The sequence below is a fragment of the Streptomyces sp. ATexAB-D23 genome (genome assembly GCF_000373645.1).
Classification (GTDB): domain Bacteria; phylum Actinomycetota; class Actinomycetes; order Streptomycetales; family Streptomycetaceae; genus Streptomyces; species Streptomyces castrisilvae.
Genome location: NZ_KB892017.1, coordinates 1 through 57671, shown reverse-complemented (window position 1 = coordinate 57671; position 57671 = coordinate 1). Strand labels below are relative to the sequence as shown.

Below are 57671 nucleotides of genomic sequence, written 5' to 3'. Positions count from 1 at the left end.
GGCCACGATGTAGTCGGCGCGGGCCGCGGCGGTGGCCCGGCGCACCCGCTCCTCCAGCTCGTCCGGATCATCGGGATCGTCCGCGTCGCCCCGGTCCCGCAGCCGCCGGACGGACGCGCGGAGCGTGAGGTGGGCCAGCCAGGACCGCATGGAGCCCTGCTTGGGGTCGTAGGCGTCCGGGTTCTCCCAGACATGGCCGAAGACCTCGCGGGTGACCAGGTCGGCCGCGTCCTCGTCGTCCAGCATCCGGTTGGCCTGGCTGTGGACGAGGGCGGCGAACCGGTCGTACATCTCGCCGAGGGCGGCCGCCTCACCGCGGGACAGCCGCTGCTGCATCTTGCGGTCCCAGCGGGGTGGTGCGTTTTTGGCCATGCGACCCCCAGCCCTCTGCCGTCGAAACCTCGCGCTTGTCCCCCTCGTCCCGTCCGAATGTAGTCGGCCGCCCCCGCCGGGCACGCCCCTTTACGGCAAGTACGTCCCTGCGGAGGCCCGGGATGGTAGGGAGCGAGTCCGCGCGCGCCGACGGAACCGGGCCCGAAATGATCACTTCCTCCGGAATCGTTTCCGGGCCGTCCTGACGAGGCCGGGGTTTCGCGAGGCCCACTCGGGGGCAGCCGCGAGAGGAGGAACGCAAACTTCCGGATCACCGGGTTCCCCGGTATCCCCGGAACGAGAGGCCCAGTGGCGTGACCCTGAAAGTCTCGGAGACCGAGCAGGGCGGGTGGACCGTGCTGCACATATCCGGTGAGCTGGACCTCCTGACCTCACCCACCGTGCGTCAGTCCGTGCACGACGTGGTCGCCGTGGGCCGCCACGACGTCGTGCTCGACCTCTCGGGGGTCCAGTTCTGCGACTCCAGCGGCGTCGGCGTGCTCATCGCCCTGCGCCGCCTGATGCGTTCCTGCGGGGGCCGGCTGCGGCTGATCCTGCCCGCCCGGGGCGCGGAGGAGGGCTCCCACGTCAACCGCGTGCTCGCCGCGCTCGGCGTGCGCCGGCTGTTCGAGGTCTACCCCGACTGGGACGCCGCCGTCGACGAGGAGGCCGAACCGCTCACGGCCTGAAAGAGCCGCCAGGGGTGGACCGAACCCCAAAGTGACACGTGACGCCTCCCGGCGTCGTACGCTCCCCGCATGGACAGCGCAGAGTATGAGCGCAAGATCGCCTTCCGCTTCGCCGCCTTCGACCAGGACGGCAACGGATACATCGATCGCGCGGATTTCAACGCCGCCGCGGCCCGTCTGCTCACCGAGTTCGGTACGACGGCCCGCTGCGACAAGGGGCAGGCGCTCTACAGCGGGGCAGAGGCGTTCTGGCAGGGCATGGCGGGCATCGCCGACGTCGACGGCGACCAGCGCGTCACCCGCGAGGAGTTCGTGGGCGGCGCGGTGAAGCGGCTGCGGGACAACCCGGAGCGGTTCGCGGAGATCGCCCGCCCGTTCCTGCGCGCGGCGCTCGCGGTGGCGGCGGGCCCGTCGGACGACGGCCGCGCGTCCGTGCCATCGGTCGAACGGGCCCTCAGGGTCCTGGGCGCCGGCCCCGACGCGGCGGCCTTCGCCGCGCAGAGCCTGGACGTGGACCGGGACGGCGGGGTCGTCGAGGACGACGCGGTGGCCGCGCTCGCGGCGTACGTAACGGTGATCGAACCGGGCCCTTGAACGGGTCCCTTGGGCGGGCGGCATCCCCGGGGCGCACCCCGGTCCGGGGCCCGGGGTTCCGTCCTCAATCGCCGGACGGGCTTGAATGCGGCGCCGGCGCCCGCGGGTTTGCCCCGTCCCGGGCCGACCGGTTCCGTCCTCAAGCGCCGGACGGGCTTGAATGCGGCGCCGGCCCCGCGGGTTTGCCCCGGTCCCAACCGAAGGGTTCCGTCCTCAATCGCCGGACGGGCTGAAGAGCACGCCTGCGCGCCGTGGGTGGGGTCCGGGGTCCCTCCGGGGCGTCTCCTCAAACGACGAACGTTCCGCCGGTACGCAGTCGTACCCGGGTATCCGTTCGTCGTCCTGCGGGGACTCCCCTGCACGCCCCCGGACCGGCCGCCACGCGTCTGCACGCCGGTGGGACGACTGTCGCAGACGCATACGCGTCCGGGTGGGGGCGTGCAGGGCAGTCCCCGCAGAAAATGGCGTACGACCCGGGTACCTGTTCGTCGTCGGGTGAACACGCCATTTTTGAGGAGTCTGCCCGGAGGGACCCCACCCCCACCCACCGGACGGTGGGCGACCCGCACCCCACGGACGACGACGCCACCCCAAGCCCGTCCGGCGATTGAGGACGGAACCCCGCACCCCTCACCCCTCACCCCTCACCCCGCTCCCCGAACCGCTCCCGCAGCCGATACTTCAGTACCTTCCGCAACGCCCCGTTCCGCGGCAGCTCGGACACCAGCTCCAGCTGCTCCGGCAGCTTGTGGACCGCGAGCCCCGCACCCCGCAGGTACGCCGTCAGGGCGGGGAGGCCGAGGGGCGGCGCGGCGCCCCCGCGCGGCGCGGCGCCCCCGCGTGGGACCACGACCGCGCACACCCGCTCGCCCCGCTCCGCGTCCGGCAGTCCGATGACCGCCGCGTCGCCCACCGACGGGTGCGCCGCGAGCAGGTCCTCGATCTCCTTCGCCGAGATGTTCTCGCCCTTGCGGATGATGACGTCCTTGAGCCGCCCCGTGAGGACGAGGTGCCCGCTGGGCAGCAGGTGTCCGAGGTCGCCCGTGACGAGGAACCCCTCCGCGTCGAACGCCTCGGCCGTGGCGCGCGGGTCGAGGTACCCCCGGCAGACCGCCTCGCCCCGCAACCGCACCTCCCCGTCCACCCCGCACGGCACCACCGCACCGGACGCGTCGGTGATCCGGATCTCCATGCCCGGGGGCGGCAGCCCCTCCGTGCCGGCGAGGTGCTCCGCCGTGTCGTCGGGCGCGCCCATGGTGATCATGGGGACCTCGGTCATGCCGTAGCCGTGGGTCAGCTGGACGCCCATCTCGCGGACGACCGCGTGGTACAGCTCGGGCGGCTTGGGCGCGCCCCCGCCCGCGAGCAGCCGCAGGGTAGGCACAATCCGCACCCCAGGCACCCCAGGCGCCTCCGGCGCCCCCCGCGCCCCCGCCGCCTCCCGCTGCGCGGCGAGCAGCATCGAGTAGAACGCCGTCGAACCCCCCGCGACGGTCACCCCGTGCCGCCGGTACCCGGCCAGGGCCCCCGGCATCGCGAAGTGCTCGAAGAGCACCGCGGGCAGCCCGTACAGGAGGAGCATGACCGCGTAGTCGGGCCCGCCGACATGGGCGAAGGGGAAGGCGATCGACCCGACGTCGGAGGCGGACAGCCGCAGCGCGTGGGCGAGGCAGGCGCCGGCCGCGATGAGGCCGCGGTCGGTGTGGAGGACGCCCTTGGGGTCGGACGTGGTGCCCGAGGTCCAGTAGATCCAGCGGACGGCGCCCCCGTCGGACGGCGGCGCCGGCAACGTCGCGGGGTCGCCGTCGGGCAGCGTCCCGTACGCCTCGAAGACGTGGGGCGGGCGGTCGAGGCCGGCCGCGAGCCGGGTGGCCATCTCCGTGTGGTCGAACCCCCGCCACGTGCCCGGGACCGCGAAGAACTCCGCCCCGGACTCCCGCAGCGCGAACCCCGTCTCGCGGTCGCGGTAGAAGGGGATGACGGGGCTCTGGACGGCGCCGATCCGGGTCAGCGCGAAGGACAGGAGGACCGTTTCGAGGCGGGTGGGCAGCTGCCAGGCGACGACGGTGCCGGGGCGGACACCCGCCCCGTACAGCCCGGCCGCGACGCGCTCGGCGCGATCGCGCAGGGCGCCGAAGGTGAGGACGCGGTCGTCCTGGAGCAGGAAGGGCCGGCCGGGCGTCAGCGCGGCCCGGCGCTCGACGAGCTCCCAGAAGGTCCCCGAGGCGCTCAGGGCGTGTGCGGTGTCGTTCACGGCGAACCCCCATAACTGACGACCAGTCAGATTCAACCGAGAGCGTAGGGCTCCGCGCCTTGTCGGTCCAGGGGTGCGGGGCTAGCCTGAGGGCGACAACAATCTGACGGGTCATCAGAAAACGTGCCGCGTCGAAGGGGACACCATGACGGAACTGCCTCGGATCGTCAGCGTCGACGACCATGTGATCGAGCCGCCGCACCTGTTCTCGACGTGGCTGCCCGCCCGGTACCGCGAGCGCGGACCGCAGCCGCTGACGGCGGGCATCGGGGAGCTGGCGTACGTCGGAGGCAAGTACGTCATCACGATGGACCCGGACGGCCCGCCGGCCGACTGGTGGATCTACGAGGACCTCAAGTTCCCGTACAAGCGGAACATCGCGGCCGTGGGCTTCGACCGGGACGACATGACGCTGGAGGGGATCACCAGGGCCGAGATGCGGCGCGGCTGCTGGGACCCGGTGGAGCGGCTGAGGGACATGGACCTCAACCATGTCGAGGCGAGCCTCTGCTTCCCCACGTTCCCGCGTTTCTGCGGGCAGACCTTCGCCGAGGCGCACGACAAGGAGGTCGCGCTGGCGTGTGTGCGCGCGTACAACGACTGGATGGTCGAGGAGTGGTGCGGGGACAGCGGTGGCCGGCTGATCCCGCTGTGCGTCATCCCGCTCTGGGACATCGGCCTCGCGGTCGCGGAGATCAGGCGGAACGCGGCGCGCGGGGTGCGGGCGGTGACGTTCTCGGAGATCCCGACCCACCTCGGACTGCCGTCGATCCACACCGGGTACTGGGACCCGTTCTTCGCGGTGTGCGAGGAGACCGGCACGGTCGTGAACATGCACATCGGGTCCAGCTCGCAGATGCCCGCCGCGTCGCCCGACGCCCCGCCCGCCGTGCAGGCGTCGCTCTCGTTCAACAACGCGATGGCCTCGATGATGGACTTCCTGTTCAGCGGGGTCCTGGTGAGGTTCCCCCGGCTCAAGCTCGCGTACAGCGAGGGCCAGATGGGCTGGATCCCGTACGCCCTGGAGCGCGCCGACGACGTGTGGGAGGAGCACCGGGCGTGGGGCGGGGTGCGGGACCTGATCCCGGAGCCGCCGTCGACGTACTACTACCGGCAGATCTTCTGCTGCTTCTTCCGCGACAAGCACGGCGTCGCCTCGCTCGACGTCGTCGGCCGGGACAACGCCACCTTCGAGACGGACTACCCGCACGTCGACTCGACCTTCCCGCACACCAAGGAGGTCGCCCTCGACCACGTCAAGGGACTGGACGAGGAGACCGTCTACAAACTGATGCGCGGAAACGCGATCCGGATGCTCGGCCTGGACCTCGACAGGTAGGCCGGTCATGGACCTCGCGTACACGCAGGAGGAGCGGGAGTTCCGGGCGCGGCTGCGGGAGTGGCTGGCCGCCGTGCTGCCCGGCCTGCCGCCGGGGCCGGACCCCGCCGACTGGCCGGGCCGCCGGGCCTACGACGCCGGCTGGCAGCGGCTGCTGTACGACGCCGGGTACGCGGGGCTGCACTGGCCGGCCGACGCGGGCGGCCGGGGCGCCACCCCCACCCAGCACCTGATCTTCCTGGAGGAGACGGAACGGGCCGGGGCGCCCTACGTGGGGGCGAACTTCGTCGGGCTGCTGCACGCGGGCCCCACCATCGCCGCCGAGGGCACCCCGGAGCAGCGCGCCCGCTGGCTGCCGCCGGTCCTGCGCGGCGACGAGATGTGGTGCCAGGGCTTCAGCGAGCCGGGCGCCGGATCGGACCTGGCTGCGCTGCGCACCCGGGCGGTGCGCGACGGCGACGCCTACGTGGTCAGCGGGCAGAAGATCTGGACCTCGCACGCGGAGGTCGCCGACTGGTGCGAACTGCTCGTACGGACGGACGCGACGGCCCCGAAGCACCGGGGGATCAGCTGGCTGGCGATGCGGATGGACGCCCCCGGAGTCACCGTCCGGCCGCTGCGCACGCTCGCCGGTTCGACGGAGTTCGCGGAGGTGTTCCTCGACGAGGTGCGGGTGCCGCTCTCGCACCGGGTGGGCGCCGAGAACGACGGCTGGCGGGTCACCATGGTCACGCTCTCCTTCGAGCGGGGCACGGCCTTCGTCGGCGAGGTCGTCGCCTGCCGCCGCACCCTGGACGCGCTGGCCGCCGAGGCCCGGCGCTCCGGGCGCTGGGACGATCCGGTGCTGCGCCGCAGGCTGGGCCGGCTCGCCGCCGAGTTCCAGGCGCTGTGGCGGCTCACCCAGTGGAACGTGAGCGAGGCCCAGCGGTCCGGCGGTGTCCCGGGGGCCGGCGGCTCGGTCTTCAAGCTGCGCTACTCGCACGCCCGCCAGGAGCTGTACGAGGCGGCGGCCGAGGTGCTGGGCGCGGGTGACGCCCTCGATCTGGACCGCGAGTGGGTGCGCGACCGGCTCTCCTCGCTCTCGTACACCATCGCGGCCGGCACCTCGCAGATCCAGCGCAACATCGTCGCCGAGCGCATTCTCGGCCTGCCGAAGGGGCGGTGAGCGCACCCATGGACTTCCAGCTCTCGGACGATCAGCGGGCGCTGCGGGAGGGCGTCGCCCGGCTGCTGGCGGGCCGGTTCGGCCGGGACCGGATGCGGGCGGCGCACGACGGCGGCGGGGGCGTGGACCGGGCGCTGTGGGGGGAGCTGGGCGCGGCCGGGCTCTTCGCGCTGCGGCTGCCGGAGGCGGCGGGCGGGGTCGGCCTCGGCCTGCCGGAATCCGTACTTTTGTTCGAAGAGCTGGGGCGGGCCCTGCTGCCGGGCCCACTGGCCGCCACCGAGCTGGCCGCAGGCGCGGTGAAGGGTGCCGCGCGGGGTGAGGCGGTGGTCGCGCAGGCGGAGGCCGGGCGGCCGGTGGCGCACCTCGCGGACGCCGACGCGCTGCTCGTGCTGGCCGGCGACGAGGCGTACGTCCTGGCCGGCGGGCCGCTGCGGCGCGTCCTGGACGGGGCGCGGCCGGTGCGCTCGGCCGACCCGGGCACGCCGCTGTGGCGGCCGGCCACCCTGTCCGGGTACGCCGCCGAGGGCGATCCCGTGCCCGGCGGCGGGGCGCGGCTGCGCCGCGAGGGGGCCCTGCTGACCGCCGCCGAACAGCTCGGCAGCGCCGGCCGCAGCCTGGAGGAGGCGGTTCAACACGCCCGTGACCGCGAACAGTTCGGTGCGCCCATCGGCTCCTTCCAGGCGGTCAAACACCTGTGCGCCGAGATGCTGGTCCGTACCGGAACGGCCCGCGCCGCGGTCTACGCGGCGGCCGTGACGGGCGACCCCGCGGAGATCGCCGGGGCCAAACTCCTCGCCGACGAGGCGGCCGTCCACAACGCCCGCGACTGCCTCCAGGTGCAGGGCGGCATGGGCTTCACCTGGGAGGCAGACGTCCACCTGCGCCTCAAGCGGGCCTGGCTGCGGGCCGGGCAGTGGATGGCGGCGGCGGACGCGGAGGAGGAGCTGGCCGCGGGTCTCGGCCGGGCGGAGCCGGTGGGTGCCCCGCGCACGCACGTGACGCGTCCCACCCCTCGGCTTCACGCTGCGGAGTGACACAGCGCGATCGGTGTCCGGCGATACCGGCTTGTGTCCTTTGCGTGATTCGTCACGGGGTGGAGTCGGCGCCGGGCTCGGGTACGCTCCGTTGGATGCGAGTAGTTCTGGAACCTGGCAGTCCGGATGCGTCCCGTGCGGCGCCTCCGGTCCGCACGAGGTGCGCTGCTCGCGGTCCGCACAGAGGGGCCGGGCCTGCCGGGAAGAGGATTTCCCGGCGCGTACGGCACCGCTGTTCGACTCTCCGCAACGGGCGTCGCACAGTATGCACTACGCGTACTCCTTCGCGCTGGAATATGCCCGAAGCGCTTGTTGCGGTGACTGTACGTCAACCATGCTGTCTTGTAAGGGAATCACGTTCCGTGACCCTGAGGAGGCGCGAGGCGATGTGTCCGCCGGTTCGGATGGTGTGAGCGGTGCAGGTGCTTCAGGTTCAGTTGGAGGTCGGGCCCGACCCCGCGGAGGTCGGACGGGCTCGCAGATGGGCGCGCTCGCGGCTCGCCGGGTCCGGCGTGCGGGACGACGAGCCACTCGCCGAGACGCTCATCCTGCTCATCTCGGAACTCGTGACGAACGCGGTGGTGCACACCGGCTGTCCGGCCGTGCTGCGCATGCTGTTCGGCCCGACGGGCGCCCCGGGGGACGCGGGGACCGTACGGGTCGAGGTGGCCGACGCCAGCTGCCGTCCGCCGCAGCAGCGGCACGCGCGCGGTGAGGACACCGGCGGCCGGGGTCTGGAGCTGGTCGACGGTCTGGCCGACCGCTGGGGCTGGCAGCCGGAGGGCGCGGGCAAGCGCATCTGGTGCGAGGTCGACCGGAGCATCCCCGTCATCCAGGTCCAGATGCAGCCCGGCGCCCACGGCGTGGCTCAGAGCACGGCCACGGGCGCGACCGGGGTGCCCGTCGCCCCGGTGAACGGCTCGGGCATGGCCGAGAGCAGGAACGCGTAGCGCGCCTGGTCGGCGCAGGCGGTGGACAGTGCCTCCAGGTTCCAGTTCTGGCCCTGCGGCATGCCCATCTCGACCAGGTCCAGCGCGTGCACGCCCAGCCAGAGGTCCTCGATCTCCGGCGGGAAGATCTCGAAGGTCAGCGTGTCGTTGGCGACCGCCGCCACGTCGCGCGCCCGGAACCACTGCGGCGTACGGATCGAGAGCCCCGGTGACGGGTAGCCGTACCCGTTCTTGTCCCCGGCCAGATACACCTGCACCTGCCCGGTGCGTACGAGGACGACGTCCCCGGCCCGTACCCGCACCCCGGCCAGTTCCTCCGCCGCCTCCAGGTCCTCCGGCGTGACCGCGTGGCCGCCGGGCAGCCGGTCCACGCCGTGGGCGCGGGCCACGTCGAGGAGCACCCCCCGCGAGACGACGGGCGGCATCGTGCCGATCCCGCTGAACCGGGCGCCCTCGTGCGCGGTGATCGTGTCGGCGGGGCGGCCGTTGTAGATCCGCCCCGAGTGCGAGGCGTGCGTCAGGGCGTCCCAGTGGGTGGCCGTCTGGAGGCTCAGCACGGCGGAGTCGTCGCTGGTGGCGACGGTGCCGGGGCCGAACAGCTCCTGGTTGATCTGCACCATCGTGTGCAGCGGATTGATCCGCCCCGGTACGAGGCCGCTCTGCACTCCGTCCTGCTGGAGCGGCAGCGCGAGCGGTACGCGCAGCCCCGCGCGGACGGTCGCGGCGGCCTCCCGGACCACCTCGTCGGTGATCAGGTTGAGCGTACCGATCTCGTCGTCCGCGCCCCAGCGCCCCCAGTTGTTGACGCGCTGGGCGAGGTCGTGGAACTCGTCCGGCAGTGACATGGCGCCTCCTGGGGCTTGTGCCGGTGGACCTGATGACCCGTAGAATCTAACGGTCCGTCAGAAACCGCGGGAAGGGGCCGGGCATGGGGAACTTCTTGGCAGGCAAGGTCGTCGCCGTGACCGGGGCGGGGCGCGGCATCGGCCGGGCCGTCGCGCTCGCGGCGGCGGCGGAGGGGGCGAAGGTCGTCGTCAACGACTACGGCGTCCCCATCGAGGGCGGCGAACCGGTGAGCGGGATAGCCGAGTCCGTCGTCAAGGAGATCGGGGCGGCGGGCGGCGAGGCGGTCGCCGTCGCCGACGACATCTCCACGATGGCCGGCGGGCAGCGGGTCGTGGACACCGCGCTCGAACGGTACGGACGGATCGACGGCGTCGTCTGCGTGGCCGGCATCCTGCGGGAACGGATGCTGTTCAACATGTCCGAGGCGGAGTGGGACCCGGTCGTCGCCACCCACCTCAAGGGCACCTTCACCGTCTTCCGGGCCGCGTCGGCCGTCATGCGCAAGCAGGAGGGCGCCGGCACGCTGATCGGCTTCACCAGCGGCAACCACCAGGGGAGCGTGGCCCAGGCGAACTACAGCGCGGCGAAGGGCGGCATCATCTCGCTCGTGCGCAGCGCGGCGCTCGGCCTCCACAAGTACGGTGTCACCGCGAACGCGGTCGCGCCCGTGGCGCGCACCCGGATGTCCGCCAACGTTCCCATGGAGCTGAAGGAGATCGGCGAGCCGGAGGACGTGGCGGCGCTCGTCGTCTACCTCCTCAGCGAGCGGGCCCGCGCCGAGAGGATCACCGGCCAGGTGTACACGATCGCGGGCCCCAAGATCGCGGTCTGGGCCCAGCCGAGGGAGCTGCGCGCGGCGTACGCGGAGGGCGGCGCCTGGACCCCGGAACGCGTCGCGGACTTCCTGCCGGGGACGGTGGGGACGGACCCGATGCCGATGCTGGCGCGGCTGGAGGAGATGGCGGAGGCGGCGCGCGCGAAGTCCCGCCCCAACGCGTGAGCGCTGCGCTGCGCTCTTTCGGCGGTCGCCGAGAGCCCCTTCGGCGGTCACTTCCCGCTCCTCAATCGCCGGAGGGGCTTGGTTTTGTGCCCCGCTCCTCAATCGCCGGAGGGGCTGGCACTGCCCCTGAGGGGGTGGAGTCGCCCCGAGGGTGGAGTCGCCCCGACGGTGGAGCCGCCCCAGGAGTGGAAGCGAGCCCGGAAGGGCTCATCGCACCCCCAACCGAAGGAGCCGCACATGAGAGGCATCGTCTTTGACGGCAAGCGGGCCCAGGTCGTGCACGACCTGGAGGTTCGGGACCCCGCGCCTGGCGAGGTCCGGGTCGCGGTCGCCGCCGCGGGCATCTGCCACAGTGACCTGTCGGTGATCGACGGCACCATCTCGTTCCCGCCGCCCGTCGTCCTCGGCCACGAGGGCGCCGGCATCGTGGACGCGGTCGGCCCCGGCGTCACGCACGTCGTCCCCGGCGACCACGTCGCGCTGTCCACGCTCGCCAACTGCGGGGCCTGCGCGCAGTGCGACCGGGGGCGGCCCACGATGTGCCGGAAGGCGATCGGGCGGCCGGGCCGCCCGTTCACGCGGGGTGGCGAGCCGCTGTACCAGTTCGCGTCGAACTCCGCGTTCGCGGAGAAGACCGTGGTCAAGGCCGTGCAGGCGGTGAAGATCCCCGAGGACCTGCCGCTCACCTCGGCGGCCCTGATCGGCTGCGGGGTGCTGACGGGAGTCGGAGCCGTACTGAACAGGGCGAAGGTCGACCACGGCGAGAGCGTCCTCGTGATCGGGACGGGCGGGATCGGGCTCAACGTGATCCAGGGCGCGCGGATCGCCGGCGCGCGGTGCGTCGTCGCCGTCGACTCGAACCCGGAGAAGGAGGCCGCAGCCCGTCTGTTCGGCGCCACGCACTTCCTGACGTCGGCCGACGGGGTCAGGGACATCCTGCCGAACGGCGTCGACCACGCCTTCGAGTGCGTCGGCCGCACCGAGCTGATCCGGACCGCGATCGACCTGCTCGACCGGCACGGGCAGGCGGTCCTGCTGGGCGTACCGGCGGCGACGGCCGAGGCGTCGTTCCTGGTGTCCTCGATGTACCTGGACAAGTCGATCCTCGGCTGCCGCTACGGCTCGTCGCGCCCGCAGCGGGACATCGCCCTGTACGCGGACCTCTACCGGGAGGGCCGGCTGCTGCTCGACGAACTGGTCACCGCGACCTACCCGGTGGAGGACTTCGCCGCGGCGGCGGACGACGCGCACCACGGGCGGGTGGCCCGGGGGGTGCTGGTGTTCTGAGGGGTCCGGGTCACGCCCGGTGGCCGGCCGTCGAGCGGAACGTGCGGCGGTAGACCGTCGGCGAGACCCCCAGCGCCGTCTGGAGGTGCTGTCGCAGGGACGTGGGGGTGCCGAAGCCGGCGTCCCGGGCCACCTGGTCGATCGACAGGTCGGTGGACTCCAGGAGCCGGCGCGCCAGTTCCACCCGCTGCTGGGTCAGCCACTGCACGGGGCTGACGCCGACCTCCTCGCGGAACCGCCGGGTGAACGTCCGTACGCTCATGGACTCCTGCTGGGCCATGTCCCGCAGCTGGATCGGGCGTTCAAGCCGGCCCAGGGCCCAGGCGCGGGCGGTGGTCGTCGTGGCGAACTGCGTGTCGGGGACCGGCCGCTGGATGTACTGCGCCTGGCCGCCGTCGCGGTGCGGCGGTACGACCGTGCGCCGGGCCACGTCGTTGGCGACGGCGGTGCCGTGGTCGCGGCGCACCATGTGCAGGCAGAGGTCGATCCCGGCGGCGACCCCGGCGGAGGTCAGGACGTCGCCGTCGTCGATGAACAGGACGTCGGGGTCGACCCGGACGGCGGGGAAGAGCTGCTGGAAGTGGTCGGCGGAGGACCAGTGCGTGGTGGCGGGGCGTCCGTCGAGGTAGCCGGCGGCGGCCAGGACGTAGCTGCCGGTGCAGATGGACACCATCCGGGTGCCCGGCCGTACGTACGCCAGCGCGGCGGCCAGCTCCCCGGTCAGCCGGCCCTCGTCGTGGACGGGTCCCAGCTCGTAGCTGGCGGGGACGACGACCGTGTCGGCGGTGGCGAGGGCTTCCGGCCCGTGTTCGACGGTGATCGTGAAGTCCGCGTCGGTGCGGACCGGTCCCGGCGGACGCACGGAGCAGGTCACGACCTCGTACAGCTTCCGGCCCCGGCCCCGGCCCTGCGGATCGGCGGTGCGGGCGAGCCCGAATATCCTCTGGGGGATGCCCAGTTCGAAGGGGAGCAGCCCATCGAGGGCGAGGACGACGACCCGGTGCGGCACAACGGTCTCCCTTCGGGGCTGCTGGTCCCGGCGAAAAGTACCTAGCTGGTATAGACCATAAGCTGATACATGTCATCGGTGTGAAGGAAAAGCCAGCAGACTCCGTGTGCATTCCCACCACGGACCACAAGCGCACCCCGGGTGACCCGTCCCCTCTCGCGTCTTCTCTCCCGTTCCTGCCCGCGGAGCCCCCGCGGCTCTGGAACCGTAACTTCCGGTTGTTCTTCGTCGCCCGGACCGCGGCGCTGTTCGGGGACGGAATGATCCCCGTCGCCCTCACCGCGGGCCTGCTCGGGGCCGGGCGGCCCCCTGCGGCGGTCGGCTACGCGCTGGCGGCCTGGATGGGCCCGCTCGCGGTGTTCGTGCTCTTCGGGGGTGTTCTCGCGGACCGGTTCACCCCGCGCCGGATGATGATCATCGCCGACGCGCTGCGGCTGGTCGGCGCCTCGGTGCTCGCCGTCTCGTTCGCCACCGGCAACCCGCCGCTGTGGGCGGTGTACGCGCTGAGCGCGGTCGCCGGCGTCGGGGCGGCGCTGTTCCAGCCGGGCGTGGCGTCCACCGTGCCCAGGGTGGCGCCGGACGTCCAGCGCGGCAACGCCGTGCTGCGGGTCTCCGAGGCGCTGATGACCATGGCGGGCCCGGCCTTCGCGGGCGTGCTCGTCGGCCTGGCGAGCGCCGGGGCGGTCTACGCGGCCAACGCGTCCACGTTCCTGGTCTCCGGGGCCTGCCTCTTCCTGCTGCGCCTGGCCCCGGCCCCCTCGGACGACGCGCCGCGCGGCTCGTTCCTCGCGGAACTGGCGGACGGCTGGCGGGAGTTCACCGCGCGCAGCTGGCTGTGGGGCGTGATAGCCATCTGGACGGTGTACGGCTTCGCCGTGCTCGGCCCGATGCTGCCGCTCACCGCCGTCGAGGTCACCGAGGCACACGGCTCGGGCACGTACGGCGTGCTGATGGCCGTGAACGGCGCCGGCAGCGTCGTGGGCGGCCTGCTCGCGCTGCGGCTGCGCCCGCGCCGGCCCCTGGCCGCGGGGGCCGTCGCGCTGACCGGGGTGTGCGTGAACCTGATCGTGCTGGGGCTCGGGCTGCCCGTACCGGCGCTGGGGGCGGGGCAGTTCGTGGCGGGTGCGGCGTCCGCGTTCTGGCTGGTGATGTGGTCGACCACCGTCCAGACACACGTACCGCCGCAGGCGCTGAACCGGCTGCACGCCTACGACGTGGCCGGTTCGCTGCTGATGGTGGCGGCGGGCCGGGCGCTCGCGGGCCCCGTCGCGGACCGGCTGGGCACGGCCGAGGTGCTGATCGCCGGGGCGGTGATCAACATGCTGGCGGTGGGCGTCCTGCTGGCGGCCCGCCCGGTGCGCCGCCTGGAACGGATCGGCTGACCCGCCCGACGGGAGGGTGGGCGCGGCTACTTGTCGCGTGCCCGCTCCTCGGACTGCTGCATCTCGATGACCTGGAGGACGTGCGCGCTGGTCTGCCGGCGCACACTTCCGGCGACGAGCAGCCCCGTACCGGCCACCGACAGGGGCGCGGAGATCCCCAGCAGGGTCAGCTGCTTCGGCATGGTGGTGTCCATCTCGCAGACCGACGAGGCGCGGAAGCAGTACAGCGTGTCGTCCGTGTCCCACAGCAGGAAGCCCAGCCATCCCCACAGCGCACAGGCGATGAGCAGGAGCAGGGCTCCCCAGCCCTGCATCTGCGCGGACCGGTGGTGGAAGTGCCGGCGTGCGACCCACTGCATGAAGTCCCCCGAGGACGTGGACGAACGGCGTCCGCGCGGGTGCGTCCGCCGGGCGACGCAGATCGTACGCGCCCACGGACCACGACGGCCGGGGCGGGCGCCGGCGGCGTGGCCCGATCCTTGCGAACCATGTCCCTCGGGCCACTCGTGGGGAAAGGGCGCGCGACCGGATGCTGGGCGCGTGAATCCGACAACCGAGGGCGCCGCCCCCGCAGCCGCGCCGACGACCGCCCCCGCCGCGCCCCGTCGGTGGCGTGTCCACCGGGCGTGGATCGTCGCCGCCGTCACCTTCGTGACGATCATCGGCGGCGCCGCCTTCAACTCCCTGCCCGGCCTCCTCTTCGACCCGCTCCAGGACGACTTCGGCTGGTCGCGCGGCCAGATCGGGCTCGCCGTCTCCATCGACATGGCGCTGTACGGCCTCACCGCGCCGTTCGCCGCCGCGCTGATGGACCGGTTCGGCATCCGCCGGGTGGTGGCCGTGGCGCTGAGCGCGGTCGCGGCCGGGGCGCTGGCGAGCGTGTGGATGACGGCCGCCTGGCAGCTGATGCTCTACTGGGGCGTCCTCGTCGGGCTCGGCACCGGTTCGATGGCGCTGGCCTTCTCCGCGACGGTCACCAACCGCTGGTTCGTGGCCCGGCGCGGCCTGGTCACCGGCGTCCTCACCGCGGCCGGTGCCTCGGGCCAGCTGGTCTTCCTGCCGCTGTGCGCCTGGATCGTGGACCGGCACGGCTGGCGCCCGGCCTCGGTGACCGTCGCCCTCGCCGCCCTCGTCGTCGTCCCGTTCGTCTGGCTCCTGATGCGCGACCACCCGGCCGACGTGGGGCTCGCCCCGTACGGCGGGGAGTACGTGGCGAAGCCCGCGCCCGCGCGCGGGGCGGCGGGCCGGGCCGTACGGGTCCTGCTCGACGCGGCCCGCACGGGACCGTTCTGGCTGCTCGCCGGGTCCTTCGCGATCTGCGGAGCCTCCACCAACGGCCTGATCCGTACGCACTTCGTGCCCTCGGCGCACGACCACCACATGCCCATCACCGCCGCCGCGTCGCTCCTCGCGGTCATCGGGATCTTCGACATCATCGGCACGGTCTTCTCGGGCTGGCTCACCGACCGCTTCGACGCCCGCCGGCTGCTGGCCGTCTACTACGCGCTGCGCGGCGTCTCACTGCTCTTCCTGCCGTTCCTGATGCAGGCCACCGTCGAGCCGCCGATGGTCTTCTTCATCGTCTTCTACGGCCTGGACTGGGTCGCCACGGTCCCGCCGACCCTGGCCCTGTGCCGGGAGCGGTACGGGGAGGACAGCGCGATCGTCTTCGGCTGGGTCCTGGCCTCGCACCAGGTGGGCGCCGCGCTCGTCGCCTTCCTGGGCGGGGTGGCGCGCGACTACTTCGGCACGTACGACGTGGTCTGGTACGCGGCCGGGGCGCTGTGCGCGGCTGCGGCGCTGATGGTGCTGGTGATCCGCCGGACCGGTGAGCCGGTGAAGGCCGAACTCGCGGCGTGAACCGCCTCGCGGCGTGAACCGCCTCGCGGCGTGAAGCGCTTCGTGGCGCGATCCGCCTCGTGGCGTGAACCGCCTCGTGGCGTGAAGCGCTCAGCTCTCGAAGCGCCCGAACGTCCCCCGGTGGAAGAGGAGGGGCCCCTCGTCCCCCTCCGTCGCCCCCAGCGCCTCCACCCGGCCCACCACGATGAGGTGGTCACCGCCCGTGTGGACGGCCTGGATGCGGCAGTCGACCCAGGCGGGCACGGCGTCGAGCAGCGGGGAAGCGGTCGCCGGGGCGGGGGCGTACCCCACCCCGGCGAACTTGTCGGCCCCGCTGACCGCGAACCCCCGGCACAGCGCGCCCTGGCCCGCGCCCAGGATGTTGACGCAGAAGGCCCCGGCACGGGCGATGCGCGGCCAGGTCGTCGACGTACGGGCGACCATGAACGCGACGAGCGGCGGGTCGAGCGACAGCGAGGCGAACGACTGGCAGGCGAAGCCGGCCGGCCCGTCGGGGCCATGGGCGGTGACGACGGTGACCCCGCTGGCGAAGTGCCCCAGCACCTGGCGGAAGGCGCCCGGGTCGACGGGCGGCCGCTCGTCGTGGGCGACGGCCCGCAGATCGGGGCGCGGCAACGGATCGACCGCCCCCGGTGCGGCGGTGGCCGTCGCGGCGCCGACGGACCTGAGGTAGCGGACGGCGGTCGCTGCCATGCCTGCGTGTCCCATCATCCCTCGATTAGAACTGACGCTACGTCAGATGTGAAGTCCCGCGCGAGGGGCGGACCGCATGCCGACGGGCTCTCACACCCCCCGGTAGGTCGGCTTCCGGCGCTCCACGAAGCTCGCCACGCCCTCCTGGGCGTCGTGGGTGGTCATGTTGATCTCCTGAGCCATGGCCTCGGCGGCGAGCGCCGTGGTGCGGTCGGTGTCCAGGGAGGCGTTGACGAGCTGCTTGGTGAGGGCGATCGAACGGGTCGGGCCCGCGGCCAGCCGTTCCGCCCAGGCGCGTGCGGTCGCGGCCAGTTCCTCGTCCGGGACGGTCCGGTTGACCAGGCCCAGGCGTTCCGCCTCGGCCGCCGGGAGCGCGTCGCCGAAGAACATCAGCTCCTTGGCGCGCTGCGGCCCGACCAGCCGGGGCAGCAGATACGCCCCGCCGCCGTCGGGTACGAGGCCGCGCCGGACGAACACCTCGATGAACTTGGCCGATTCGGCGGCCAGGACCAGATCGCAGGCGAACGCGAGGTGGGCGCCGATGCCGGCCGCGGTGCCGTTGACCGCCGCCAGGACCGGTTTCTCGCAGTCCAGGACCGCCGTGATCAGCCGTTGCGCGCCGAGCCTGATCGTGCGGGCGACATCGCCCGGCACCCGGCCCGTGGTGGCCGGGGCGCCGCGCAGGTCGGCGCCCGCGCAGAAGCCGCGGCCGGTGGCCGTGAGGACGACGGCCCGGACGGCGGGGTCGGCGGAGGCGTCCGCGAGCAGCGCGATGACGTGTTCGCGCTGCTCCCAGGTGACGGCGTTCATCGCTTCGGGGCGGTTGAGGGTGATCCACGAGACCCCGTTGGCCGTGGCGTGGAGTATCAATGGATCAGCCGGCCCGGAGGGGGCGGCGTGGTCGGTGGTGTCTTCGGGGGAGGACGACATGAGGCAGCTCCTGAGCAGGTGTTCGGGCGGGCCGTTTCAGCCCGTCCGGCGATTGAGGACGGAACGCCGCGCCCCGGTCCGGTCCGGTCCGGGCCGGTCCGGCCGGCCGGGGGCCCGCACCCCGGACCGGTTCAGGCGAGGGGCGAAGGAACCGCGCCCCGGTCCGGTTCAGGCGACCGGCCCCCCGGAAGGCCCGCTCAGCGGCAGACCGCCAGTGCGTCCAGGGCCACCGCTCCCTGGCCCCGGCCCAGTACCATCAGTGGGTTGATGTCCAGCTCCGCCAGGTCGTCGCCCAGTTCGAGCGCCATCCGCTCGACCCGCAGGACCACCTCCACGAGCGCGTCCACATCCACCGGCGGCCCGCCGCGCACCCCTTCGAGCAGGGCCCGGCCGCGCAGCTCGCCGAGCATCGCCCGCGCCTGCTCCTCGCCGAACGGCGGCACCCGCACCGCCGCGTCGTGCAGCACCTCCACGAGCACGCCGCCCAGACCCACCGTCACCGTCGGTCCGAACAGCGGGTCCCGGGTGACGCCGACCATCATCTCGACGCCGCGCTCCACCATCTGGCAGACCAGGATGCCGTCGAGTTCGACGTCCTCGTAGCGGGCGATGTCGGTGAGTTCCCGGTAGGCGTCGCGGACCTGGCTGGCCGAGGTCAGGCCGACCTTGACGAGGCCCAGTTCCGTCTTGTGGGCGAGCCGGGCGCCGGACGCCTTCATGACGACGGGGTAGCCGACGAGCCCCGCCGCGCGGACCGCCGCGGCGGCGCTGGTCACCAACTGCTCGCGGGGAACCCGGATCCCGTACGCCCGCAGCAGCTGCTTCGCCGCGTGCTCGCTGAGCTGCTGCCCCGGGCGCATCAGCGCCCGCGCCTTGCGGAAGGAGGGCGAGGGGGTGCGCGGGGCCTCGTCGAAGGGGGAGCGGTACGAGGCGACGAAGCGGTGGTGGTCCAGGTAGGCCTTCACGGCGGTGACGCAGTTGCCGAAGGTGCGGAAGGTGGCGACGCGGGACGAGCCGAGCAGCGTGGTGCGGTAGGCCTCCTCGGTGCCGACCGGCGACCCCCACACCACGCACACCAGCTTGTCCGTGGCCTCCGCCGCGTCGACCAGGTCCTGCGCGAGCCGGTCGCTCATCGGCGGGAAGGGGCCGGTGATGGGACAGATCAGCACGCCCACCGAGGGGTCGGCGAGGATCGCGTCGATGATCTTCCGGCCGCGCCAGTCGCCGACCGGGTGCCCGCCGTTGTCGACCGGGTTCGTCACGTTCAGGTAGTCCGGTATCCAGGTGTGCAGCTCGGCCTGCTTGTCCGCCGGGAGTTCGGGGAGGTGGAGTCCGGCGCCCGTGGCCAGGTCCGCGAAGTGCGCGCCCGTGCCGCCCGAGATCGAATAGACGACGACGCCCTCGGCCTGCGGCTTGCGGGCGCGGGCCAAGAGGGCGGCGGTGTCCTGGAGTTCGTCCAGGCCGTCCACGCGGATCACGCCGAACTGCCGCATCGCCGCGTCGACCACCTGGTCGGCGCCGGTCAGCTTGCCGGTGTGTGACGCGGCCGTCCTGGCCCCCGCCTCCGTCCGTCCCACCTTGACCGCGACCACGGGGACCCCGGCCCGCGCGGCCCGGTCCGCCGCGAGCAGGAAGGAGCGCCCGTCCTTGAGCCCCTCCACGTAGCAGGCGATGGCCCCGACCTCGGGGCGCTGCGAGAAGTACGCGATGAAGTCGGCGGTCTCCAGATCGGCCTCGTTGCCCGTGGGCGCCCAGTGGGAGAGGCGTACGCCCAGCTCCTGGAGGGTGTAGACGGGGCGGCCCTGGTGGCCGGACTGGGTGATCAGCGCGATCGCCGGGCCTTCGAGGTCGTCGCGGAACTCCTCGAAGGCGTTGAGGTTGGTGTTCGGGCCGAGCAGCCGCAGCCCCGACCGCTCCACCGCGGCGGCCAGCCGGGCCTGGGCGGCGGCGCCCTCCTCGCCGGTCTCGGCGAACCCGGAGGCGAAGGCGACGGCGAACCGCACCTTGGCCCGGTCCAGTTCCTCGATCACGGGGAGCGGGTCGCTGACGAGCAGCACCGCGAGGTCGACCTGTTCCGGCAGGGCGGCGACGGAGGGGGAGCACGCCCGCCCGAAGACCGACGTGCGTGTGGGGTGCACGGGATACAGCCGCGCTCCGACGCGCTCGGCCCAGGTGGTGAGCTGGCGGGTGATGCCGGTGTTGGGGCGCCCCTCGGTGTCGGACGCCCCGATGACGGCGACGGACTCGGGCCGGAAGAACCGGTCCAGGTCCGGGACGGGGGCGTGCAGCGGCCGGCCGCTGACGTCGAGGTCGCCCTCCGGGGCGATGGTGGCCCTGCTGTGGACGGCGGCGCGTGGTTCCTCGCCGCAGGCCACCACCCTGGCGCGGAAGTCGGTGGTGAGGGTGCCGTGAGTCGATCCAAGCATCGTTCCGCCCACTCCTGCTCGAAGGTCCGCCGGGCGCGTGGAGCCGCCAGGCCGGTGTCCGAAGCTGACACTCTGTCAGGTTACTGAACTGACGGCCCGTCAGGAATGGGTGTGCGCGTAAATGATGGAGGGGGCGCCCGGATGAGCGCCGGACGGGCGTGGCGGGCGTGGCGGGCCGGGCGAGCCGGACGGGCGTGGCGGGCCGGACGGGCTGGAGGGGCGCCCGGCCGTCAGGGGGTGTGCGGGGAGCGGTGTGTGGGACGTGTGTCCGGCCGTCACCGGGTGTGCGGGGAGCTGCGGTGTGCCGGTGTGCCCTCTTCCGTGAGGTGGGTGTCCATGGTGGCGTTCAGGTCGGCCATGAACGCCTCGAACCGCTCCAGGAGTTCGGGCGGGTAGTGCGCCATCGTGGCGTCGAGCCGGCGGGCCAGTGGCCCGAAGAATTCGTCCGCCCGTTCCTGGATGTGCCCGCCGCTGCGCAGGGTGATGACGCGCCGGTCGGTGTGCTCCCGGACGCGGGTGATGTGCCCCGCCGCTTCGAGGCGGTTCAGCAGGGCGGTGGTGGCGCCCGTGGACAGCGGGATGCGCTCGCTCAGCCGGGCCGGTGACAGGGGGGTGCCGCGCTCCTCGGCGGCGGCGATCTCCAGTACCGCGGTGGCGTCGGTGGAGTGCAGGCCGAGCCAGGCGGCGAAGCGCCGGCTCAGCTCGGCGTAGTGGCCGCCGTGGACCCGCAGTGCCTCCATGAGCCGCTCGCGCCGCTCCGCGACGCCGTCGCCCTTCACGTCCTCCATGCGTGCCCCTTCACCTCTCCTCCGCCGCGCGGGCCGCGTCGGCGGCCCGCTTTGACAACCTACCGCCACCACTTTACCTTCACCATAGAACTACTTCACACTGGAACTACTTCATGATGGAGGTACTGAGCGTGCGTGACCCGTCCCCCACCCCGGGCGCCCCGCCCCAGCCGTACCGGTGGCTGATCCTGGCGGTGATGATCGTCGCCGAGGTCATGGACCTCCTGGACGCGTCGATCGTCAACGTCGCGGGCCCGGACCTGGAGAGATCCCTCGGTGCCGGTTCCATCGGCCTCCAGTGGGTGATCGGCGGCTACGCCCTGACCCTGGGCGCGGGCCTGGTGCTGGGCGGCCGGCTCGGTGACCGCTACGGGCGGCGCCGGATGTTCCTGATCGGGCTGGCGGCCTTCACGGCGAGCTCGCTGCTGTGCGCGCTCGCGCCCGGCATCGGCTCGCTGATCGCCTTCCGCCTGCTCCAGGGCACCGCGGGGGCGATGCTGCTCCCACAGGGCCTCGGCCTGCTGCGGGAGAACTTCTCCGGTCCCGAGCTGACCAAGGTCTTCGCGATCTTCGGTCCCGTCCTCGGCCTCGGCGGCATCATCGGCCCCGTCCTCGGCGGCTTCCTCATCGAGGGCGACTTCTTCGGCCTGGGCTGGCGGTCGGTGTTCCTGGTCAACCTGCCCATCGGCCTCGCGGCGCTGATCGTCGCCGCGAAGTTCGTGCCGAGGAAGCCGGGCGACCGCGCGGTGCGGGTCGACATGGCGGGCGCGGCCCTGGTGGTGGCGGCCTGCGCCCTGCTGGTGCTGCCGCTCAACCAGGGGCAGGAGAGCGGCTGGCCGCTGTGGACCTGGCTGTGCATGGCCGCCTCGGCGCTCGGCTTCGCCCTGTTCGCCGCCCGGCAGCGCCGTACGGCCGCGGCGGGCCGCGCCCCGCTGGTGACCCCGGGCCTGCTGCGCAAGCCTGCCTTCACCGTCGGGCTCGGCGGCATCGCCCTGTTCTTCGGCGGACTGATCGGCACGCAGCTCGTGCTCACCCTCTACCTCCAGATCGGGCGGCAGTTCACCGCCGGCGAGGCCGGACTCGGCAACCTGCCGCTGGCGGTGGGGACCGCGATCGGCGGGGCCGTCAGCGGTGCGTTCCTCGCGGACCGGATCGGCCGCAAGGTGCTCCAGATCGGACCGCTGGTCCAGCTGGCCGGCGCGGCCGTGCTCTGGTTCGAGCTCGACGGACTCGACGCCACCTCGTTCTCGATCTGGGACATCGTCCCCGGTGTGACGGTGGCGGGCATCGGCGCCGGCATGGTGATCGCCGCCCTGTTCAGCTTCATCCTCGCCGCGGTGGACGACGACGAGATCGGGTCCGCCTCCGGTGTCCTGTCGGCGGTCCAGGCGCTCGGCGGCTCCATCGGCGTCGCGGTCTTCGGCTCGGTGTTCTTCGACCGGGCCGGGTCCGGTGACTTCACCGGCGGCTTCCACCGCGCGCTGATCGTCCAGGCGTGCCTGCTGGTGGCCTTCCTCGCCATCACCTTCCTGCTGCCCGCGAAGGGCCGCCCGGAGGACGAACAGCTCGGGATCGCCCCGGAACCGGCCGCCGACGGCTCCGGCGCGGAGCGGCAGCTCACCCGGTGAAGCCCGGTCGTTCGCGCTGGTGGCCCGCCGGGAACGGTCCGGCTCAGTGGCGCGTCCGGCTCGCCCTCCTGGCGATCTTCTCGGCGTCCCGGGCCAGTTCGCGGAGCATGCCGCTGATGGGGTTGGTGAAGCCGGTGAAGTACAGGCCGGGTGCCTGCTTCGGGGTGCGCCGGCCGTGTGCCACCGGGCGGCCCCGGGCATCCAGCACGCCGAGGTGGCCGACCAGCGGTTCCAGGGCCCGCCGGTAGCCCGTCGCGGCGATCACCGCGTCCGGGGTGAGCCGGGTGCCGTCCGCCAGGACCACCGCGTCCTTCTCGAACGACTCGACGGCCGCCACCGGCACCACCCGGCCGCGCTTCACCGCGTCGATCAGCCCGACGTCCTGGACCGGGATGGCGCCCTCCTTGACCCGCGAGTACAGGCCCGTGTCCGGTCGGGGGAGCCCGTGCTCGGCGAGGTCGGGGACGGCGATACGGGACATCAGGCGCCCGGCCCGGTCCACCAGGGCGACGGGGAGGCGGCGCACCAGGATGCCGGTCGCCTGCGCGGGCCACCCGGCCGTGGAGCGGCGCACGATGTGCGGGACGGTGCGCACCGCGAGCCGTACGCGTTCCGCCCCGCCCTCCACCAGGTCGACGGCTATCTCGGCGCCCGTGTTGCCGACGCCGACGACGAGGACGTCCTTGCCCGCGTACGGGGCCGGGGCGCGGTAGTCGGAGGCGTGCAGCAGCTCGCCGGTGAACGTCTCGCGGCCGGGCCAGTCGGGGAGGCGCGGGGTGTGGTTGAAGCCGGTGGCCACGACGACGGCCCGGCCGGTGAGTTCGCGGCCGCCGCTCGCGCTCAGCCGCCAGCCGCTGCCGTCCGCCGCCCGGTCGATCCGGGAGACCTCGACGCCCGTCACCACCTCCAGCTCGTGGTGTTCGGCGTACTTCTCCAGGTAGCGCACCACGTTGTCGCGGGAGACCCAGCGCCCGAACCTGCGGGGCATGGGCAGTCCGGGGAGCGCGGACCAGCGCCGAGTGGTGTGCAGGTGCAGCCGGTCGTAGTGCCCGCGCCAGGACGCGCCGACGCTTCCGGACTTCTCCAGGACGACGGCCCGAACGCCCCGCGCGCGCAGGGCGGAAGCGGCGGCGAGCCCGCCCGGACCGCCCCCGATGACGTAGACGGGGCGGTCCTCGGTGAGGTCGGTGGGGGCCGGGGCGGTGCTGCCGGCGGTGGATGCGCTGTCGGACATGCTTCGGAGCGTAATCGCGTGACTCCTTGATGGGTCTCGGTCAAGACCGGAATCGATTGCGAATTGATCACGCTCTCGAACGGGGGTGCGGGGCGCGGTCGCGCTCCTTGCGCCGCGCCCCCGCCGGGCCGTGCGGCCGTACCTCTTGCGCCGTGCGCCCCCATCAGGTGAACTGACGTACCGTCAGATTCGGTGTATCGGGAGGCGTCATGCGGACGGTCTGGCTCGACGGGGCCCAGTGGCTCGCCGTACTGCGCGTCGGGCTCGGCCTGTGGTGGCTGGAGAGCTGGCGCCACAAGGACCGGAAGGCGTGGTTCCAGCGCGGCACCGGCATCGCGTGGGCGGCGGACGTGGCCGGGAAGCACCGCTGGCCGGTGGTCCGCGCCGGCTTCGAGAAGACCGTCGCCCCGCACCCCAGGGCCATGGCGTACGTCGTCGTGTACGCGGAACTCGCCCTCGGGCTCGGCCTGGTCACCGGCTTCCTGACCCCGGTCGCCCTCGTCGGCGGCCTCCTGCTCAACCTCCTCTACCTGGTGCTGATGATCCATGACTGGGCCGAGCAGGGGCAGAACGCGATGATGGCGCTCATCTCGCTGGTCGCCCTGTTCGCGATGTCCTGGCAGACCTGGTCCCTCGACCACGCGATCGGACTCTTCCTGTGACGAGCGCCCCGCCGCCCCCCGCCCCCCGCCACGACCTCCCCGAACCCGACGCCTTCACCCGCCCCTACTGGGACGCCGCGGCCGAGGGGCACCTCCTGCTGCGCCACTGCCGGGCCTGCGGCCGGGCGCACCACTACCCGCGCGAGTTCTGCCCGTACTGCTGGAGCGAGGACGGCGTATGGGTCCGCGCGAGCGGCCGGGCCACGCTCTACACCTGGTCCGTCGTCCACCGCAACGACCTGCCCCCGTTCGGCGCCCGCGTCCCGTACATCGCCGCCGTGGTCGATCTGGCGGAGGGGCCGCGCATGATGACGCAGGTGGTGGAGTGCGAGGAGGGCGCGCTCGCCATCGGCATGGAGCTGCGGGTGGCGTTCCGCCGGGAGGAGGGGTGCGAGGCGGTGGCGGTGTTCCGGCCCTGAACCCGGCCCTACGGCTTCGTGGCGGCGGGCGCGGGCACGCAGTCCGAGCCGTCGCCCCGGGCCATCCCCGCCGCGATCTTCTCCAGGGAGTGCCGGCGCGCGGCGAGGCCGATGACCAGGGTCTGGTCGGCGGGGATGAGGGAGGGGGACACGACGAGGGTCGGTTCGCCGTCCCGGGGGCTGCCCAGGTCGAACGGCGGTTCTGCCCCGGGCTTCGAGCGGGACGGGTTGGCGCAGTCGGGCTCGCCCAGCAGCACCTTGGCCCGTACCCCCAGGGCCGCCAGGTTCCGCTGCATGGTCTCGACGTCGATCTCCCCGGACGGGTCCACGATGGCCAGTCTGACCCGGCCGGTGGCCCCGTCCTTCTCCAACGTGTAGGCGGCGTTGGTGACGCGCGTGGACGAGCCCGGGGCCGAGGACGCGGACTGCCCGAGGCCGAGCGTGCCGACCAGCGCGGCGGCCGCGGCACCGGCGGCGAGGGTGAGGGGAACCCGGCGGGCCCAGCGCCCGCCGGCGGATCGCGTACGGACCGCCTCGGCGGTGCCCGCCCGGTGGGCGTTCTCCGCCACGTGCTCCTTCAGCGCGTGCAGCAGACGGTCTTCGAAGCGTTCGGTCTTCATCGGGCCTCCACGGCGAAAGACGAGGGGTGCGGAAGGGATTCCGGGGGAGCGGGCGTCAACGTGTCCCGCAGCGCGCGGCGGGCGCGGTGCAGGCGGACGCGCGCGGTCACCTGCTTGATGCCGAGTGCGGCGGCGGCCTCGGGGACGGTCAGGCCGTCGACCGTGACGAGTTCGAGCACGGCCCGCTGACCGGCCGGCAGCGCCGCCATGCCGGCCAGCAGCGCGGAGCTGTCGCGTTCGGCGTCGATACGTTCTTCGAGCCGCGCGATGTCGTCCTCGTCCAGCAGCCGGCGCCCGGCGATCCTGCTCTCGGCGTTCCACGTCCGGGCGGCCCGCCGCCGCTCGGACGCCACGACATTGCGGGCGATACCGTGGAGCCAGGCGGAGGGGCTGCCCAGCTCCTCGCGGTAACCGGGAGCGGCGGCGATCGCCGCCAGGAACACGTCGGCGGTCAGGTCGGACGCGGCGTACGCGTCCCGGCTGCGCCGGGTGGCGTAGCGCAGTACGGCCTGCACATGCGCCCGGTAGAACAGCTCGAACGCCTCCGGGTCCTCGCCGATCTTCGCCACCTCGTAGGTGGCCGGTGGATGTCTCATGGAAGCTCCTCGGATCGACTGCTCTGGCCTCATCCCCTCTTGGCGCCCCGCGGCCCATGCGTTACATGTGTCACGCCGGGCCCGGCTACCGGCGGACACACAGGCGGTGTCAGGCTGTTGTCCCCCGATCCGCACGGCCGCGAGGGAAGCATCCGTTGAACACCGGCAGCTACTACGAGCGCATCGACGCGCACCACTACAAGCCCACCGCCCACGCGAGCGGTGCGTGGAGCACGGACGAGGTGCACTTCAGCCCGCTCGGCGGCCTCCTCGTCCACGCCATCGAGCGCCACCTCGAAGAGCGGCCGGGCGAGCGCCTGCTGCTGTCGCGGGTCGGCTTCGACATCCTCGGCCGGCTCGCCCTGGACGAGTGCGAGATCCGGGTCGAGACCGTCCGGCCCGGCCGCACCATCGAACTCGTGGAGGCCGTCGCCCTCATCGCCGGCCGCCCCGTCGTACGGGCCAGGGCCTGGTCGCTCGCGCCCGTCGACACCACCGCCGTCGCCGACGGCGAGGCCGGGCGGCTCACCCCGCCGGAGGCACTCGCGCCCTGGCCGATGGCCGACCTCTGGCCCGGCGGCTTCATCGCGTCCCTCGACGTCCGCCCGCTCGCGCCGCCGCTGCCGGGCCGCACGACCGCCTGGATCTCCACACCGCTCGACCTCGTCGCGGGCGAGACGGCGGGCCCGCTGGCCTCGTACGTCGCGCTCGTCGACACCGCCAACGGCATCGCCGTACGCGAGCAGCCCACCGAGTGGATGTTCCCCAACGTCGACCTGACGATCCACCTGCACCGGCAGCCCGAGGGCCCCTGGACCGGCCTCGACACCACGGTCGTCTTCGGCCCCACCGGGCAGGGCCTCACCAGCACGGTCCTGCACGACGTCAACGGCCCCGTCGGCCGGGCGGAACAGATCCTCACCGTCCGCCCCCTGTAGAGGCGGCGCCTCAGCGCCTCAGCGCCCCAGCTCCTTGCGCTGCCTGCGGCGTGCGCGGAAGCCGGGGTGGCGCAGGCGGACGCCGCCCATGCCGCAGGTGCCCGTGATCCTCAGCAGCGGCGCACCCGGTGTCCGCGTGCCCGAGGTCCGGTCCCGCAGGCCGCCGAGCCCGAGGTCCAGCGCATCCGTGTCCACGGCCCAGCCTTCCGGCACCACGATCCGCACCCCGCCCATCTGCGCGTCCACCTCCAACTCGACCTCGCGCAGCCGGCACTCCGCCTGGCTGAAGTCGAGATGGGCGCCGCCCATGCCCGCCTGCACGACGATGAGTGGCGGCACCTTCCAGGCGCCCGCCCGCTTCACGCCGTGCATGCCGCCCCGCAGGGTCAGCGGCTCGCCCGTGTCCGCCACGACCGGGACCAGGTCGTCGGTGAGCGGCGCGAGATCGCCGTACGTCTTCGCCGTGAGGGCCAGATTCAGCCGGACGTCCAGCTCGTCCAGGTCGATGCGCCCCTCCGCCGCCGCCTCCCGCAGCTGCTCCACCACCGCTTCGCGGTCGGCGTCGGAGGCCCGCATACGGGCGGCGGATCGCGAGGGCTCGGCAGTCATGCACCTGATGATACGGAGTCCGGTGCGCGAGGGGAGGGCCGGATGCTCCGGCGTCCGTACCCCCGTACCCGCTGTCAGGACGAGGTCCAGAGGAAGTCGACGGCACGGCGCACCACCTGGAAGTCGAGGGGGGTGCTGTCGGAGAACACGGCGTCGAATACGGCGTTGCCCACGGCGATGCCGTCGGCCTGCGCGGCCGGGTGATTCCTGTCCGCGGGGTCGTCCGTCTCCAGGGACCGGATGACCGTGTCGACGGTGAAGTCCCTGAACGCGGCCATGATGCGCGCGGTGTTCGCGGTGTTCGCGCCCGCGAGCGCCCGCAGGTCTGCGTTCATCCTGGTGAGGAGGTTGTGCTTCGCCCGCTGCGCCTGCGGGGAGCCGGTCGGATTGTTCTCCAGGTCGGCCTTCCACACGGGCAGCTGGAAAGCGGTCAGGTCACGGAGCCTTCCCTGCAGCGACCTGCTCAGTGAGTTGATCTCCGAGTTCTCGCTCCCGTTGCCCACCCACAGGTTGTTTTGGGAGCTGTTCATCACATAGGCGGCGCGCATCAGGGTCTCCCCGGCAGCGCGGTCCCCGGTTCCGAACTCGGCCCTCGACATTCGCTCGACGGACTTGTCCGACTCGTCCTTCATGTCCGGATGTACCTGCCCGCGGTCGAGCTTGTTCTGAAGGTAAGGAATGAGAAGGCGGGGGTGGGCGGCGTACGAACGGTTCAGCAGGGACCGGATGTTGTGCCAGGCGATGTAGTGGCGGCGGTGCTGTCCCGGCGCGACCGCGAGAGCCTTCGCGGTCACGCGGGCGAAGCCGGGGCGGCCCACGAGTTCGGTGCCCGACATGGACATGGTGCTGAAGCCGCCGATGCCCGGAGCGGGTTCCGAGCCCCCGAGGGCGTAGTTCAAGGTGCGTAGATGCAGACCCCCGTCGGGGTTGTTGTTCGTCACCTCGGTGTACTTGACGATCATCTCCTGGCTCATTTGGAGAAGATCACCGCCCTTCGTCACCTCGATGGTGGTGTCGAGAGCGTCGGTCACCTTGGCGAAGGTCAGGTCGAAGTCGGAGACCCAGCGCTCCATGAACTTGCTGCGCTCCTTGATCGCGCTGACCAGGTCCGAGGGCGCCACGGTGTCCATAGGGGCGGGAGCACTGCCGCGCAGCCTCGCCCGCTGCACGCTGGGGGACGCGTACGAGGCGGGCCGCCGCGCCATTTCCCCCCGCAGCTCCGGATCGAGGGGGCGGCCCGGTGACCGTAGGGCCTCGGTGCCGGCAGAGCGCTGTACCGTCCGCCCGGCCCCGGACAGCATGCGGCTGACCGCGGCATTGCCCATCGTGGACTGGAGGACGTCGAGCGTCAGCGGGCTCGTGGCCCGTGTGGCCGTCCGGGCGTCCAAGGGCTTGCGCCGGTCGGCTTTTGACGCCTGGTCGGTCTCGTTGCTGTGCACGCGGGTGATCCCTTCGTATAGCGGATGGCTCTGCGCTGATCCCGCACGCCGCCCGAGCGGATGGACGGGAGCCGGACACTCCCGGCCCCCCCGGAGCCACCCCGAGGTCAGTCCCGGCGCCGGGCCCGCTCCAGCCACGGGCCGAACTCGCTGTCCAGGACCAGCCGTCCGAGCTTGCGGTACTCCGCCAGGACGGCCGCGACCAACTGTTCCGTGTCCAGCGGGCGGCCCGACTCCGCCGCCTGGTACGCGGCGGTGACCGCGCAGGCGCGGATCGAACCGCCCGTCAGCTCGAAGCGCTCCGCACAGGTCGGCAGATCGAGGCCGGGGTCGCGGGGGACCTCCGTGCCCAGGCAGCGTTCCCACAGGGCCAGCCGCTGCTGAGCGTCCGGTACGGGGAAGTCGGCGACCACGTCGAGCCGGCGGGTGAACGCCTCGTCCAGGTTGGCCCGCAGGTTGGTGGTGAGCACGGCGATGCCGTCGAAGGACTCGATGCGCTGGAGGAGATAGGCCGACTCCACGTTGGCGTGCCGGTCCTGCGCGTCCTTGACCTGCGAGCGCTTCCCGAAGACGGCGTCGGCCTCGTCGAACAGCAGCACCGCGTTGACGTCGGACGCCTCGGCGAAGATCCGCTCCAGGTTCTTCTCGGTCTCGCCGACGTATTTGTCCACCACGGACGACAGGTCCACGACGTACAGCTCCATGCCCAGGTCGGCCGCGACGACCTCCGCCGACATGGTCTTGCCCGTCCCGGACTCCCCGGCGAACAGCGCGACGATGCCCCGCCCCCGGCCCCCGCCCGGCCGCATCCGCCACTGCCCGAGCACCTGCTCCCGGTGGCGGGCGCGCAGGGCCAGGTCGGACAGCTGACGGCGGGTCGACGGGGGCAGCACGAGGTCGTCCCAGCCGACGGCGGGCTCGATACGGCGGGCGAGCCGGGCGAGCCCCGCCCCGTTCTGGGCCCGGACGGCGGTCCGCAGGTCCCCGGCCTCCACCGGGCGGCCCTCCAGCGCGGCCAGCCGGGAGGCGACGGCGGCGGCGCGGCGGATCTGGCCCGAGTCCAGCCGGTAGGCGCGGGTGGCGTCGGCGAGATCCGCGTCGGCCGTCGCGGTACCGGCGGCGAGCCCGGTCCGGGCACCGGCCCCGGTGAGCGCGTGACGCCACCGCCGTGCCGCGTCCGACGGGTCCGGCGGCGGGACGGGGACCGCCACCGGGCTGTCACCGGCCCACAGCGGGTCCCAGTTCTTCTTGCCGTACAGGATCAGGGGCGAGCCGCCGCCGACCGCCGCACAGAGCGCGCCGACCAGGGCGGCGCCCTTGGGCTGCTCGGGGACGAGCGTCTCCAGCGGGCCGACGACGAGACCGCCGCCGCTCAGCCGCGCCTCGGTCGCCAGGAGCCGCACGGCCGTCACCGGCTCCGGGGCGGCGGCGAGCGCGGCCGCGTCCACCACCAGCGGGTGCAGCCCGGCCGTGACGAGCGCGTCGGCCGCGAGGCCGCCGGGGTCACCGCCGCGGTCCAGCAGATGCACGAGGCCGCTGCCGGTGCCCGCCGCCGCCGCGATCCGCAGGGTGGCCTCGCAGGGCTCCGGGCGCTCCCGCGGCGGCCGGGCTGCCCGGACCAGGCCGTGCAGCCTGCCGTCCACCCCGTCGTCGCCGAGCAGATGGGCGGTGATCCGGTCCGGTACCCGCAGGACCCGTGAGAGCAGCGGGCGTTCGGTCTCCGTCACCTCCACCAGGCCGGCCGCGACGAGCGGGGCCGACGGCGAGAAGCGGAAGCGGCCGGGCCCCGCGGCGGGCAGGCCGCACAGTTCGAGGGCCAGGCCGATCGTCGCCCGGCGCCGGGTCAGGTCGTCGTTGAGATAGCCGTACAGCCGCTCGAACCGTGCGTCGATGTCCGGGGCCATCGCGACCAGCAGGAGATCGAGGTCCGGCGCGACCAGGCCGAAGCGCTCCGCGAGCGCCGCGATCCGGCCCCGCTCCGGGGACTCCTCACCAGCGCCGTGCGCGGGGACGGGGCGGAACGCGTCGCGGGACTCCAGAATGCGGTCGGCCGCCGCGGCGGTGAGGTACTGGCCCCGGTACGGGTCGTCCGGCTCCGGGTCGGCGTCCCGGCGCAGCGCGACCGCGATCCGTACCCGCTGCTCGATGCGGACGAGCCGTTCCCAGAGGTCAGCGACGGGCGGCGGCGAGGCGCCGTCCGGCTCCCGGAGGCCGGGCGGCGCCTGATGCGCGGTGGTCACCTGGCCGTACCTCCACGCCTGCGCCGGCCCGGCGGCAGCTGCCGGTCACGCTCGGCCGCGAAACCCTTCCCCGCCGGGTCCGACGCGCCCTCGTAGCGCAGCCGCCGTCCCGGTTCCGTCGCCTGGCCGTCCCGGGCGGGGACCGTCTGCACCAGCAGCCCTTCGGTGACCGGCGGCCCGGCCGCCTCCACCTCGCCGGCCAGCGGCGCCCACACCCGCAGGTCGATCGCCGCCTTCAGCTCGCCGCCCAGCGCCGACCACACGTCCACGGTGGACGGCCGGTCGCCCGTACCGGCCGACGCCGCCTCCATCTCCACGGTGAGACCGAGGTCGGCGAGGCTGCCCGTGAGCATCCGCACCGGCAGCACGCTCGTGCGGATCAGGCAGCGCAACACCTCGGAGAGCAGCCGGTGTTCGTCCTGCGGGCGGTTGGTCCACGCGGTCACCAGATAGGTCAGCTCGAACCAGCGCGGCGGCGTGCGCCGTCCCGTGATCACGCCCTCCTCGTCGTACTCCTCGGCGGTGCCGGTACGGCGACGGGTCGCGTCCTCGCGGATGCCGTAGAGGAAGACGCTCACCGTGGGGGCGTTGCGGCGCGCGGACCAGTCCTTCGTCGGGGCGTCGAAGACCAGCTCGACCCCGCTGTCCTGGAGGCCGGCGTCGACCAGCAACAGCCGCAGCCCCTCGTCCACTTCGTGGATCACCGGCGGCCCACCTCGTCCGGCGGCACGATGTTGCCGCTGACCACCAGGAAGTCGGTGGAGACCGGGGAGAAGCCGGGCCCGGACGCGGTGATGGTGCGCGGCCCCGTCTGGTCCTTCACCAGGATGAGCAGCTGGGCGATGAACGTGCCGTCGCCGCCCGGCCGGGTGGGCGGCGCGGTCGCCGTGATCCCGGGCTTCCAGGTGAGCTTCACCGCCACGCCGGGCGGGAAGTCCTTCCCCCGCACCGAGGTGACGAATCCGGGCTTGCCGACCTCCGGCACCGAGACGATGCGCGGCTGGAGGATGCGCAGCGGAGCGCGGGAGACGTTGTCACCCAGGTCCGCGTCGGTGCCGCTCGTGGTCAGCGTTCCGGTGATGGTGGTCCGCAGCGCGCGGTCGGGGGCGAGGACCACCCGCAGTACCGAGGACGCGCCGGGCGCCAGATCGGGGAGCGTGCACGCCCCGGCGGCGGTGCAGCCGGCCGGGAGCGTCTCCACGGGGACCCGGGCGGGCAGCCCGAGCCGCAGGCGCAGACCGGTGGCCAGGGCGTTCTTCCCGTTGCGCACGGTGTACGTCACCACGACCCGGCCGCCCACGTATCCGGGGCTGGGCTGCGCCCGTACGACGACCCCGGGGCCCGCCTCGGGTGCGGGCGGCAGCGGAGCCGGCGGCTGGGCGGGCGGCTGCGAGGCCGGCGGCGGGAGGGTGTGGGGCGGGGTTGGGACGGGGGACGCGGGCGGGTCCGGGAGCTGGGGGATCTCGCGGACCCGGATGTCCGTCCCGGTCGCGTTGTCCGTGGGGTTCGGGTCGATCACCGAACCGGTGACCGACCAGCCCAGCTGCCAGGGCCCGGTCGTGACACCCGTCAGCCGCGCGGTGACCTGGACCTCGTCGCCGGGCTTGAGGACGCCCAGGTCACAGCTCGGCGATCCGGCGGCGCAGGTGCCGGCGGTGCTGGTCAGCTCCTCCAGGCGCACGCCCTGCGGGACGTCGGCGACGAAGGTGGTGCCGGGCGAGGGGGCCGGGCCGTGGTTGGTGACGGTCACCGTCACCGTCACCGACGAGCCGGTGTCCACCGGGGGCGTGGTGGGCGGTGCGGTCACCGCCAGGTCCACCTGCTGCTGGTAGGCGGGCTCCTTCTGCCGGCCCCGCAGCCGCGCGGTCAGCGGGGTCACGGTGCCGGTGGCGAGGTCGAGTTCGGACAGCTGCTCGGGGGAGCTGGGTGCCCTGTCCCGGCGGTGGCTGAACACCAGCCGCCCGGCGTCCGACGACCACGCCACGTCACGTGGCTGGTAGGGGCCGGTCTGTTCGACGTCCGGGATCTCCTCGCCGCAGGCGGCGGGGTCGTCGCGGCGGTCGGTGGGCAGGACGACCCGGCAGTTCCCGCCGTCCGGCGAGATGACGACGACGCTCGCCCGCTGGTTGATCTGGTCGGCGCGGTCCTTGCGGTTGAAGGCGACGGACGCGCCGTCGGGGGAGAACGCGGGGCTGTCGTCGATCACCTTGCACTCGCCGGGGCAGCCGTGGACGCTGAGGTCGTCCTGCTGTCCGAGCTCGTCCGCCGGGGCCGTCCAGACGTGCTTGATGCCGCCGAGGCCCCGGATCACCTGGTTGCGGGTGAAGGCGAGCATGGTGCCGTCCGACGACCACGCGGGCTGGGCGTCACCTCCGACCACCTCGCCCTCGGGCGGGACCACCTCGCCGGTGATCTTCCCGGTGTCGGCGTCGGCGACGAGCACCCGGCTCGTCCACGTGGGGTTCTCGCCCTCGCCGGGGGTGGACCGGGTGAAGGCCAGCCGGGTGCCGTCCGGGGAGAACGCGGGGTCGGTGTCCCGCTCCTTCGGGGCCCGCCCCTCCAGGTTCAGCAGCTTCTTGTTCTGCCCTTCGGTGTCGGTCAGCCAGATCTGCTGGACCCGTTCGCCCTCGTCGTCCACGAAGCGGGTGACGGCGATCTTCTGTCCGTCGGGCGTGTACGTCTGCCGCTCGGTCCAGGGGTCGTAGTCCGTGCCCGGGTGGAACAGCGGGTCCAGGGCGGGATCGTCGCTCTTGTTGTCCTTGGCCGCCGGGTCCTCGCGCAGCACGTCGAGCCTGAGGTCCCGGGGGTCCGCGCCGTCCTGCCGCATGTCCTGGAGCGTGACGATCTCGTCGTCCTCGGTGGTGCGGCGGGTGACGACCGTCGTCCAGGTGCCGCCGCCCGTTCCGAGTACGGCGGGTGTGTCCACCTCACGGTTCTCGGTGAGCTGGATCTGCGGGGCCGGGTCTTCGAGGGAGGGGATCCGGTACACGTGGTCGTAGGGGGCGCATCCGCAGTCCCGGTTGGGGCTGAGGAAGAGCAGACCGACGCCGTCCGGGAGCCAGGCCGAGGACCGGGTGCCCCAGTCCTCATTGGGGTCGGTCAGCACCGGCCGGACCTTGCCCGGCCCGTCGGTGACCCGCAGCCGGAAGCCGGTGTCCGTCGCGTTCTTCGGCGTGACCGCCAGTGTGTACGCGATGCGGGAGCGGCGGGTTTCGTCGCCCACCGGGTTCCACTCGGGCTCGCTCGCGTCGCCCTCGGTGCTGTCGCTGACGCAGGTCACCGCCCCGCCGTCCAGGTCCCGTGCGTAGATCTGGGTGCCCGGCTCCGGGCCGCCGTCGCTCGCGTACGCGATTCGGGTGCCGTCGGGGGAGAGCGTCGGAGAGGTCTCGTCGGCGTCGGGGGTGTCCGTCAGCTGCCGCAGCCCGTTGCCGTCGACCCCGATCGACCACAGGTCACGCTGGGCGCCCTCGCCGGCCCCCGCCACGGACGAGTCGAAGACCACCGTCCGCCCGTCGACGGAGAGTTCGGGGTGGGCGGCGTCCATGCCGAAGGTGAGCCTGAGTACGTTGCCGTCCGCGCCGCGCACGTACACCTGCGGCCGGGCCTCGTCGCGGAGGCTGGTGAAGACCAGCACCTCACCGCGCCCGAAGGCGTCCTGGTCGTAGTGGGCGGGTTTGTCGCTGTCGAACAGGTCCTCGGTAGCCGTCCCCGAGACGGCCCGCCCCAGGCTGCGGTGGCCCGTACCGGCGAAGACGATGCGCCCGGTGTCCGCCGGGGCCGCCTCCGCGGCGGCGACCGCCTGGTGCGGATCCTGCGGGGCGGATACGGAACCCGCCACCAGCAGGGGTGTCAGCAGCACCAGGGCGCCGCTCAGCCGACGCAACCGGGCACCCCTCGCCGGGCCAGCAGGACCGCTCACGGTCCACCTCACAGTCTGGTCGATGGTTCTCCACGCTGAGCATCCCGCGTACGGGGGCGCGGGGACAGGGCCGGGAGTACCCGGGACGGGGTAAGAGCGGGTGCCCTTTGCGGCTGCCCGCCCGGCGGGAACGCCCCGGCCCGGACGCCCGGCACCCGTCCGCCGGGCCACCGCCCCGTTCCGCGGGTGCCCGGCAGCCTCTTCCCACGGACCCCGGGACACCGCGGAGGCAACTCCGGTTGCCCCCGCGGGCCCGTCAGATGAGCCCGTGCCGCATGGCGTAGCCCACCGCGTGGGCCCGGTTGCGCAGGTCCAGCCGGGTGGCGACCTCGTGCAGCACGTTCTTGACGGTGCGTTCGGAGTACGAGGTCTTCTGCGCGATCTCCGCGGTGCCGTAGCCCTCCGACACCAGCCTGATCATCTCCGCCTCCCGCGTCGTGAGGGTGGACAACGAGAGGCCCCTGGGGTCCAGCACCGTGCGGTGCAGGCTGCTGACATGGTCGAGGAGCTTGCCGAGGAGATCGCCCGGCAGCACGCCCTCCCCCTTCGCGATGGCCGTGACGAGGTGGACGAGACGGTCCTGGTCGGCCTCCCCGCGCCGCAGCACGGCGGAGACCCCGTACTCGATGAGGGTCTGGAGGGCACCCGCCTCGAAGTAGCCGACGACCAGGCCGGTGCGGGTGGAGGTGTTGCGCTGGAGGCGGTGCAGGAGCTGGACGGCGGACTCGTTCACCATGTCCACCACTACTAAGGAGACCTGGGCGTTGTCCGCCTCCTCCTCCGGCATCAGCTCGATCTCCGGCCGGGGGCGCAGCTGTTGCACCACACCGGTCTGGAGGATCAGGTCCTCCGCGTACACCGCCACCGAGACCCGGCCCGGCGCCGGTGTGCTCCTCGTGCGCTGCTCGGGCGCGGAGGGCACACGGCCGGGGCCGCCCGCAGCCCCCGTCTTCGATATGTCTGTCGTGGTCGTGGTCATGCGCTCGTCCTTCTGGGCCGCTTTCGCCGATATCCGATACGTCGGGTGTGCCGTGCTCGCTCGCCCGGCGCCCCGCAGGGCGACCTGGCCCGGGGATGCGGTGCGGGCACCCGGCACGGGTGTGCCGCCGGGGCACCGCCCCTGCCCGGACGTTGCCCTCCCGCCCCTGCTGCGGGGACGGTGGTGCGGCCTAACGTCGCATCGTGACCACATCTGCCGAACTCGACATGCCCACGGTGACGGTGTCGCCCGGCACCGAAGCGACGACCACGCTGACCGTGCGCAACGACGGCGACATCGTGGAGGCGTACACCCTCGAAGTGGTCGGCGACAGTGCGCCCTGGACCACGGTGGAACCGGAGCGGGTCTCGCTCTACCCGGGTACGTCCCAGACCGTGACGGTGCGGTTCGCGCCGCCCAGGTCCCACGAGGTCAGGGCGGGCGAGGTGCCCGTGGGCATACGCGTACTGCCCGCCGAGCACCCGGAGTCGGTCGCCGTTCCCGAGATGACGGTGGTGGTCGCGCCCTTCCGTGAGCTGCGGGCGAGGCTGGAGCCGGGCCGGCGCAGGGGCTGGCTGGGCGCCCGCTTCCGCGCCTCGGTGCAGAACCGCGGGAACGCTCCCACCGAGGTCGTGTTCGGCGGCAGGCAGGCGGGCGAGGAACTGCGCCTCGCCTTCACCCCGGAACGCCGGACGCTCGAGCCCGGCGAGTCCGCCGAGGCGGGCCTGCGGGTCCGGGCCCGGAAGCTGATCTGGTTCGGCGCCCCGGCCACCTGGCCGTTCGAGGTCGCCGCCGCCGAGCCGGAGACCGAGGAGGCTGCCACCGAGGACGGGCGGCAGCAGGTCCCGCCGGAGCCGTTGCCGGGGGAGTTCGTCCAGCTCCCGGTGCTGCCGAAGTGGCTGCTGATCGTCCTCGCGGCCCTGATCGCGCTGCTCCTGGCGTGGTTCGCCCTGGTGCGGCCCGCCGTCCAGAGCGCCGCGAAGGAAGCGGGGACCAAGGCGGCCCAGGAGGAGAACCGGGCGCCCCAGGGCGGCACGGCTGCCGGCGGCGCCACGGACGACGGCAAGGGCCAGGGGGAGGCGAAGGGCCAGGGCACCACGTCCGGGGCGGACGGGAGCGGCGGTGCCGGTACGGGCGGTGGCTCCGGTTCGACCGGGGGCGGCGGCGGGGGCGACGGCGCCCAGAGCTCCGAGACCATCGACGTGCAGACACGGGCCGGGGAACAGGGGGTCGGGACCTACGTCGTCGAGGACGGAAAGACTTTCGGAGTCACGGACATCGTCGTGGCGAATTTCCAGGGCGACGAGGGGGTGCTGACGATCTCCTTCGGGAAGCGGAAGATCACCACCATTGCGCTGGAGACGTTCCGGAACCAGGACTATCACTGGGTCACCCCCATTCAGGTACTGGAGAAGGACGCGATCACTATTTCTGTGACGTGCTCCAAGCCTGGGACTCCGGCAACCGGAACGCAGGCCTCGAAGTGCCATCAGGTACTCAATGTCAGTGGCCGGTTGAGCGACGTCGCACGATAGGAACGATAGCCCCGGATTCATGCCCGTCTGTTCCATTGACGTGAACAGGCGGGATTCCGACCTGCGGTGGCGTGACCTGGGAGTTCACCCGGGTGTGGCGTTTCGCACACCCGGGCGCCCTGGACCCGTAAATCGGAGAGGTACCGGCCGACTGGTGAATACCCGGCCTCTCGCGCTGATTACCGGTCAATTCCGGTGGTAATGCACGGCGTGAACGGCGGACCCCCGCGCACATTGGTGTGGACCACGGCTTTCCAGTGCGCCGGAGCGGACACCGGAATCAGTTGGCTTCGTCACACCCGACTCCCGGCCTTCTGGCTGGAATCGATCGGACCGCCCGGCGGGATCCGGGCGGTCCGTCGGCCGCACGTCCGCCGGGGTGGCCCGGCCGGCGTCCTGCGGCCCGGAAAGTGCAGTGGCCCTGCCCCCCGGCCAGGACTTTGAGGCCTACTGCCCGCGCACGCCCCGGAGCAAGACTGAGCAACTGAGCAGGCGAACGACTGACCAGCCGAAGGAGCGAGCATGCCGTCGTACCTCACCCCAGGTGTATACGTGGAGGAGGTGCAGTCCGGAGCACGGCCCATCGAAGGAGTCGGCACCGCGGTCGCAGCCTTCGTCGGCTTCGCGGAGAAGGGCCCCTTCCACCGGCCGACGCTGGTGACCAGCTGGGACCAGTACGTTTCGGCGTTCGGCACCTTCACCCCGGACACCTATCTGACGCTCGCCGTCCACGGCTACTTCAGCAACGGCGGCGGCGCCGCGTACATCGTGCGCGTCGGCGGCCCCTCCGAGGACGCGCCCCGGGGCGCGGCGCCCGCGGCGGCCCCGTCCGTCGCCATCGGCGGCTTCCTGGTCTCCGCCCGGCCGGGCGCCGGTGACGGCCTCTCCATCGAGGTCACCGACGCCGAGGGCGAGAACCCCCCGGAGGACCGCTTCCGGCTGCTGGTGCGTCAGGGCGGCAAGGTGGCGGAGACGTTCGACACCTCCGTCCGCAAGAACGTCAAGGGCTACCTGGTCACCCAGGCCCGCCAGTCCAAGCTCATCGAGGTCACCGAGCAGCCCGGCACCGCCCAGACCCGCCCCGAGAAGCAGAGCCTCAGCCTCGCGCCCGCCGCCCCGGAGAACGCCGGCCAGGCCGGGACCGGGCCGGTCGAGTTCGTCGGCGACGCGTCGGCCCGTACGGGCATCGCGGCCCTGGAGGCGATCGACGAGATCACCATGGTCGCCGTCCCCGACCTGATGAGCGCCCACAAGCGCGGCGACATCGACGACGAGGGCGTCAGGGCCGTACAGCTGGCCGTGATCGCGCACTGCGAGCAGATGGGCGACCGGGTCGCCGTCCTGGACACCCCGCCCGGGATGAACGCCCAGCGCGTACGCACCTGGCGCAACGACGACGCCGGATACGACTCGCGTTACGCGACGGTCTACTACCCCTGGCTCAAGGTCCTCGACCCGGCGAGCGGGCAGCAGACGCTGATGCCGCCGAGCGGCCACGTCTCCGGTGTCTGGGCGCGCAGCGACGGCGAGCGCGGAGTGCACAAGGCCCCCGCCAACGAGGTCATCCGGGGCGCGCTCGACCTCGAACTGCGGCTGAGCCGGGGCGAGCAGGACCTGCTCAACCCGATCGGCGTCAACTGTGTACGCGCCTTCCCGGGCCGGGGCATCCGGATCTGGGGCGCGCGGACGCTCTCCTCCGACCCGGCCTGGCGCTACCTCAACGTGCGCCGCCTCTTCAACTACCTGGAGGAGTCCATCCTCCTGGGCACCCAGTGGGTGGTCTTCGAGCCGAACGACGACCGCCTCTGGTCGAGCATCCGGCGCAACGTCACCGCCTTCCTCACCGAGGAGTGGCGCCGGGGCGCGCTCTTCGGCCGCACGGCGGAGGAAGCCTTCTACGTCAAGTGCGACCGGGACAACAACCCGCAGGAGTCCATCGACCTCGGCCAGGTCGTCTGCGAGATCGGCGTCTCCCCGGTGAAGCCCGCGGAGTTCGTCGTCTTCCGCCTCTCGCAGTTCTCCGACAGCACCAGCCTCGTGGACGAGTGACCGTCCTCGTCCCGGAGTGACCCAGCAGGCAACGAACGGAACAGGTGACACACAGTCATGGCAGAGGGCGACGCTCTTTCCACCCACGTCTTCGGCGTGCAGCTCGGCGGCTATCTCGTGGAGTCGATCCAGGAGATCAGCGGTCTGACCGTCGAGGAAGAAGTAGTCGAGGTCAGGCAGGTGACCGCCGAGGGCAAGCAGATCATCCGCAAGCAGCCCGGCGCGCGCCAGGCCGGCGAGGTGACGATCACCCGCGGGCTCGACAAGAGCAGCGAGTTCACCAAGTGGATCAAGGAGACGCTGAACAACGGTGCCGTCGACACCGCGCGTCAGAACCTCACCATCGAGATCAAGGACTCGAAGGGTGACACCGTCCGCCGCATCCAGCTGATGCAGGGCTGGGCCAGCAAGTGGGAGGGCCCCTCCCTGAAGGCCGGCGAGTCCAGCGCGGCGACGGAGTCGGTCACCATCACCTTCGAGGAGATCGTGGTCGAATGAGGCGCAGGACCGTTTCCGGCGGCGGGCTCGAAGAGGTCCTCGACAACCTCGCCGCCGCCGCGCCCACGCAGCGGGAGGCCGCCCCGGCGCCGCCTCCCGCCCGCGAGCCGGACCGCTCCGACCTGCGTACGGAGTTCGACTTCGAGCTGCCGCGCGGTTACGTGGACGACGAGGGCCAGGTGCACCGGAGCGGGTCGATGCGGCTCGCCACGGCCCGCGACGAACTGCGCCCGCAGATCGACCTGCGGGTCAAGGAGAACCCGGCGTACCTGAGCGTCGTGCTGCTCAGCCAGGTGATCACCCGGCTGGGCACGGTGACCGATGTGCACGCCGGGGTGGTCGAGCGGATGTACGCCACCGACGTGGCGTTCCTCCAGGACTTCTACCGCCGCATCAACAGCGAGGGCCACACCCACGCCGCGGTGACGTGCCCGCTGTGCCACGGCTCCTTCGAGGTGGACCTCTCGGGTGAACGCCTGGGGGAATCGTGACGTACGCGCCTTCCCGGCTGCGGGAGGAGCTCGCGTACATCGCCTACCACTTCCACTGGCAGCGTGAGGAGATCCTCGACCTCACCCATGGTGAGCGGCAGGAGTGGGTGAGGGAGATAGCGCGGATCAACACCCGCGTCAACGAGAGCGGGTGAGGGCGTGGAGTTCAGGGACTTGTTCCGGCGGCGGGCCCGCGCGGCGGCGGCAGGTGACGGCGGCCCCGACGCGGGACCGGCACCGGCTCCGACCCCGGCACCGACTACGGAACCGGCACCGGCCGGGCCCGCAGCCCCGTCCGGCGCGGACTGGGACGGAGGCTGGCGGCGGGTCGCCCCGCCCGCGGTGACCGTCGCCCGGTCCTCGATCGGGGTGAGCGACGGCCTGCGCTTCAGGTCCCGGCTCGCCTCCTGGCAGAACGTCGCGTACGGCGGCGAGCTGGGCCATGCCGTGCTGCCCTCCGCGCCGGTCGGCCTCATCCACGGCGTGGCCCGGCCCGGCGCCGCCCGGCCCGCGTCCTCCTCCGGAGCGGCGCCCCTCGTCCTGCGGGCGGCCGGGACACCGGAGGAGCCGGTGGCGCCTTCCGCAGCTGGCACCCCGACCGCCGAGCGGCGGCCCGGCACCACGCGGCCCCGCACCGGCAGCGGCCCGGCGGCCCGGCAGCCCGGCGCCGACGGGGCGGGCGGATCGGGCGCCCGCGCGGATACGGACGCGGGGAGCGGGAGTACGCGTACGCCCGCCCTTCCGGGCCGGGGTCGTCCGGGACGGGTGGTCACAGCTGTGTCCGGCTCCGCGTCGCCCGCCGCCCCGGCGCCCCGCGCGCCCGGGGAAAGCGGCCCCGCCGTACCGGTGCAGACCCGGCCCGCCCCGGTCCGGGCCCGGCGCACCGCAGCTCCCCTGATCATCGCCCGGCGTCCGGCGACGCCCCTGCGGAACCTGGCCGCCTTCGTGCCGGCCGCGCCGCCGGTCACGCCCGGCCGGGGGCCCGCCGAGGGCCCGGCTGTCGACGGACCGGACGCGGCTTCCGTGCGCCCTGCTCTGGGCGAGCCTCTGCGTGAACCGGCGCCCGGCGTAAGCCCGTCGGTGCTGCCCGCTCCCGGGGGCGGGGGTTCCTCTGCGGGGCCCGATCTGCCCGTGGTTCAGCGGCAGGTGGATGTGTCCGGGTCTGCCGGGGCGGCGGGGGAGTCCGGTCGTGGGGCGGCGGAGAGCGGTCCGTCCGTGGTGCAGCGGCGGGCGGACGCGTCCGCGCCCGTGGTGCCCGGTCCCGGTTCCGGTCCTGGTTCCGGTCCCGGGTCCGGTTCCGGTCCTGGTTCCGGCACGCCCGCCGACCGGGCTGGGTCAACGGAGCGCCCGCCCGTGGTCGCGCCGGAGCGTTCCGCGAGGCCGTCCGCCGCGCCGGCCGTGCGCCCCGCGCTGGGCGAGCCCCTGGGCCAACTGCCCGCCGGCGTCAGCCCTGCGGGCCCGGCCGCCCTCGATGGCGGGGGTTCCTCTGCGGGGCCCGATCTGCCCGTGGTTCAGCGGCAGGCGGATGTGTCCGGGTCTGCCGGGGCGGCGGGGGAGTCCGGTCGTGGGGCGACGGAGAGCGGCCCGTCCGTGGTGCAGCGGCGGGCGGACGCGTCCGCGCCCAAGGCGCTTGGCCCTGGCCCCGGTTCCGGCCCTGGCCCTGGCCCTGGCCCTGGCGCTAGCCCCGGCCCCGGTCGCACGCCCGCCGACCGGGCTGGGTCAACGGAGCGCCCGCCCGTGGTCGCGCCGGAGCGTTCCGCGAGCCCGTCCGCCCCGTCCGCCCCGCCGCCCGTGCGCCCCGCGCTGGGCAAGCCGCTGCGTGAACTGCCCCCCGAGGCGGCCCCCTTCGTCACGCCCGCCGACCGGGACGGCGGTTCCGGTTCCTCGTCGGGGCCCGCCCTGCCCGTGGTCCAGCGGCAGACGCAGGACGCGGCCACGCCTTCCGCCCCTTCCCCGCAGCGGGCCGGCGGGCAGCCCGAGCGGGGCCCGGCGGAGCACCGGGCGACGGAACGTCAGCGGTCCGCCCCCGGCACCGCCCCGACGCCGGTCCAGCCCGCACCCGCGTCCCCGGTCGCCCCGTCCGCGCGCCCGGCGCACGCCCCCGCGCCCCGTACCCCCGGCGCCCAGGCGCGCATCCGGGGCGGGCTCGGCGCGCCCCTCTCCGCGCTCCCGCCCACCGCCGGCACCGCGAGCGACGCCCCGCTGCTGGGCGACCCGCGCCGCGTACGGCCGGGCCCCGCGGCCCCGCAGACGCCGCACCGGCCGGGCGCCGCGCCCGCCACCCCCGCCACGCCGGCGCCCGCAGCCATGCCCCTGCGCGCCCAGCCCGGCACCACGCCCGGCGCCCAGCCCGGCCAAACGCCCGCCGGACCCGCCGGGCCCTCCGCATCCCCGGCCCAGCCCGCAGCCGTCCAACGCGCCGCCGTGGACACGGGCGGCGCCTCCCCGCCCCCCGGCGCGGTGGCCCCCGTACGCGTCCGGCGGATCACCTCACGCGGACCGGGCGGACAGGCGCCGGGACCCGCCACGCCCGGTACGGGTTCCGGCCCCGATCCCCTGATCGTCCAGCGGTCGCGCGCCCTGCTCGCCGGGCGCACCCTGGCCGTGCGTACCGGCGCGGCCGAGGGCTTCTCGGCGCCGCCGTCCGCCGCCGCCACGCGCCCCGTCGTACCCGCGACCTGGCGACGGGACACCCCGCGCCCGGCGGACACCCCGCGCCCGGAATCGCACCAGGACACCCGCACCACCCCGGCCGCCCCACGCACGCGGGCGACCCCGCCCGCCCCGGTCGCCCGCCACACCACCGTGCAGCGGGCCACCCACCCCGACGTACCGGCCCACGCCGGCCCCACCACCCCCGGCGCCGCCCAACCACCGCTCGCCGTCCGCCAGTCCGCCCCGCCCGCACCGGCGCCCGTCCCCGTCGTGCGCCCGCACCCGCCCGGCTCCCCGCGCCCCGGGGGCGCCGCCGTGCCGGTGCAGCGCCTCGCGATGCCGGTCGTGCCCGAGGCGGGCGCCCCGGCGGCCGGGCCCGCGCCGGAGGACGACCCGTTCGGCGCGTCGCCGCCCCTCGCCGTACGCGCCTCGCGCCCCGCACCGGACCGGCAGCCCGAGAACCGGGCCGGACGCTCCCCGCAGCCCGACCCCCGAGCCCAGGCGGTCCAGCGGGCGGTGGCCGAAGCGGGGCTGGCCGGGGTGCCCGTCCGGGTGGTCCAGAAGAAACCCGCCCCGGGCGCGGCGTCCACCGGTCCCGCCGCCCCCGCCGCCCCCGCCGTGCCCACCGCGCCCCGCCCGGACGAGGCCGCCGGGGTGGACGTCGAAGACCTGGCCCGGCGCCTGATCGACCCGGTCAGCAGGCTGCTCCGGGCGGACCTGCGCCGCGGCAGGGAACGTTCCGGACGCCCCTACGACGGCCGCCGCTGAAGAGAGAAAGCAGCAGATGACGGACAACATCTTCGCGACGAGCGTGTTCTTCAAGCTCGCCATCGGCGGAAGCGACCTCGGGCAGTTCCACACGTGCTCGGGGCTCGGCGCCGAGGTGGAGCTTGAGCAGTACGCCGAGGGCGGCAACAACGGGTTCACCTGGCAGCTGCCGGGCCGGATCACCTGGACCAACATCACGCTGACCCGCCCCGTCACCACCGACACCCTGAAGATCGCGCGCTGGCTGAACGAGACGACCCAGCGGGTGGAACGCAAGGACGGCGAGATCGTCGCGCTCCGCCCCAACCTGACCCGGATCATCAGCTGGCAGATCCAGGGCATCGTGCCGGTGCGCTGGCAGGGGCCCTCCTTCGACCCGTCCAGCTCCGAGCCGGCGATCGAGACCCTGGAGATCGCGCACGAGGGCCTGGTGCCGTCCTGATGAACCACCCGCACCCCCGCCACGCCCACCGCCCCCACCGGGACGGACACGTGCAGGAAGGAGGAACCCCATGCCCGCCGCTTCCCGGACGAGCCGCGCACGCGCTCAGCTGACCCTCATGGAGCCGCCGCCGGACGTCGGCCTCAAACCGGGCGGCACGCTCGCCCAGCTCACGTTGCAGTTCAACCCGGCGTCGCTCTCCCTGTCCAAGTCCACCGAGTGGCGCCGCACCCCGTCCAGGACGGCCGAGGAGTCCGCCCTGCCGGAGTTCGTGGGCAGCGGGCCCAGGTCGCTGTCCCTGGACGTCTTCCTCGACGCCACCGCCACCCACGACAACTCCGTGGAGGCGGCTGTGGAGCAGCTGATGACGGCCTGCGTGCCCACCGCGAGCAGTCTCGGCCGCAAGAAGCCCTCGACGCCCTGGGTGCGCTTCGACTGGGGGACGTCGAAGACGACGTCGTTCGACGGCATCCTGTCGAGCCTCTCCGTGTCGTACACGCTGTTCGACGTGGACGGGAAGCCGCTGCGCGCCTCCTGCTCGCTGACCATCGAGGAGGCGAGCGTCGACCTGGCGGGCCAGAACCCGACGTCCGGGTCGAAGGAGGCACGCCGGATGCACGTCGTCGTCGCGGGGGACAGCCTGCCGCTGCTCGCCTGGCGCGAGTACGGCGATGCCACCGCCTGGCGCACGATCGCCGAGGCCAACGACATCGACGACCCCATGCAGCTGGCCCCGGGCACCGAACTCCTGGTGCCCGCGCTGGAGGACCGTGCCGCCGAAGACCGCTCCCCGGAGGCAGCCCGGTGACCGGACCCGCCCGTTCCTTCGCCGCCGACCCGATCGTGGAGGCCCCCGGCGAGCTGCCCCAGGCGTGGGCGGCCCAGCTGGTGCGCTGCGAGGTCGACGAGAACGTCGGCCTCCCGGACACCGCCGTGCTGACCTACCGCGACCCGTACCACACGCTGCTCACCGCCACCGGGATCACGATCGGCACCCCGCTGAAGATCTCCGTGGTCACCGTCCAGGAGCAGGCGCGCGAGCGGCTGTTCACCGGAGAGGTCACCGCCCTCGAACTCGACAGCGACACCACCGGCTCCTTCACCGTCGTCCGGGCCTTCTCCAAGGCGCACCGGCTGCGGCGCGGGCGCAAGGTGGTGGCCTTCCGCAACATGAAGGCCGCCGACATCGTCCGCAAGGTCGCCGCGGGTGCCGGGCTGGCCTGCGGGAAGGTCGAGGCGGCCCCCGTCATGTACAAGCAGCTCACCCAGCCGAACATCTCGGACTGGGACTTCCTCCAGTACCTCGCGGGGGAGTGCGGCGCGCACGTACGGGTGGACGAGAACGGCGTGTTGCAGTTCGTGAAGCCGAAGCCCGCCGCGTCGGCGCCCTCCCCGTCCACCTCCGCCACCAAGCACCCGATGGTGCTGGAGTACGGGCGCAACCTGCTGGCGCTCAGGGCCGTGCTGACCGGCGCCGAGGGGGCGGACAGTGTGGAGGTGCGCGGCTGGGACGTGGAGACCAAGACGAAGCTGGTGGCCCGCGAGCAGTCCGTGCGCAGCACGACGGTGGTCCCGGGCACGAGCCCGTCCGTCGCGGCCGGGGCGTTCGGGTCGAACGCCCGGATGACGGTCGCCGACACCCCGTACCGGACCCAGGCCGAGGCGGGCGCGGTCGCCGGCGCGGTCGCGGCGCGGGTCTCCGCCGGCTTCGGGGAGATCGAGGCGGTCGTCGAGGGCAACCCCAAGCTGCGGGCCGGTGAACCGGTCGCCCTCGGCAACGTCGGCCCCGCCTTCGCCGGCCGCTACACCGCCACGGCCGCCCACCACGTCCTCGACCCGCACGGCGGCTACCGCACGACGCTCCTGGTCAGCACCGCCCCCGACCGTTCCCTCTCCGGGCTCACAGCGGGCGGCACGGCCCCGCCGGGCCCCCGCATGCCGGGCCTCGCGATCGGCGTGGTCACCGACATCCGCGAGGGCCGGGGAGGCGGCGAACGCGGCTCGGTGAAGCTGAAGTTCCCCTGGCTGGACGACACCTACGTCACCGACTGGGTCCGTACGGTGCAGTGGGGCGGGCAGGGCGGCGGCGGGGTGTTCAGCCCCGAGGTCAACGACGAGGTGCTGGTCGGCTTCGAGCAGGGGCTGCTGGACAGCCCCTATGTGCTGGGCGGCCTCTACAACGGCGTCGACAAGCCGTCCCCGCACGACGTCCCGCTGGTCGACGCCACCAGCGGCAAGGTCAACCGCCGCTCCCTGGTGTCCCGTTCGGGCAACCGGATCGAGCTCCTCGACACCCCGCGCGGCCCGTCCGGCGTGCGGCTCGCCACCGGGGACGAGCAGTTGGAGGTCATGCTCGACGAGCGGCGGGGCGAGATCGCGCTGAAGGTGTACGCGCGCGGCACGTCCCGGGTGCTCAGCTCGCTGTCCCTCGACCGGTCCGGGATCACGCTCGACGCGGGTCTGGGCGACGTCCATGTGAAGGGGGCGTCGGTGACCGTCAACGGCAAGACCGGCGTCACCGTGGACGGCGGCCTGCTCGCCGTCCTGAAGGCGGCCCTCGTCCGGATCAACTGACCGCAGGCAGACGGACAGACAGATACAGACAGATACAGATAGACAGACACAGCAAGGAGACCAGCAGCCATGCCCCCCGCAGCCCGTACGGGCGACCCCACCGTCCACGGAGGCGTCATCGGCACCCCGCCACCGGGTGCGGTGGCCGTCGCCACCGTGCTGATCGGTGGCAGGCCGGCCGCCGTCACCGGAAGCCTCCACGTGTGCGTCATCCCCCCGCACGCCCTGCTCGGCCCGGGGAACGTCGTCATGCCGAACCCGGCGGCCCTGGTCGGCGGAGCGGTGATGATCGGCGGGCTGCCGGCCGCCCGCATGGGCGACACCACGAGCTGCGGCGCCAAGATCGTCGCCGGGGCGCCGAACGTCCTGATCGGAGGCCCGATGTGAGCGAGGGCGGATTCATCGGACGCGGCTGGGGCTTCCCGCTGCGGGTCGGCGCCACGGGCGGCATCGGCATGGTCGAGCGCGAGCAGGAGATCGAGGAGGCCATCGGTCTGGTGCTGGGCACCGCGCCCGGGGAGCGGCCGATGCGCCCCGAGTTCGGCTGCGGCATCCACGACTACGTCTTCGCGCCCGGCGACGGCGCGACGGCGGGGCGCATCGCCCACGAGGTGCGGGTGTCGCTGGAGCGGTGGGAACCGCGCATCGACGTACGGGACGTGGTCGTCGCCTTCGACACCGTCGAGGAGGGCACCCTCTACATCGACGTGCACTACACCGTGCGGTCCACCAACAACCTGCGCAACCTCGTCTTCCCCTTCTACACGATCCCGTCGTCCGGCGGCGTCGCGGAAACGGGAGCCCGCTGATGTCCCTGCCCCCGCCCAACCTGGACGACCGGCGCTTCCAGCAGCTCGTGGACGAGGCCAAGCGTTATGTCCAGCAGCGCTCGCCCGAGTGGACCGACCACAACGTGTCGGACCCCGGGGTCACACTGATCGAGACGTTCGCGTACATGGTCGACCAGCTGCTGTACCGGCTGAACCGGGTGCCCGACCGGAACTACTTCGCCTTCCTCGATCTGCTGGGCGTGCAGCTGTTCCCGCCGACGGCCGCCCGCGCCGACGTCGACTTCTGGCTGTCCGCGCCGCAGCCGGACACCGTGCGCCTCCCGGCCGGCACGGAGGTCGCCACCGCACGCGGCGAGACCGAGGAGGCGGTGGTCTTCTCGACCGAGGATGACCTGGCGATCGTGCCGAGTTCCCTGATCCGGCTGGTCACCGTCCCGGCCTCCGGCGAGCAGACCGACCGCACCGGGCCGCTCGGCGAGGGCAAGGACATCCCCTGCTTCCAGCCCCGGCCCGCGCCCGGTGACGCCCTGCTGTTCGGGCTGCCCACCGCCGTCCCCCGGTGCATCGTCGCCGTACGCCTGGACAGCCGGGTGGAGGGCGTCGGCGTCGACCCCCGGCAGCCGCCGCTGGTGTGGGAGGCGTGGGACGGCGCCCGCTGGGTGCCGTGCGCGACCGGCACCGACTCCACGGGCGGGCTCAACAAGCCCGGTGAGATAACGGTGTTCGTGCCCGCCGGGCACACCGCGTCCGTCACGGCAGGCACCCGCGCCGGATGGCTGCGCTGCCGCGTCACCGAGGCGGCGCCCGGTCAGCCCTTCTACGCGGAGTCCCCGACGATCCGCGAGGCCGAGGTCTTCACCGTCGGCGGCACCATGGGCGTCGAGCACGCGGAGACGGTGCTCGACGTCCCGCTCGGCACCTCCGAGGGCGTCGCGGGGCAGACGTTCTCCGTACCCCGCACGCCGATCCTGCTGGACGCGGAACCCCCCGCCGTCCAGGTGTCGTCGGACCGGGGCTGGCAGACCTGGACCCCGGTGGAGCACTTCGGCGCCTCCTCCCCGGGCGACCGGCACGTCCGGATCGACGCCGTCACCGGCCGGTTCGCCTTCCCGCCGGAGGTCCGCGAGGCGGACGGCACGATGCGCGCCTACGGGGCGGTGCCCCCGAAGGGCGCCCAGCTCCGGATCGCCCAGTACCGCACGGGCGGCGGGGCCGCGGGCAATGTGGCGCGCGGCGCCATCCGCGTCCTGCGCAGCTCCGTCCCGTACGTCGCGGGGGTCGACAACCGCGAGGCGGCGCGCGGCGGGGTCGACGGCGAGACCGTTGAGAACGCGAAGGCGCGCGCACCCCAGATCCTGCGCGTCCAGGAGCGCGCCGTCACGGCCGAGGACCACGAGGTCATCGCCCGGGAGGCCGCCCCCTCGCTGCGCCGGGTCCGCTGCCTGCCCGCCGTCGCGGGCGAGGGCGGCGCCGTACGGGTCCTGGTCGTGCCGGACGCGGTCCCGGACGAGGGCGGCCGGCTGCGGTTCGAGCAGCTGATCCCGCCGGACCCGGTGCTCGCCGCCGTGGCCGCCCGGCTCGACGAACGCCGGCTCGTCGGCACCCGCCTGATCGTGGAACCCCCCGCCTACCAGGGCGTCACCGTCGTCGCGAACCTGGTGGCGGACGAGGGCGAGGCGGACCGGGTCAGGGGCGCCGCGCTCGACGCCCTGTTCCGCCACATCGACCCGCTGCGGGGCGGTGCGGACGGCACCGGCTGGCCCTTCGGCAGGCCCGTGCAGTACGGCGAGGTGTTCGCGGTACTCCAGGGCGTGCCCGGGGTGCGTCTGGTGGAGGAGGTCCGGCTGTTCCCCGCCGACCCGCTCACCGGCCGGCGCGGCGGGGCTGCCGACCGCATCGACGTCGCGGCCGACGCCCTGGTCTTCTCCCACCAGCACCAGATCGCCGTCACGGTGTCCGGGCCCGGTGAGCGCCGATGACCAGGGCCGCCGTCCCCGGACTCCCCAGCCGCTACCCGATCGGCGCGCTGCTGCCCGCCCTGTACGCGGACGACGACCTCGCCCAGCGCTTCACGGCGGGCCTGGACACGGTCCTGGCCCCCATCCTGTCCACCCTGGACAACCTCCCGGCCTACTTCGATCCCGCGCTCGCCCCCGAGGACTTCCTGCCCTGGCTGTCGTCCTGGGTCGACGCGGGCATCGACCCGTCCTGGCCGGTGGCCCTGCGCCGCGCGGCAGTCGCCCGCGCCGTCGAACTCCACCGCTGGCGCGGCACCCGCCGGGGCCTCACGGAACACCTGCGGCTCTGCTTCGGCGTCGAGGCCGACATCCAGGACGGCGGCGGCGCGGTTTGGTCGTCGGAGGCGGGGGGAGAACTCCCTCCTGCCCCGACCGGGGAACTGCTGGTACGGGTCAGGCCCCCGGCCGGACGCACGGTGGACGCGGCCCGCGTCCTGACCGTCGTCCGTGCCTCGTGCCCGGCTCACCTCACCTGCCGGGTGGAGATCCTGCCGGGCGCCCCGGCCGACGAGACAGGAGCCTGACATGACGCGCCCGTGCCCGGCCTGCGGCGCCGCCAACGACGAGAACGAGGACTTCTGCGGGAGCTGCGGTACGTACTTGGGCTGGTCGACGAGGAGCGCCCGGCCGGAGCCACCGGCACCGGAACCGACGCCGGAACCGGAACCGGCGGCTACGGCTACGACCCCGACGGCCGTGACCCCGGCCCCGACCCCGGCGGCCCCGACCTCGCCCTCGGCACCGGCACCGCCACCGACCCCGACCCCTGCACCGACCCCGACCCCGGAACCGAGCACGGCCCCGGCACCCCCGGCACCGGAACCGGAAGCGACGCCCCCGTCCGCATCCACGCCCCCGCCCACACCCCCGGCGCCGAGCCGCGCCCCCGTACAACCGGCCGCTCCCGCTCCCGCTCCCGCTCCCGCGCCCGCGCCCGCCCCCGTACAACCGGTGCGGCCGGCACGGCCGGAGCCGAGTCCGCGACCGGAACCCGAGCCGGAGCCCGCCGACGAGCCCGTGGGGGCGGTGCGGCCCGGCGTGCCGATCGCCGCGCGGCCGACCGTCAGGCCGGTGGCGGTGGACGAGGAGCCGGACGGCGAGCCGTGCCCGTCGTGCGGGACGCCCAACCGGCCGGGCCGTACGTTCTGCCGCAACTGCGCCTCCCCGCTGAAGCCGCGGGCGCAGGCCGCGCCGCTGCCCTGGTGGCGGACGCGGTGGCCGTTCAACCGCCGGGTGCGGGCGGGCTCGGGCAGGCTGCTGCGGGCGAGCCTGATCGCCCTGGTGACAGCGGGTCTCCTGGTCGCGGGCTATCTGCTGATCCCGGCCGGGCGGTACGTGTTCGAGGACGTACGCGACAAGCGCGGCGGCACGGCACAGATCAGCCCCGAACACGTCTCCGCGAGCGCCGCCGCCCCCGGGCACCCGGCGATGGAGGCCATAGACACGGTGACGAACACCTACTGGGGCGCGGAGAAGGTCGGCGACTCGCTGACCGCCGAGTTCGACGAGCCGTTCCGGCTGGTCGGTGTCACGGTCTACACCGGGGTGTCGAAGAAGCCCGAGGTCTTCAAGACGGGCGGGAGGCCGGTCAAGGCCGACCTGATCATCAAGTCGAAGGACGGCACGGTCCACGAGGAGGCCATGCCTCTCGGGGACCGGCCCGGAAAGCAGACGCTGCGGACCGGCATCAGCGACGTCGTCTCGATCGAGTTCGTCGTGCGGGAGGCGGCGGGGCAGGAGGGCGGAGGCCCGATCGCCCTGGGGGAGATCGAGTACTTCAAGCGCACGTGAGGGTGGCGCCGTCCTCCCGCGCCGCCGGCCTCAGTGGGCCTCCTCGGTGGCGCGGGAGTCGGTGAGGGTCAGCGCGCCGCCGGCCGCGACCAGGCCGACGACGACCGCCAGCACGGCGTAGGTGATCCGCTCGCCGTGGAAGAAGGACGCCACCAGGGCGCTGCTCCAGGCGCCCGCGGGCAGCTGCGTGGTGACCATCGCGGCGATCAGGGTGCCGACCACGGCGGTGCCGATGCTGGTTCCGACCTCCTGGGCGGTGTCGTTGAGCGCCGTACCGATGGACGTGCGGTTCTCCGGCATCGCGTCGACGAGCGCGATGGCGCAGATCGTCATGATGGTGCGCAGCCCGATGGTCATCAGGACCATGCACGCCGCGATGACGCCGTACCCGTGGTCGACGCCCCAGGACAGGGCGCCCAGCGAGCCGGCCAGGCAGGCGGCGCCGACCAGGCAGGCGACGCGGTGGCCGAACCTTCCCGCGAGCCACTCGGACAGGGGAGTCGCCGCGATCATGGTCACGATGAGCGGCAGGTTCGCCAGGCCGGCCCGCACGGGGCTCCACCCGTAGGCGTACTGGAAGTGCAGGATCAGGCCGAACATCACCGCTGCCATCGCGATGGCCGTGCCGATCTGCGCGATGGCGGCGCCCCGGACGGTGCCGTTGGCGAAGAGGCGGAGGTCCAGCATGGGTGCCGCGCTGCGGCGCTCGTGCCACACGAACGCGATCCCCGCCGCGAGGGCGCCGAGAACCGAGGCGAGGGTGCTCACGGAGAGCCAGCCGTGCTCGACACCGCTGGTCAGCGCGTAGCAGGCGAGGCCGATGGCGGTGACGCTCAGGGCGGCGCCCGGCAGGTCGAGCTTGTCCTGCGTCAGGTCCTGCGGCCGGTCGGCCGGGACGCCGAGGCGGATGCCGAACGCGGCGATCAGCGCGATCGGGGCGTTGACGAGCAGGAGCCACTGCCACCGGACGTGCGCGAGGGCGGTGCCGCCCAGCAGCGGGCCGAGGACGAAGCCGGACATGCCGACGACGATCATCAGCGTCATCGCGCGCATCCGCAGCGCCTTGTCGTCGAACAGCCGGAAGACCAGTGAGTTGGTGATGGGGGCCATCGCGGCCGCAGCGATGCCGAGACCGGCCCGCAACGTGATGAGTTCCCCGGTGGTGGTGACGGCGACGACGGCCAGGCTCAGCAGACCGAACACCGCCAGGCCGACCAGCAGCACGCGCCGGCGCCCGAGCCGGTCTGCCAGCGACCCTGCCGTCAGCAGGAGCCCGCCGAACGTCAGCGAGTACGCGCCGGTGACCCACTGGAGCGCGGTCGTGCCGCTGCCGAGGTCCCGGCCGATCGTGGGCAGCGCGATCGAGAGAAGTGTGTTGTCGACCATCTCGACGAAGAAGGCCAGGCAGAGCGCGGCCAGAGGTATCCAGGCGGCGCGCAGCGAGGAATACGTACGCGATGGAGTGGGTGCGGGAGGGGTGGTGGTCGTGGCGATGGCGGGCCTCCTCAGGGAACGTCGCCGACTATCGAACGACGTTCTACGATAGAACGCCGTTCGATGATGAGGCAAGCGTGATTGGATGTGACCCATGACCGGCCCCAGTCCCCGCCCCGCCGACCGCCCGACCCGGGGGCGCCGGCGCGCCTCGCACTCCATCGACGCCGTCCTCACCGCAGCGGTGGCCCTGCTCGATGAGGCGGGGGAGCCGGCGCTGACCCTGCGCGCCCTCGCGACCCGGCTCGGCACCGGCGTCGGCAGCATCTACTGGTACGTCTCGGGCAAGGACGACCTGCTCGAACGCGCCATGGACCACGTGCTCGGCGGGGTCCTGGCGGCCGTCGAGAAACAGGACCGCAGCGGGGACCCGATCGATGTCCTGCGCGTGATGGCCGTCACCCTGTTCGACGCGATCGTGGACCGGCCGTGGCTGGGCGGGCGCTTCATGCAGGACATCGGCGCCCAGGGCAACGCGCTGCGGCTCTACGAGAAGCTGGGGCAGCAGACGCTCCGCCTCGACCTCACCCCGCGACAGCGGTTCCACGCCGTCACGGCGATCGTGGCCGTCGTGGTCGGCAGCGCGGCCGATCTGGGCCAGGAACCGCCCCAGGAGGTGCTGGACGGTTCCGTGGGCCGCGAGGAGTTCCTGGGCCGCTACGCCTCGATATGGCGTGAGCTGGACGCCGAGGAGTACCCGTTCCTGCACGAGATCGTCGACGAGTTCGACGGCCACGACGACAAGGAGCAGTTCCTCGCCGCCCTGGAACTGACCCTGGCCGGCCTCCGCCGCCAGTCCGGCACCTGAGCCGTCTACTCCCCGGCCACGAGCTGCGCGGTCACCACGCCGTGCAGCAACTCCGCGTCCACGAAGTCCCCGTCCTCCGGCGCCCCGCAACGCCAGCTCAGCGGATACGTGTTGCCGTGCGCCGCCGGAATCCCCACGTACTGGTCCCGCGCGGCCGGCCCGAAGCACTTCGCGCCGGGCGGCCAGTCGAAGTCCTGGCTCGCCCCGGGCTCCAGCAGGAAGTACGTCCACCGCGCCCCCGCGATCTCCCGCACCACCGGCCCGGGATCGCCGTCCGTGAGCGTCACCAGATGGTGCACCACCGCCTCGCCCCGGACACCGCGCAGCCGGATGGCGTCGAAGTGGATGCCGGTGAGGTGGAGTTGGAGCCCCGAGGAGGGAACCCATTCGGGGAGATTCTTCTGCGTCATGGCATTAAGCATTCCCGTGCGTGCGTAGCGTGACCAGGAGGACACGATCCACATCAGGGCGATGTGAGGAAGGGGCGGTGGTCTGTGGGGACGAGCGAAGAGGTGAGTCACGGGCGCAGGCTCGTAGGGGAGTTGATGCGCATTCACCGGGTGCAGGCGAGGTTCACGCAGAAGACGGCGTCGGAGCGCCTGCTCGTCTCGGAATCGCTGCTGGGCGCGGTGGAACGCGCGGAGCGCATCCCGTCGCTGGACCTGCTCACGGACGCCGAGGTCCTGTACCGGGCGAACGGGGCGCTGAAGGCGTGCTGCGATCTGGTGGACGAGGAGAAGTACCCGGCCAAAATCTTGGACTGGGTGAGGCTGGAGCGGACCGCGCGCGTCATCAGTGCGTACGAGGCATTGCTGATTCCTGGGCTCCTTCAGACCGAGGCGTACGCACGAGCGCTGTACGAGGCGCGAGTACCGGCGTACACGGAGCAGGAGATCGTGCAGCACGTCGCGGCCCGGATGGAGCGGCGCGCGGTGTTGGACCGGGAGATGCCCCCGCGCGTGGGGTACGTGATCGAGGAATCGGTCCTGGAGCGTCCGCTAGGCGGCGAGGCGGTGCTCAAGGAGCAGCTTCTGCACCTTCTGGAGTGCATGCGAACGATGAACCACCTGACGCTTCAGGTGATGCCCACTCGGCGCCACACCCACGCGGGCCTGAACGGACCGATGAAGCTGATGGCCACGAAGGAAGGCCGACACCTCGTGTATCAGGAGGGGCAAGGGGGCGCTACGTTGATCTCCAAGCCCGAACGGGTCAGTGACCTCTTCGACCTCTTCGGCACCCTGCGTGCCCAGGCGTTGACGCCCTGGGAGTCTGCGGAGCTCATCCAGAAGAAGGCGGCACAACTGTGAAGACCGGACCCGGACTGACCTGGTTCAAGTCCAGTTACAGCAACAACGAGGGCGGCGAGTGCATCGAAGTGGCCTACGCCTGGCACAAGTCCAGCTACAGCAATAACGAAGGCGGCGCCTGCGTAGAGGTGGCCACCTGCCCCCACACCGTCCACGTCCGCGATTCCAAGGTCACCGACGGCCCGACCTTCGCCGTCGCCCCGACCGCCTGGACCGCGTTCCTGGACCACGCGACCGCGAACTGACCACCGAGTCCGGGGGCGGCCGTTCAGCCGGCCGCCTTCGTGTGGGGTGTGGAGGCGAACAGGTCCATGCCGAGCGCTCCGGACAGGAAGTGGGCGACGCGCTGGCCGCGGACGCTGTTGCCGGCCTCGTCCAGGCGGGGTGAGAACACGCCGAGCCCGCCCTTGCCGGGGGCGACGGTGATGATGCCTCCGGAGACGCCGCTCTTGCCGGGCATGCCGACCTCGTACAGCCAGTCGCCACTGCGCTCGTACAGACCTGCCGTGGCCAGCGCGGAGAGGGTGTCGCGGCAGACTCCGGCGTCCACGACCTGCTCGCCCGTGAGGGGGCAGACGCCGCCGTTGGCCAGGGTCGCGCCCATGACCGCGAGGTCGCGGGCGGAGACGGTCACGGAGCACTGCCGGGTGTAGAGGTCGGTGGTCGCGACGGGGTCCCGGGCGAGGGCGCCGTAGCTGTCGAGCAGGCGGGCGATCGACTCGTTGCGCTGGTTGGTGCCGGACTCGGAGGCGTACACCTGCTCGTCCAGGCACAGCTCCCGGCCCGCGAAGCGGGAGAGGCCGTGGCGGATGAACTCCCAGCGCTCCATGGGCGACGCGCCCGGCACCAGGGCCGTGGTGGCCAGGGCCCCCGCGTTGACCATGGGGTTCATCGGGCTGCCGTGATTCAGCTCGACGGCCAGGACCGAGTTGAACGGCAGGCCCGTGCTGTTGACCCCGATCCGCCGGCGGACGGTGTCGCGCCCGAGTTCGTGGTTGACGAGGGCGAAGACGAACGGCTTGGAGACCGACTGGATCGAGAACGGGTGGTCCGCGTCGCCGGCCGTGAACACATTGCCGCTGACGTGGGCGACGGCGATGCCGAACAGCTCGGGATCGACCTCGGCGAGTTCCGGGATGTAGTCGGGGACCTCCCCTTCGCGGTCCTCCTGGAACCGCCGGCGCACGCCGTCCAGGGCCGCCCGGACGGCGTCGGCCGTGGGGAGCCGCCCGGTGGAGACGGCCGCCTGCGCGGTGCGGGAGTCCGCGACGTCCCCGGTGTTGTGGATCACGCCGGCCATCCAGTGCCTCCTGATGCTCGTCCCGGTCGCCGGAACCGCTCCCGACCACCCACCTGTACCGTTCCTATTCAGTGAGCAGGAGTGAGTCTTGGACCCATACCCGGGCACTGCGGACATCCCGAACGGTTTTGGGTGTCCTGGTTGCCCGCGTTCTCGCCGTGTCCGGTGGCACGGATCGTGTCCGTGGTCCGGGGATGCGGGGGCGGGGTCCCTCACGCCCTGGGGCACCTGGTGCGGCCTGGGCGGTCCGATGCCCGTGCGTATCGCTCTGGTGCGCACGGGGCGGTGTCGTCCGACGCCGGATCGGGTGTCCGAGGGCGCGTCTCCCGATCGCGATACCGGCGGCATCGTGACGGGACATCTTCCGGCGGGGTGTGGTCAGTGGCTTCTGCCAGTGCTGGCCACCCCACCGTGAGGTGTAGGCGGGGTCGACCGCGATGATCGCGAGACCGTGCTCGGCGGCCATGGAGACAAGGCGGGCCTTGAGCCTGCCGGTGGGCAGGCCGGAGATCAGCTGCCGGAAACGCTTCCTGCGCCCGTGCTTCTCCCGCGTCTTCTCCGCGCTGAAGTCCAGGTCTTCGATCGCGATCGCGGTGACGCCGGTCTGCTTCGCCCAGTGCAGGAGGCGGGTGAGGGCGTGGCGGACCTGCGCGTCACGGTGTGCGGCCGTTTTGGACAGGTCGTAGGGAAAGCGGTGGGGGTTGCCGACCGGGTTGCCGTGGGGGTCGAGGTGGTAGGCGGCAAAGTGATCGGCGTTGGTGTCCACCCCGATCACACCCCCCGCCCGCGCCGCTGCCAGAGGCATCGTCTGCACGGCAGGACGTTGCCAGGACGCGGTCAGGTACCAGCGGTCCCGGCCGGTGTCGTAGTGGATGCGATAGGCCACAGCACGGTTGCCTTCGACGCGGTCGGCCCACTCACCACCCCGGTGCGCGAACACCACCGGCGAGGTGAGGGTGTAGCGGCCGTGCGCGTTGTTGGCCAAGTGGGCCAAGGGGGCGGGGAGCTTGACGCTGACCCGGCCCTGCGGGGTGACGCGGATGGTCTCGTTCCCGTACCGCTTGCCCGACTCACCGTCCGCCGCCAGAAACCACCGCTCCGTCTCCCACCGCTGACGCCACTCCTCCTCGCTCAGCCCGGCCTCGGCCAGGTGATGGCGGGTGTTCAACAGGCGCTTCCCGCCCCGCACCACCCGCACCCGCCCCGCCCGCCAGTCCGCGACAGCAGCCGCAAGCCGGTCCTCCAG

At 73.2% G+C, this 57671-nt stretch carries 53 protein-coding genes (1 of these 53 running past the window's edge); 31 read left to right on the top strand and 22 right to left on the bottom strand.

Annotated elements, in window-relative coordinates; translation table 11 throughout:
- Positions 1-372, bottom strand: partial view of an RNA polymerase sigma factor gene (locus tag B082_RS0117505; RefSeq protein WP_026249899.1) — the 5' portion only. Its footprint begins 198 nt before the window's first position; 372 of the gene's 570 nt are visible here — the first part of the coding sequence; the start codon lies at positions 370-372; its stop codon lies off the left edge, out of view.
- Between the two features lie 314 nt (positions 373-686).
- Between B082_RS0117505 and B082_RS0117500 the strand changes: the two genes are divergently transcribed.
- Both B082_RS0117500 and B082_RS0117495 read left to right on the top strand, forming a co-directional pair.
- Positions 687-1061, top strand: coding sequence for an STAS domain-containing protein (locus B082_RS0117500; protein WP_018553111.1), 375 nt, complete (start codon positions 687-689; stop codon positions 1059-1061).
- A gap of 69 nt (positions 1062-1130) precedes the next feature.
- On the top strand, positions 1131-1655 hold the full coding sequence (locus B082_RS0117495) for an EF-hand domain-containing protein (protein ID WP_018553110.1): 525 nt from the start codon (positions 1131-1133) through the stop codon (positions 1653-1655).
- Between the two features lie 637 nt (positions 1656-2292).
- On the opposite strand, the gene B082_RS0117490 is transcribed toward B082_RS0117495, so the two are convergent.
- Complete coding sequence (locus B082_RS0117490; protein WP_018553109.1) at positions 2293-3909, bottom strand: class I adenylate-forming enzyme family protein; 1617 nt, start codon at positions 3907-3909, stop codon at positions 2293-2295.
- Between the two features lie 145 nt (positions 3910-4054).
- On the opposite strand from B082_RS0117490, the gene B082_RS0117485 reads away from it, so the two are divergent.
- The 4 genes from B082_RS0117485 (at position 4055) to B082_RS0117470 (ending at position 8397) form a co-directional block, all read left to right on the top strand.
- Positions 4055-5248, top strand: coding sequence for an amidohydrolase family protein (locus tag B082_RS0117485; protein ID WP_018553108.1), 1194 nt, complete (start codon positions 4055-4057; stop codon positions 5246-5248).
- A 7-nt stretch (positions 5249-5255) separates the two neighbouring features.
- Positions 5256-6413 carry an acyl-CoA dehydrogenase gene (locus tag B082_RS0117480; RefSeq protein WP_018553107.1) on the top strand — a complete coding sequence of 386 codons (1158 nt, stop codon included), beginning with the start codon at positions 5256-5258 and terminating at the stop codon, positions 6411-6413.
- 8 nt (positions 6414-6421) lie between these two features.
- On the top strand, positions 6422-7447 hold the full coding sequence (locus B082_RS0117475) for an acyl-CoA dehydrogenase family protein (protein WP_018553106.1): 1026 nt from the start codon (positions 6422-6424) through the stop codon (positions 7445-7447).
- A 416-nt stretch (positions 7448-7863) separates the two neighbouring features.
- Complete coding sequence (locus B082_RS0117470) at positions 7864-8397, top strand: ATP-binding protein (protein ID WP_234018176.1); 534 nt, start codon at positions 7864-7866, stop codon at positions 8395-8397.
- Here the strand turns inward: B082_RS0117470 and B082_RS0117465 are convergent.
- Positions 8316-9242 (bottom strand): cyclase family protein, encoded by a 927-nt coding sequence (locus B082_RS0117465; protein ID WP_018553104.1) that lies wholly within the window; start codon positions 9240-9242, stop codon positions 8316-8318. The genes B082_RS0117470 and B082_RS0117465 overlap by 82 nt on opposite strands.
- A gap of 83 nt (positions 9243-9325) precedes the next feature.
- Here B082_RS0117465 and B082_RS0117460 point away from each other — a divergent pair, with 83 nt between their 5' ends.
- Both B082_RS0117460 and B082_RS0117455 read left to right on the top strand, forming a co-directional pair.
- Positions 9326-10243, top strand: coding sequence for an SDR family oxidoreductase (locus tag B082_RS0117460; RefSeq protein ID WP_018553103.1), 918 nt, complete (start codon positions 9326-9328; stop codon positions 10241-10243).
- Positions 10244-10480: 237 nt separating this feature from the next.
- Positions 10481-11530 (top strand): Zn-dependent alcohol dehydrogenase, encoded by a 1050-nt coding sequence (locus tag B082_RS0117455; RefSeq protein ID WP_018553102.1) that lies wholly within the window; start codon positions 10481-10483, stop codon positions 11528-11530.
- 10 nt (positions 11531-11540) lie between these two features.
- Here the strand turns inward: B082_RS0117455 and B082_RS0117450 are convergent, their stop codons facing one another.
- On the bottom strand, positions 11541-12539 hold the full coding sequence (locus B082_RS0117450) for a GlxA family transcriptional regulator (protein WP_018553101.1): 999 nt from the start codon (positions 12537-12539) through the stop codon (positions 11541-11543).
- Positions 12540-12643: 104 nt separating this feature from the next.
- Here B082_RS0117450 and B082_RS0117445 point away from each other — a divergent pair, with 104 nt between their 5' ends.
- Positions 12644-13921 (top strand): MFS transporter, encoded by a 1278-nt coding sequence (locus tag B082_RS0117445; RefSeq protein ID WP_026249898.1) that lies wholly within the window; start codon positions 12644-12646, stop codon positions 13919-13921.
- Positions 13922-13947: 26 nt separating this feature from the next.
- Here B082_RS0117445 and B082_RS0117440 read toward each other — a convergent pair whose 3' ends face one another.
- Complete coding sequence (locus B082_RS0117440) at positions 13948-14280, bottom strand: hypothetical protein (protein WP_018553099.1); 333 nt, start codon at positions 14278-14280, stop codon at positions 13948-13950.
- A 181-nt stretch (positions 14281-14461) separates the two neighbouring features.
- On the opposite strand from B082_RS0117440, the gene B082_RS0117435 reads away from it, so the two are divergent.
- A complete protein-coding gene (locus B082_RS0117435; RefSeq protein WP_018553098.1) occupies positions 14462-15781 on the top strand; it encodes an MFS transporter in 1320 nt (439 codons plus the stop codon).
- Between the two features lie 90 nt (positions 15782-15871).
- On the opposite strand, the gene B082_RS0117430 is transcribed toward B082_RS0117435, so the two are convergent.
- The 4 genes from B082_RS0117430 to B082_RS0117415 form a co-directional block, all read right to left on the bottom strand.
- Positions 15872-16474: a flavin reductase family protein gene (locus B082_RS0117430; RefSeq protein ID WP_018553097.1), complete on the bottom strand. Its 603-nt coding sequence runs from the start codon at positions 16472-16474 to the stop codon at positions 15872-15874.
- Positions 16475-16564: 90 nt separating this feature from the next.
- Complete coding sequence (locus B082_RS0117425) at positions 16565-17404, bottom strand: enoyl-CoA hydratase-related protein (protein ID WP_018553096.1); 840 nt, start codon at positions 17402-17404, stop codon at positions 16565-16567.
- 197 nt (positions 17405-17601) lie between these two features.
- Positions 17602-19830, bottom strand: coding sequence for an acetate--CoA ligase family protein (locus tag B082_RS0117420; RefSeq protein WP_018553095.1), 2229 nt, complete (start codon positions 19828-19830; stop codon positions 17602-17604).
- Positions 19831-20105: 275 nt separating this feature from the next.
- Entirely contained in the window at positions 20106-20618 is a 513-nt protein-coding gene (locus tag B082_RS0117415) for a MarR family winged helix-turn-helix transcriptional regulator (RefSeq protein ID WP_018553094.1), read from the bottom strand.
- 113 nt (positions 20619-20731) lie between these two features.
- On the opposite strand from B082_RS0117415, the gene B082_RS0117410 reads away from it, so the two are divergent.
- Positions 20732-22246: an MFS transporter gene (locus B082_RS0117410; protein ID WP_018553093.1), complete on the top strand. Its 1515-nt coding sequence runs from the start codon at positions 20732-20734 to the stop codon at positions 22244-22246.
- A 43-nt stretch (positions 22247-22289) separates the two neighbouring features.
- On the opposite strand, the gene B082_RS0117405 is transcribed toward B082_RS0117410, so the two are convergent.
- Positions 22290-23480 carry a flavin-containing monooxygenase gene (locus B082_RS0117405; protein ID WP_018553092.1) on the bottom strand — a complete coding sequence of 397 codons (1191 nt, stop codon included), beginning with the start codon at positions 23478-23480 and terminating at the stop codon, positions 22290-22292.
- Positions 23481-23689: 209 nt separating this feature from the next.
- Here B082_RS0117405 and B082_RS0117400 point away from each other — a divergent pair, with 209 nt between their 5' ends.
- A complete protein-coding gene (locus tag B082_RS0117400; RefSeq protein ID WP_018553091.1) occupies positions 23690-24142 on the top strand; it encodes a hypothetical protein in 453 nt (150 codons plus the stop codon).
- Entirely contained in the window at positions 24139-24561 is a 423-nt protein-coding gene (locus tag B082_RS0117395; protein ID WP_018553090.1) for a Zn-ribbon domain-containing OB-fold protein, read from the top strand. Before B082_RS0117400 ends, B082_RS0117395 begins: the two co-directional genes overlap by 4 nt.
- A gap of 8 nt (positions 24562-24569) precedes the next feature.
- On the opposite strand, the gene B082_RS0117390 is transcribed toward B082_RS0117395, so the two are convergent.
- Together B082_RS0117390 and B082_RS0117385 are read right to left on the bottom strand one after the other, a co-directional pair.
- Positions 24570-25181, bottom strand: coding sequence for a hypothetical protein (locus tag B082_RS0117390; protein ID WP_018553089.1), 612 nt, complete (start codon positions 25179-25181; stop codon positions 24570-24572).
- Positions 25178-25777, bottom strand: coding sequence for an RNA polymerase sigma factor (locus B082_RS0117385; RefSeq protein WP_018553088.1), 600 nt, complete (start codon positions 25775-25777; stop codon positions 25178-25180). The genes B082_RS0117390 and B082_RS0117385 overlap by 4 nt, the downstream gene beginning before the upstream one ends.
- 155 nt (positions 25778-25932) lie before the next feature.
- On the opposite strand from B082_RS0117385, the gene B082_RS0117380 reads away from it, so the two are divergent.
- The gene (locus B082_RS0117380; protein ID WP_018553087.1) at positions 25933-26715 is read left to right on the top strand and encodes a thioesterase family protein; all 783 of its coding nucleotides are present in this window, start codon (positions 25933-25935) and stop codon (positions 26713-26715) included.
- A gap of 18 nt (positions 26716-26733) precedes the next feature.
- On the opposite strand, the gene B082_RS0117375 is transcribed toward B082_RS0117380, so the two are convergent.
- From B082_RS0117375 to B082_RS0117350, 6 genes are all read right to left on the bottom strand, one after another.
- Positions 26734-27324 (bottom strand): DUF1707 SHOCT-like domain-containing protein, encoded by a 591-nt coding sequence (locus B082_RS0117375; RefSeq protein ID WP_026249895.1) that lies wholly within the window; start codon positions 27322-27324, stop codon positions 26734-26736.
- Between the two features lie 74 nt (positions 27325-27398).
- Complete coding sequence (locus B082_RS0117370; protein WP_018553085.1) at positions 27399-28763, bottom strand: hypothetical protein; 1365 nt, start codon at positions 28761-28763, stop codon at positions 27399-27401.
- Positions 28764-28870: 107 nt separating this feature from the next.
- A complete protein-coding gene (locus B082_RS0117365; protein WP_018553084.1) occupies positions 28871-31003 on the bottom strand; it encodes an ATP-binding protein in 2133 nt (710 codons plus the stop codon).
- The gene (locus B082_RS0117360; RefSeq protein ID WP_018553083.1) at positions 31000-31707 is read right to left on the bottom strand and encodes a DUF4255 domain-containing protein; all 708 of its coding nucleotides are present in this window, start codon (positions 31705-31707) and stop codon (positions 31000-31002) included. Before B082_RS0117360 ends, B082_RS0117365 begins: the two co-directional genes overlap by 4 nt.
- Positions 31704-34862 (bottom strand): DUF11 domain-containing protein, encoded by a 3159-nt coding sequence (locus tag B082_RS0117355; RefSeq protein ID WP_018553082.1) that lies wholly within the window; start codon positions 34860-34862, stop codon positions 31704-31706. Before B082_RS0117355 ends, B082_RS0117360 begins: the two co-directional genes overlap by 4 nt.
- Positions 34863-35178: 316 nt before the next feature.
- Positions 35179-35901 carry a helix-turn-helix transcriptional regulator gene (locus tag B082_RS0117350; protein ID WP_026249894.1) on the bottom strand — a complete coding sequence of 241 codons (723 nt, stop codon included), beginning with the start codon at positions 35899-35901 and terminating at the stop codon, positions 35179-35181.
- Positions 35902-36128: 227 nt separating this feature from the next.
- Between B082_RS0117350 and B082_RS0117345 the strand changes: the two genes are divergently transcribed.
- From B082_RS0117345 to B082_RS39895, 14 genes are all read left to right on the top strand, one after another.
- On the top strand, positions 36129-37436 hold the full coding sequence (locus tag B082_RS0117345; protein ID WP_018553080.1) for a hypothetical protein: 1308 nt from the start codon (positions 36129-36131) through the stop codon (positions 37434-37436).
- Positions 37437-37958: 522 nt separating this feature from the next.
- Positions 37959-39485: a phage tail sheath family protein gene (locus B082_RS0117340; protein ID WP_018553079.1), complete on the top strand. Its 1527-nt coding sequence runs from the start codon at positions 37959-37961 to the stop codon at positions 39483-39485.
- 57 nt (positions 39486-39542) lie between these two features.
- Positions 39543-39983, top strand: coding sequence for a phage tail protein (locus B082_RS0117335; protein ID WP_018553078.1), 441 nt, complete (start codon positions 39543-39545; stop codon positions 39981-39983).
- Positions 39980-40474 (top strand): hypothetical protein, encoded by a 495-nt coding sequence (locus B082_RS0117330; protein ID WP_018553077.1) that lies wholly within the window; start codon positions 39980-39982, stop codon positions 40472-40474. The genes B082_RS0117335 and B082_RS0117330 overlap by 4 nt, the downstream gene beginning before the upstream one ends.
- Complete coding sequence (locus B082_RS39500) at positions 40471-40629, top strand: DUF6760 family protein (protein WP_018553076.1); 159 nt, start codon at positions 40471-40473, stop codon at positions 40627-40629. The genes B082_RS0117330 and B082_RS39500 overlap by 4 nt, the downstream gene beginning before the upstream one ends.
- A gap of 1582 nt (positions 40630-42211) precedes the next feature.
- Positions 42212-43897 carry a hypothetical protein gene (locus B082_RS39900; RefSeq protein WP_078622589.1) on the top strand — a complete coding sequence of 562 codons (1686 nt, stop codon included), beginning with the start codon at positions 42212-42214 and terminating at the stop codon, positions 43895-43897.
- Between the two features lie 16 nt (positions 43898-43913).
- Entirely contained in the window at positions 43914-44339 is a 426-nt protein-coding gene (locus B082_RS0117315; RefSeq protein ID WP_018553075.1) for a phage tail protein, read from the top strand.
- A 70-nt stretch (positions 44340-44409) separates the two neighbouring features.
- Positions 44410-45147 (top strand): LysM peptidoglycan-binding domain-containing protein, encoded by a 738-nt coding sequence (locus tag B082_RS0117310; RefSeq protein ID WP_018553074.1) that lies wholly within the window; start codon positions 44410-44412, stop codon positions 45145-45147.
- Complete coding sequence (locus B082_RS0117305; RefSeq protein WP_018553073.1) at positions 45144-46913, top strand: VgrG-related protein; 1770 nt, start codon at positions 45144-45146, stop codon at positions 46911-46913. Before B082_RS0117310 ends, B082_RS0117305 begins: the two co-directional genes overlap by 4 nt.
- Positions 46914-46982: 69 nt before the next feature.
- Positions 46983-47300: a PAAR domain-containing protein gene (locus B082_RS0117300; protein WP_018553072.1), complete on the top strand. Its 318-nt coding sequence runs from the start codon at positions 46983-46985 to the stop codon at positions 47298-47300.
- Positions 47297-47722: a GPW/gp25 family protein gene (locus B082_RS0117295; protein ID WP_018553071.1), complete on the top strand. Its 426-nt coding sequence runs from the start codon at positions 47297-47299 to the stop codon at positions 47720-47722. Before B082_RS0117300 ends, B082_RS0117295 begins: the two co-directional genes overlap by 4 nt.
- Positions 47722-49683 carry a putative baseplate assembly protein gene (locus B082_RS0117290; RefSeq protein ID WP_018553070.1) on the top strand — a complete coding sequence of 654 codons (1962 nt, stop codon included), beginning with the start codon at positions 47722-47724 and terminating at the stop codon, positions 49681-49683. Before B082_RS0117295 ends, B082_RS0117290 begins: the two co-directional genes overlap by 1 nt.
- Complete coding sequence (locus B082_RS0117285) at positions 49680-50246, top strand: phage tail protein (protein ID WP_018553069.1); 567 nt, start codon at positions 49680-49682, stop codon at positions 50244-50246. Before B082_RS0117290 ends, B082_RS0117285 begins: the two co-directional genes overlap by 4 nt.
- Positions 50247-50760: 514 nt before the next feature.
- On the top strand, positions 50761-51513 hold the full coding sequence (locus tag B082_RS39895; RefSeq protein WP_234018174.1) for a zinc ribbon domain-containing protein: 753 nt from the start codon (positions 50761-50763) through the stop codon (positions 51511-51513).
- 30 nt (positions 51514-51543) lie between these two features.
- Here the strand turns inward: B082_RS39895 and B082_RS0117275 are convergent, their stop codons facing one another.
- Positions 51544-53007: an MFS transporter gene (locus B082_RS0117275; RefSeq protein ID WP_026249891.1), complete on the bottom strand. Its 1464-nt coding sequence runs from the start codon at positions 53005-53007 to the stop codon at positions 51544-51546.
- Between the two features lie 160 nt (positions 53008-53167).
- On the opposite strand from B082_RS0117275, the gene B082_RS0117270 reads away from it, so the two are divergent.
- Complete coding sequence (locus B082_RS0117270) at positions 53168-53815, top strand: TetR/AcrR family transcriptional regulator (protein WP_026249890.1); 648 nt, start codon at positions 53168-53170, stop codon at positions 53813-53815.
- A gap of 5 nt (positions 53816-53820) precedes the next feature.
- Here B082_RS0117270 and B082_RS0117265 read toward each other — a convergent pair whose 3' ends face one another.
- A complete protein-coding gene (locus tag B082_RS0117265) occupies positions 53821-54225 on the bottom strand; it encodes a hypothetical protein (RefSeq protein WP_018553065.1) in 405 nt (134 codons plus the stop codon).
- A gap of 135 nt (positions 54226-54360) precedes the next feature.
- On the opposite strand from B082_RS0117265, the gene B082_RS0117260 reads away from it, so the two are divergent.
- Positions 54361-55125, top strand: coding sequence for a DUF5753 domain-containing protein (locus B082_RS0117260; RefSeq protein ID WP_037710382.1), 765 nt, complete (start codon positions 54361-54363; stop codon positions 55123-55125).
- On the top strand, positions 55122-55370 hold the full coding sequence (locus B082_RS0117255; protein WP_018553063.1) for a DUF397 domain-containing protein: 249 nt from the start codon (positions 55122-55124) through the stop codon (positions 55368-55370). Before B082_RS0117260 ends, B082_RS0117255 begins: the two co-directional genes overlap by 4 nt.
- A 23-nt stretch (positions 55371-55393) precedes the next feature.
- Here B082_RS0117255 and glsA read toward each other — a convergent pair whose 3' ends face one another.
- Positions 55394-56425, bottom strand: a complete 1032-nt coding sequence (gene glsA, locus B082_RS0117250; protein WP_018553062.1) for a glutaminase A — start codon at positions 56423-56425, stop codon at positions 55394-55396.
- A gap of 64 nt (positions 56426-56489) precedes the next feature.
- On the bottom strand, positions 56490-57671 hold a 1182-nt coding region (locus B082_RS36240), incomplete at its 5' end, for an IS200/IS605 family element transposase accessory protein TnpB (protein WP_018553061.1).

Coding starts and splice junctions, on each gene's coding strand:
- B082_RS0117495 (WP_018553110.1), top strand. CDS start 1,131: ATGGACAGCGCAGAGTATGAGCGCAAGATCGCCTTCCGCTTCGCCGCC.
- B082_RS0117485 (WP_018553108.1), top strand. CDS start 4,055: ATGACGGAACTGCCTCGGATCGTCAGCGTCGACGACCATGTGATCGAG.
- B082_RS0117480 (WP_018553107.1), top strand. CDS start 5,256: ATGGACCTCGCGTACACGCAGGAGGAGCGGGAGTTCCGGGCGCGGCTG.
- B082_RS0117475 (WP_018553106.1), top strand. CDS start 6,422: ATGGACTTCCAGCTCTCGGACGATCAGCGGGCGCTGCGGGAGGGCGTC.
- B082_RS0117465 (WP_018553104.1), bottom strand. CDS start 9,242: ATGTCACTGCCGGACGAGTTCCACGACCTCGCCCAGCGCGTCAACAAC.
- B082_RS0117460 (WP_018553103.1), top strand. CDS start 9,326: ATGGGGAACTTCTTGGCAGGCAAGGTCGTCGCCGTGACCGGGGCGGGG.
- B082_RS0117455 (WP_018553102.1), top strand. CDS start 10,481: ATGAGAGGCATCGTCTTTGACGGCAAGCGGGCCCAGGTCGTGCACGAC.
- B082_RS0117440 (WP_018553099.1), bottom strand. CDS start 14,280: ATGCAGTGGGTCGCACGCCGGCACTTCCACCACCGGTCCGCGCAGATG.
- B082_RS0117430 (WP_018553097.1), bottom strand. CDS start 16,474: ATGGCAGCGACCGCCGTCCGCTACCTCAGGTCCGTCGGCGCCGCGACG.
- B082_RS0117425 (WP_018553096.1), bottom strand. CDS start 17,404: ATGTCGTCCTCCCCCGAAGACACCACCGACCACGCCGCCCCCTCCGGG.
- B082_RS0117420 (WP_018553095.1), bottom strand. CDS start 19,830: ATGCTTGGATCGACTCACGGCACCCTCACCACCGACTTCCGCGCCAGG.
- B082_RS0117415 (WP_018553094.1), bottom strand. CDS start 20,618: ATGGAGGACGTGAAGGGCGACGGCGTCGCGGAGCGGCGCGAGCGGCTC.
- B082_RS0117410 (WP_018553093.1), top strand. CDS start 20,732: ATGATGGAGGTACTGAGCGTGCGTGACCCGTCCCCCACCCCGGGCGCC.
- B082_RS0117405 (WP_018553092.1), bottom strand. CDS start 23,480: ATGTCCGACAGCGCATCCACCGCCGGCAGCACCGCCCCGGCCCCCACC.
- B082_RS0117400 (WP_018553091.1), top strand. CDS start 23,690: ATGCGGACGGTCTGGCTCGACGGGGCCCAGTGGCTCGCCGTACTGCGC.
- B082_RS0117390 (WP_018553089.1), bottom strand. CDS start 25,181: ATGAAGACCGAACGCTTCGAAGACCGTCTGCTGCACGCGCTGAAGGAG.
- B082_RS0117385 (WP_018553088.1), bottom strand. CDS start 25,777: ATGAGACATCCACCGGCCACCTACGAGGTGGCGAAGATCGGCGAGGAC.
- B082_RS0117375 (WP_026249895.1), bottom strand. CDS start 27,324: ATGACTGCCGAGCCCTCGCGATCCGCCGCCCGTATGCGGGCCTCCGAC.
- B082_RS0117350 (WP_026249894.1), bottom strand. CDS start 35,901: ATGACCACGACCACGACAGACATATCGAAGACGGGGGCTGCGGGCGGC.
- B082_RS0117345 (WP_018553080.1), top strand. CDS start 36,129: ATGCCCACGGTGACGGTGTCGCCCGGCACCGAAGCGACGACCACGCTG.
- B082_RS0117340 (WP_018553079.1), top strand. CDS start 37,959: ATGCCGTCGTACCTCACCCCAGGTGTATACGTGGAGGAGGTGCAGTCC.
- B082_RS0117335 (WP_018553078.1), top strand. CDS start 39,543: ATGGCAGAGGGCGACGCTCTTTCCACCCACGTCTTCGGCGTGCAGCTC.
- B082_RS0117330 (WP_018553077.1), top strand. CDS start 39,980: ATGAGGCGCAGGACCGTTTCCGGCGGCGGGCTCGAAGAGGTCCTCGAC.
- B082_RS0117315 (WP_018553075.1), top strand. CDS start 43,914: ATGACGGACAACATCTTCGCGACGAGCGTGTTCTTCAAGCTCGCCATC.
- B082_RS0117310 (WP_018553074.1), top strand. CDS start 44,410: ATGCCCGCCGCTTCCCGGACGAGCCGCGCACGCGCTCAGCTGACCCTC.
- B082_RS0117300 (WP_018553072.1), top strand. CDS start 46,983: ATGCCCCCCGCAGCCCGTACGGGCGACCCCACCGTCCACGGAGGCGTC.
- B082_RS0117290 (WP_018553070.1), top strand. CDS start 47,722: ATGTCCCTGCCCCCGCCCAACCTGGACGACCGGCGCTTCCAGCAGCTC.
- B082_RS0117285 (WP_018553069.1), top strand. CDS start 49,680: ATGACCAGGGCCGCCGTCCCCGGACTCCCCAGCCGCTACCCGATCGGC.
- B082_RS0117265 (WP_018553065.1), bottom strand. CDS start 54,225: ATGACGCAGAAGAATCTCCCCGAATGGGTTCCCTCCTCGGGGCTCCAA.
- B082_RS0117260 (WP_037710382.1), top strand. CDS start 54,361: ATGCGCATTCACCGGGTGCAGGCGAGGTTCACGCAGAAGACGGCGTCG.
- glsA (WP_018553062.1), bottom strand. CDS start 56,425: ATGGCCGGCGTGATCCACAACACCGGGGACGTCGCGGACTCCCGCACC.